This is a genomic window from Roseibium sp., assembly GCF_051016195.1.
Lineage (GTDB): Bacteria > Pseudomonadota > Alphaproteobacteria > Rhizobiales > Stappiaceae > Roseibium.
This window is the reverse complement of record NZ_CP134616.1, coordinates 803,490-861,160: the sequence shown is the minus strand read 5'-3', so window position 1 is coordinate 861,160 and position 57,671 is coordinate 803,490. Positions and strand designations below refer to the sequence as shown.

Below are 57,671 nucleotides of genomic sequence, written 5' to 3'. Positions count from 1 at the left end.
TTCAAATACGTGCTGGCCTCGCCGCGCATGCATCAGTGGCACCACGCCGACCTTCCCGAAGCCTACGGCAAGAACCTCGCCAACGTTTTCCCGGTCTTCGATCTCATGTTCGGCACCTATTATGTTCCCGGGCCGTGCAAGGAACCATTCGGCGTCCACGATGTTCCGCAGAACGATGTCGTGAAGCTTGTGTTCTATCCCTTCGCGGAATGGTCACGGCAGGCAAGACTGGCGATCCGCGGGCTCAAGCCGGCCGACAAACGCGGTGAGGAAATCTCCCCGCAGGAAAGAGAAGCCTTCAAATAGGGGGCCGGTCCGGGTCGCCCAACGGTTCCTCGTGCAGTCAGATTTTCCGGAAGCTCACCGCCACGGCGAGATCCTCTGAGTGATCATGGCCTTCTTTTGCGTACATGCGGATTTCCTGGACATCGAGCTCGGCGATCACACCCGCATTCACGAGCTGCGCAAGCGTCTGGTCAAAACCACGGTCGCTGTAGTGCAGTTTATTCACGCCGATCACGAAAAGCCCGCCGCTGCGCGCAATTGAAACCAGAGCGGCCAGTATGTCCGGACCCAGATGTCCCCTGGTGAAGGTTCCGGAGGAAAGCACCGCGCCATACGCATTGCGTATCGGGTCAAGATCGCCGGTCAGGTCGATCTCGAAGGTGCGGCCGTAGAGCGCCTTTGCCGTTGCGCGTTCCAGCATCTCAGCGGAAATGTCCATGCCGTCGACCTGGGCAGCCGGCAGGCCGAGCGCTTCGGCAATGAGACCGGTGCCGCAGCCGATATCGGCTACCGGAACATCGCCGGGGCGGGCCTTGGCAGTGTATATCCTGGCGATTGCCTCAGGCAGGATAAAGCCCAGTGCATCGGCGAAATCACCGTCGTAGGTTTCGGCGAAGTCGCGGTAATAGGCCTTGTTGTCTTCCGGCGTCGACAGCTTGTACGCGTTTTCCAGAAGAGCCTTGCCCTTGTCGTCTTCCGCCATCTACGCGTTCCTTTTCACCAGTCCATCTGTGAGATCGAGAAAGCGTATGTGCGGTGGATTGTACGATCAAGCTTCACACATGCCGCGCCAGACAAAAACGGCCCGGAAAACCGGGCCGCTTGTCAACGTTTGTTTCGATCAGGCGTCAGAGAATGCTCTGGCCCGTCTTCGCCCAGTCGGCCAGGAAGGCGTCGAGGCCCTTATCCGTCAGCGGATGCTTCACGAGGGTTTTCAGGGTTGCGGGCGGAACGGTGGCGACATCCGCGCCGATGATGGCGCATTCCTTGACGTGGTTGGGCGTGCGGATGGAGGCTGCCAGGATTTCCGTGTCGAAGCCGTAATTGTCGTAGATCACGCGGATTTCGCGGATCAGCTCCAGCCCGTCGATGTTCATGTCGTCGAGACGGCCAATGAACGGGGAGATGTAGGTCGCACCCGCCTTGGCGGCGAGCAATGCCTGGTTCGCGGAGAAGCACAGTGTGACGTTGGTCTTGGTGCCTTCTTCCGTCAGCTGTTTGCAGGCTTTCAGCCCGTCGAAGGTCAGCGGCAGCTTGATCACGACATTGTCGGCGATCGCGCGCAGGACATGCGCTTCCCTGATCATCTGGTCGAACTCGGTCGCGGCGACTTCGGCGGAAACGTCACCGCCGGTGATGCCGCAGATCTCGGCAATCACTTCCTTGAAATCGCGGCCCGACTTGGCGATGAGCGAAGGATTGGTTGTCACACCGTCGAGAAGACCGGTCGATTCCAGTTCCTTGATGACGGCAGTATCGGCCGTGTCGACGAAAAATTTCATGTCTGATAGCTCCCTGTGAAGCGCCGGCGCGGTCGCCGGACTGGCGCGCCCGCGGGTGACGCTAGGCGATTTGCGTATTCGGTCGCGCTCTCTTTACCCTAGGATGATGACAAGAAGAACCCCTGATTCTCCGGTGGAAGAAATTTTTGTGGTACGTACCTCAAAAAAGTCAGCCCTTGATCCTGTCCCCATCTGGCGCAAACGTTTGCGACTGCCTTCTGGTGGTGAAGCACCTGCAGGTGCGAGCCCGACCCGACAAGCTGCGGACCTGAATTCTCGTGCTGTTTGACGATCCAGACTTTGAGGAAACGATTGCCAGCGTGCTCGTGCCGGTCGCAGTGCCGGTGGCCTATACCTATAAGGTGCCGCCTGGAAAAACCGTCGTTCCCGGAACGATCGTGAAGGTGCCGCTCGGCCCCCGCGAAGTCATCGGAGCTGTCTGGGACGGCGAGCCGGATGCGGCGATCAATCCGAAGAAGCTGAAAAGCATCACCCGCGTCTATGACACCACGCCGCCCCTGGACGCGGATCTGCGCCGGTTTGTCGACTGGGTGGCGAACTGGACGCTCGGCGCACCCGGCATGGTTCTGCGCATGGTGCTCCGTTCCGAAGAGGCGCTGGAACCGGAAGCGCCGGTCCCCGGCGTGCGCCGGATCGAGGGTGCCGAGCCCGACCGGCAGACAGCCGCGCGCCGCCGGGTGCTCGGCACGATGGAAGACGGCTTTGCCTGGACCAGGAGCGGTCTTGCCCATGCCGCCGGTGTCTCGCCTTCGGTGATTGACGGCCTGGTCCAGCAAAACGTGCTTGAAGTCGTCTCCATGCCGGCCGCACCACCGCCGCCCCGACCACAGCTGGACTTTAACCAGAAGGAGCTGACACGGGCACAGGCTGCCGCGGCCGAGGGCCTGATCACCGGCTTCGACAAGGGGGCCGGCGTGTCACTGATCGACGGCGTCACCGGGTCCGGCAAGACGGAGGTCTATTTCGAGGCGATCGCCGAAGCGATCCGGCGCGACCGGCAGGCCCTCGTGCTGTTGCCGGAAATCGCCTTGACCGAACAGTTCCTGCGCCGGTTCGAACAGCGCTTCGGTGTCTATCCGGCCGAATGGCATTCGGAGATCACGCCGAAAAACCGCGCACGCGTGTGGCGCGGTGTCGCTTCCGGCGACATCCGGGTGGTGATCGGCGCGCGCTCGTCCCTGTTTCTCCCCTTCCGCGAACTCGGCCTGATCATTGTGGACGAGGAACACGATGCCGCCTTCAAGCAGGATGACCGGGTGCCCTACAGTGCGAGGGACATGGCCGTCGTGCGCGGCCACATTTCCGGCTTTCCCGTTGTGCTTGCCTCCGCAACGCCCTCGGTCGAAAGCCGGGTGAACGCCGATTCGGGCCGCTATACGCTTTATGAACTGCCCGAGCGCGCTTCCGGTGCTGCGCTTCCTGACCTGAAAGCCATCGACATGCGGCTCGACGGCCCCGAACGGGGCAGGTGGCTCGCCCCCCAACTGGTGCACGCAATCAAGGACACGTTTGCTGCCGGAGACCAGTCGCTGCTCTTTCTCAACAGGCGCGGTTATGCACCCCTGACGTTATGCCGCACCTGCGGGCACCGCTTTCAGTGTGCCCATTGCAGCGCCTGGCTGGTTGAGCACCGGTTTCAGAAAAAACTTGTTTGCCATCACTGTGGTCACACCGAACCGGTACCGCAAAGCTGCCCCTCCTGCGGCCAGACGGACAGTCTCGTTGCCTGCGGTCCCGGCGTCGAACGGATCGCCGAGGAGGTGTCGGACCTGTTTCCCCAGGCACGCACCCTGGTTCTGTCGTCGGACCTTGCCGGAGGGCCGGAACGGCTGAAGCGGGAGATGAAGCTGGTGGAGGAGGGCGAGGCCGACATCGTCATCGGCACGCAGCTCGTCGCCAAGGGCCACAATTTCCCGAAGATGAAACTGGTTGGCGTCATCGATGCCGATCTCGGCCTTGCGCACGGAGATCCGCGTGCGGCTGAAAAGACGTTCCAGCTGCTGGCGCAGGTCACCGGCCGCGCGGGCCGCATGACAGGCGGCGGTGTCGGGCTTCTGCAGACCTATAATGCGGAACATCCGGTCATCAAGGCGCTCTATGGCGGTGACAAGGCAGCGTTCTACACCGCGGAAATCGAATCGCGGCGTATCTCCGGCCTGCCGCCTTTCGGCCGGTTGGCGGCGATTGTCGTTTCGGGACCGGACAAGGTCTTTGCGGAAGGCTATGCACGCGCCCTTGCGCGCGCCGCGCCTGCTGACGAAGCGGTCAGCCTGCTGGGACCGGCGGAAGCCGCGCTCGCCATGGTGCGCGGCCGCCACCGCTACCGTCTGCTGACCATGGCGCCGCGCCAGTTCGACCTGCAGTCCTATCTGCGCCGCTGGCTTGCGTCGGGACCCAAGCCGACGAAGGGACTGCGCGTTCAGGTGGATATCGATCCGCAGCATTTTCTTTGAAAGGTCCATCGAAGCCTTTCTGGGCGGCTCTTTTGCGTAGCGCGGAACGGTGGCGGTCCGGACCCTTTGCAACTGGCGGAATTGCATCGCATTCAACCAAAGTTCGATGACCCCGGGGGCTGGTTCGAACCACTTTTTTCCGCCCTGCGGTAAAAAACAACGAAGATTCGGTAAAAACAGTCTTTTGGCGAAGTTGCACACTGACAAGCCCTGTGCTAATTGAGGCGCGGCTTTGGGGGAACGGTTTAACCGTCACACCTTCTGACCTCGAAATTTTTCATTATTTTCAATGCTTTGCGAGCGCTAGCCGCTTAGCGGGCTTGAAAAACGTCAGAGAGCACGGACCTGGTGACTGACAACGTATCTCTCGTATCCGGCGTGGCACAGCGTTATGCGTCCGCCCTTCTCGACCTCGCGGAGGGTGACGGCGTTACGGCTGACGTGGAACGGGATCTGGGCACTTTCGAAGGCATGCTTGCCGAAAGCGAAGATCTCGACCGTCTCGTGAAGAGCCCGGCATTCAGTGCTGAGGAGCAGCTTGCGGCGCTCACGGCACTTCTCGACAAGGCGGGCATCTCCGGCCTTGCCGCAAATTTCGTGAAGCTGGCTGCCCGCAACAGGCGCCTCTTCGTTCTTCCCGGCATGATCAAGTCTTTCCGCGCCCTGCTTGCGGAAAAGCGCGGCGAAGAGACTGCTGAAGTCACATCTGCAGCAGCCCTGTCCGACGAACATGTCGCCGCCCTGAAAGAAGCCTTGTCTGCTTCAACGGGCAAAACCGTAAATCTCGCAGCGAAGGTTGATCCTGCTCTGATCGGTGGCCTTGTGGTCAAGGTCGGATCCCGCATGATCGACACCTCCCTGCGTACCAAGCTCAATTCACTCAAGTTCGCGATGAAAGAGGTCGGCTGATGGATATTCGGGCCGCGGAAATTTCCGCAATCCTCAAGGACCAGATCAAGAGCTTTGGCCAGGAAGCCGAAGTTTCTGAAGTTGGTCAGGTGCTCTCCGTCGGTGACGGTATCGCCCGTGTTTATGGTCTGGACAAGGTTCAGGCCGGTGAAATGGTCGAGTTTCCAGGTGGCATCAAGGGCATGGCCCTGAACCTGGAATCAGACAATGTCGGTGTCGTTCTGTTTGGTTCTGACCGTGACATCAAGGAAGGCGACACCGTCAAGCGGACCGGCGCCATCGTGGAAGTCCCGGTCGGCAAGGGTCTGCTCGGCCGCGTTGTCGACCCGCTCGGCAACCCGATTGACGGCAAGGGCCCGATCGACGCAACCGAAAAGCGCCGCGTTGACGTTAAGGCGCCCGGCATCCTGCCGCGCAAGTCCGTGCACGAGCCGATGTCCACGGGCCTCAAGGCGATTGACGCCCTGATCCCGGTCGGCCGCGGCCAGCGTGAGCTTGTGATCGGCGACCGCCAGACCGGCAAGACCGCGATCATCCTCGACACCTTCCTGAACCAGAAGCCTCTGCATTCAGGCGAAGACGAAGATGCCAAGCTGTACTGCATCTACGTCGCCGTCGGTCAGAAGCGTTCCACCGTTGCCCAGTTCGTCAAGGTTCTGGAAGACAACGGCGCTCTGGAATACTCCATCGTCATTGCCGCGACCGCATCCGACGCGGCACCGCTGCAGTTCCTGGCACCGTTCGCCGGCTGCGCGATGGGCGAGTATTTCCGCGACAATTCCATGCACGCCGTGATCGGCTACGACGATCTGACCAAGCAGGCCGTGGCCTATCGTCAGATGTCCCTGCTTCTGCGCCGCCCGCCGGGACGTGAAGCGTTCCCGGGCGACGTCTTCTACCTGCACTCCCGTCTTCTGGAGCGTGCCGCCAAGCTCAACGAAGAGCATGGCAGCGGTTCTCTGACCGCGTTGCCGGTCATCGAAACCCAGGGCAACGACGTGTCTGCGTTCATTCCGACCAACGTGATCTCGATCACCGATGGTCAGATCTTCCTTGAAACGGATCTCTTCTACCAGGGTATCCGTCCGGCAGTGAACGTCGGTCTGTCGGTGTCCCGCGTGGGCTCTTCGGCTCAGATCAAGGCCATGAAGCAGGTTGCCGGCCCGATTAAGGGTGAACTTGCGCAGTACCGCGAAATGGCTGCCTTCGCGCAGTTCGGTTCCGACCTTGATGCCACGACCCAGCGTCTGCTGAACCGGGGTGCCCGCCTGACCGAACTCCTGAAGCAGCCGCAGTTCTCTCCGCTGAAAACGCAGGAGCAGGTTGCGGTCATCTATGCCGGCGTGAACGGTTATCTGGACGGCTTCGGTGTCGACCGGGTGAAGGACTTCGAAGAAGGCCTGCTGCTGTTCCTCCGTGGTGAGCATGCGGATCTTCTGGATGCCATCTGGGAAAAGAAGGCCCTTGACGACGATCTGACCGGCAAGCTGAAAGCTGCCATCGACGCGTTCGCCAAGAACTTCGCTTAAGACGACACGCCGGGATAAGGAGCAGGGGCGGCCATGCCGAGCCTGAAGGACTTACGAAACCGCATCGCTTCCGTTAAGGCGACGCAGAAAATCACCAAGGCCATGCAGATGGTGGCCGCGGCGAAACTGCGTCGTGCACAGGAAGCTGCGGAGGCTGCACGCCCCTATGCGGAGCGCATGGGTGCAGTGCTGGCCAACCTCGCGGAAGCATTCGAGGGTCGCGATGACGCTCCGAAGCTGATGTCCGGCACGGGCAACGACCAGGTTCATCTCCTGCTCGTGGCGACTGCCGAACGCGGATTGTGCGGTGGCTTCAACACCAACATTGCCAAGCTGGCCCGTGAAAAGGCACGCAGCCTGATCGCCGACGGCAAGACCGTCAAGATCATCTGCGTCGGCAAGAAGGGCTTTGATGCTCTGAAGCGCGAGCTCGGCCAGCACGTGATCGAGACCGTTGACCTGCGCAGCGTCAAGAATGTGGGCTATTCCAATGCCGATGAAATCGGCAAGAAGATCCTGGCCATGTTCGCCGATGGCGAGTTTGACGTCTGTACGCTGTTCTACTCGACATTCGTATCGGTGATCGCTCAGGAGCCCACGGCGCAGCAGCTCATCCCGGCCAGTTTCGAGGCCAAGGGAGACGGCGAGAGCGACGGTGCCCATCCGGTCTACGAGTACGAGCCGGACGAGACGGAGATCCTAGAAGATCTTCTGCCGCGCAACATTTCCGTTCAGATTTTCCGGGCGCTCCTGGAAAATGCAGCATCCGAGCAGGGCGCGCGCATGTCCGCGATGGACAACGCGACCCGGAACGCCGGTGAGATGATCGACAAGCTGACGATCAACTACAACCGCCAGCGTCAGGCTCAGATCACGACGGAACTGATTGAAATCATCTCGGGCGCCGAGGCGCTCTAGAGTGTTCTGCGCCCGTCGGGCGCAGAATGCCGGACTACTAACATTGTCGATCGACTGTTCCGCACGATGTGAGAGACACGGGAAGCAGGTCGATCAAACGGGATCAAGACGAGGATTAGGGATATGGCTGACAAACAGGTCGGACGGATCACCCAGGTCATCGGCGCCGTTGTCGACGTCAAGTTCGATGACCACCTGCCGCTGATCCTGAACGCTCTGGAAGCTGACAACCAGGGTATACGACTGGTTCTCGAGGTTGCGCAGCACCTCGGCGAGAACACGGTTCGCACCATCGCGATGGACTCCACCGAGGGTCTGGTGCGCGGACAGGAAGTTGTCGACACCGGTGCACCGATTGCCGTGCCGGTTGGCGACGGCACTCTGGGCCGCATCATGAACGTGATCGGCGAGCCGGTCGATGAAGCGGGCGACATTCCGCACACCGACAAGCGCGGCATCCACCAGGAAGCTCCGACGTTCATCGAACAGTCAACGGAAGCTGAAATCCTTGTGACCGGCATCAAGGTCGTGGATCTTCTCGCACCCTACGCAAAGGGCGGCAAGATCGGCCTGTTCGGCGGTGCGGGCGTCGGCAAGACCGTTCTCATCATGGAACTGATCAACAACGTCGCGAAGGCGCACGGCGGTTACTCCGTGTTCGCCGGTGTCGGCGAGCGGACCCGTGAAGGCAACGACCTCTACTGGGAAATGATCGAATCCGGCGTGAACAAGGAAGGCGGCGGAGAAGGCTCCAAGGCGGCCCTCGTTTACGGCCAGATGAACGAGCCTCCCGGAGCGCGTGCACGTGTTGCCCTGACCGGTCTGACGGTTGCCGAGCATTTCCGTGATGCCGGCCAGGACGTTCTGTTCTTCGTTGACAACATCTTCCGCTTTACCCAGGCTGGTTCCGAAGTGTCCGCGCTTCTCGGCCGTATCCCGTCCGCTGTGGGATATCAGCCGACGCTTGCGACCGACATGGGTTCGATGCAGGAGCGCATCACCACCACGAACAAGGGCTCGATCACGTCCGTGCAGGCCGTTTACGTTCCTGCCGATGACTTGACTGACCCGGCACCGGCATCGACCTTTGCCCACTTGGACGCAACGACCGTTCTGAACCGCGCGATCGCGGAAAAAGGCATCTACCCGGCTGTGGACCCGCTGGACTCCACGTCCCGTATGCTCGACGCCCGCATCATCGGCGAAGAGCACTACAACACTGCGCGTACCGTTCAGGGTACGCTGCAGCGCTACAAGGCCCTGCAGGACATCATCGCCATCCTCGGCATGGACGAACTGTCTGAAGAAGACAAGCTGACCGTGGCTCGTGCGCGTAAGATCGAGCGCTTCCTGTCGCAACCGTTCTTCGTGGCTGAAGTCTTCACCGGTTCTCCGGGCAAGCTGGTTGCCCTCGAAGACACGATCAAGGGCTTCAAGGGCCTTGTTGACGGTGAGTATGATCACCTGCCGGAAGCAGCGTTCTACATGGTTGGCTCCATCGAGGAAGCCGTCGAGAAAGCACAGAAACTGGCAGCGGAAGCAGCCTGATTTCAAGATTGACCGGACGTCCGCCAGGGCGTCCGGTTTTGTTCAAGCATGATGGCCTCGCCATCTGAGAAGAAGACTGACAAGGAAGACGCCACATGGCTGAACTTTTCCAGTTTGAGTTGGTCTCGCCGGAACGCCAGCTCCTGTCCGAACAGGTCTCGGAAGTCGTTGTTCCCGGTGCCGAAGGTGAATTCGGTGTTCTGAAGGACCACAGTCCTTTCATGTCCAGCATCGCACCCGGCATCCTGAAGGTTCGTGGTGATGGCGAAACCTGGGATGAGTATTTTGTACGCGGCGGGTTCGCGGACGTTTCTGCGGGCGGTTTGACCGTCCTTGCCGAACAGGCCGTGCCGGTTGCCGAAATCAGCCGCGAGCAGCTTGACCAGGCGATCAAGAACGCCGAGGAAGATGTTGCGGACGCCAAGGACGACTCGTCCCAGCAGAAAGCGGACCGCACGCTGCGACGCTTGAAAGACGTTGCCGAGGCGCTGAAACAGGTCTGATTGGTTTCGGCCGGCATCCGGAAAATTCGAACGGCTCCAACTGGAGCCGTTTTTTTGTGATCTGATGTTCGCTTTGAAACGTAGTATGTTGATATTTGCGATTTTAACGTAAAACACTGAGCAAGCTCAACAATAAGATGTAATTAACATTCTATATGTGTTTTAAATTGTACAAACTGTCAGAAATAACTAAGTGGCCTTTTCAATATTATTGAAACTCTCTTTCTTGTTTGAAATTTTTACCTGTAATTAATCTGAAAAATCAAATATTCCGCTACGGTATTTAGCTGGAGCGGTTCATGAGCGTCAAGATGAGAGTATTACTGGGGTTCGGCATCGTCGCCTGTTTCCTGGCTTTTTTCGGGAGCTTTTCCCTGTATCAGTTTAATGCGTCTTCCCGTGCGGTCGCGAACCTTGCGGACATGAGTGAGGATGCACTGTTGGCGTCCGAAATGAACGCGGACATGGCCAAGGCAGTTCGCGCGACGTTGCGCTACATTGCCTCGCGGTCGCCTGAAGACAAGGCTGAAGCGCAGGAATTCATCAATCAGGTGAAGGCCGGCGGTGAAATTGCCAAGCAGGAAATCGCCAAGCCTGAGCGCGTTCGCAACAGGGACATCATCATCGCAGAGATAGGGTCGTTTGAAACGGCGTTGAGCGCGGTGTCGACGCTTTATGACGAACGCGATGATCTCGTTTCAAACAAGCTCGATGTCATCGGTCCGGAAGTGCGCAAGCTGATCACGGAGATCAATCGCACGGCGACCGAGGACAATGATCCGGTGACCGCAAATTTCGCGGCGCAGGCACAGGAAAATCTCCTGCTCGGCCGTCTCTACATGATGAAGTTCCTGGCTTCGAATGAAAGAGCGGATTTCGATCGGTTGGAGCAGAGCTTCGCGGACTTTGCCGACCGCTTCAAGGCACTCGACGAAAGCGTCGAGAACCCCGGGCGCAGAGAAATTCTGGCTGAGATCGGACCGATGATTGACGCTTATTTGGTGGCGGCACGCCGCGTCAGGGACGTCATCTGGGAACGCAACGCCATCAGGGATGACACGCTTCTTGCCAAGGGTGCGGAAATCAGCCGGCAGGCAACGCTCATGAAGGAAAGCGCGGGTGTGGACGCTGAACTTATCGCGTCCGAAACGCAGTCCTATCTGAGCGGGGCCATGTGGCAGGTCGGTGTCGCTTGTGCGATCACGTTTCTCCTTGCGATCGGTCTTGCGTTCGTGATCGCGAGGGCAATCACGAAACCGCTGACCATGCTCGTCGAGGATGCACAGCAGCTTGCCGCCGGCAACACGGAAGTCGCCTTTGCCGAGGCGCAGCGCAAAGACGAGATTGGCGTGGTCGCCAAGTCCATTGCAGGTTTCCGCGACGGCGTGGTCGAGCGGTTGCGGCTCGAAGAGGAACAGCAGCAGGAGATGGCGCAACGTGAGGCGCGTAACTCCAGAGTCTCAGAGGCGGTTGTCGAATTCGAACAGTCGGTCAAGCAGATGCTGGACACGATCACCACGGCCACCGGAAACCTGCAGAACACGGCCTCGGCCATGACGGAGACCGCGCGCGGAACAAACGGTCAGGCGACCATGGTCGCCAGCGCGGCGGAGGAAGCAACGACAAATGTGCAGACGGTCGCCGCAGCCGCCGAAGAGCTGTCAGTGTCGCTGCGGGGCGTAACCAGCCAGGTCGGACATTCCGCCGATATCGCACAGAAGGCAACCGACGATGCCGAGCGCACCAACCGTCAGATTGCCGGTCTCGCCAATGTTGCCGAAGATATCGGCGAGGTCATCTCGCTGATTTCCACGATCGCGGAGCAGACCAATCTTCTCGCGCTCAATGCGACCATCGAGGCGGCGCGCGCCGGCGAGGCGGGCAAGGGCTTTGCCGTGGTTGCGGCAGAGGTCAAGGAACTCGCCAGCCAGACAGGCAAGGCAACGGAGGAGATCTCCTCCAAGATCTCGGCCATTCAGTCCGAGACCCGGGAGGCTGTTGACGGCATCCAGAACATTGCCACGACCATCCAGGAAATCAACACGGTCGCGAACTCGATCGCGACGGCGGTTGAACAACAGACGGATGCGACCTCCGAGATTTCCCAAAGCGTTGATCAGGCCTCCCAGGGCACTGCCGAGGTGAGCAACAGCATCATCCAGGTCTCCGAGGCGGCTGCCGAAACGGACAGGGCCGCCGGAACGGTGGTCGAGGCGGCAGAAACGCTGTCAAAGCAATCCGAAGAGATGCATGTCGTCATCGAGAAGTTCCTCTCCACGGTGAAAGCGGCTTAGTCTCCCCACTGCGCCACCGTTACGGATCCGGGAACGGCAAGTCTGTTCCCGGGTCCGCAAGACTCTTTTCGATGATGACGCCTGAGCTGGAAAGACAGGATCAATTCGCTGCGGCAGTGACCGCTGCGCCCGGCTCCAGATACTTGAAGGCATTTCGGCCGCTGTTCTTCACATCATAGAGCGCGATATCCGCGTTCTTGATGATGGCGCTGACGTCATCGCAGCCGGCATAGATCGGCGAAAGCCCGACGCTCACGCCAATTCTGATTGAAAGATCGTTGATATTGAACGGCACCTGCAGCTTGTGCACGATACGGCTTGCAATGATTTCCGCGACCTTCCGGTCCGAGCGGTTGAGAATGATGCCGAATTCGTCACCGCCGAGACGGGCGACGAGATCGGTGGACCGGACACAGGATTTCAGTCTTTCGCCAACCTGCTTCAAAAGCGAGTCACCGGCGTCGTGACCGTAAGTGTCGTTCACCGGCTTGAACTTGTCGAGGTCGAGAAGCATCAAGATGCTTTGCGTGTCGTCTTGAAGAGACCGAAGGGACTCGTCCAGCGTGGCATTGAACAGCGTCCTGTTGGCCAGGCCCGTCAGCGTGTCGTGATGCGCGGCATACTCGATCTTCTGGACCGCCAGTTCGTTTACGGTGATGTCTTCATGGGTGCCGATCCATCCGCCGCCGGGCAGCGGTGCATGAACCGCGCTGATGAACTTGCCGCCGGGATGCTTGAACTTGGATCGCACGACTTCGCCTGAGGAAAGGCGGATCAGCAGGTCTCTCACATGTTCCAGCACATCGCCGTCGAACTCGCCACGCCGCTTTTCTGCCTCGATGAGTTCGACCAGGGTGACGCCTTCCCGGACATCGCCCTCCGGCTTGTCGAAGATATCGATATATTGCTTGTTCCAAAGCTTGAGCCGGCCATTGGCATCGAAGACGCTCACGCCCTGGCGCATGTTGGCAAGGATGGCTTCGAGTTCCTGAGATCTCAGGCGCGCGCCCCGTTCGTTTTCAGCCAGCTGCTCTTCCAGCTTCTTCCGGTCCGTAACGTCGAAGAAGTTGTAGACGAAGCCTCCCGAAGGAAGTGGTGTCCCCCGGATCTCCAGGAAGGTCCCGTTGGCCGCGCCGCGTACATAGCTGTGCGGCTTGTTGCGATCGTAGGATTGGAAAGTATCCAGTGCGAGCTGTTCGGGATCACCTTCGCCATAATCACCACGTTCCGCGTTGTGCTTCAGGTAGTCGAGCAGGTGCAGTTTCTGGTCGACGAAATCCTGCGGATAACCGAGCAGCCGCGCGAACTCCGTGTTTGCAGAACCGAGCTGGAAATTCTCGTCGTAGTGGGCGAAGCCGCCGGGAAAATTGTCGAAAATGGCCTGGAGCGTGTCGGCCTGTTCCTTGGTTTCCGTGATATCCGCCAGCGAAACGACGATACCGTTCAGACCATGCTCACCCTGGCTGTCAATCGGCCTCGCATTCACGCGAAGCCATGTTGCCCGGCCCGAAGATGATGTCTTCAGACTGGCAACGAGATCGGTGACCGCATCGGGATCCGTGATGGCAAGAGCCAGCGGATTGTCATCACTGATGGTGCCGAGTTCCGCGCAGTTGAGTGCGTGGTCGAGTTCTTCGATCTGAAGACCGACGAGGCGTCTGCCCTGATATCCCAGAAGCCTCTCGGCCATCGGGTTCGCTGTCTCTATCGTCCCGTCATGCGACAGCAGCAAAATGCCTTCGCTGACTGCGTCGAGTGTCGTCCGCTGAACAGCTTCTGCCTGGCGAATGATGAGTTCGCGCTGCTTGCGCTCCGAGATATCCATGAGGCTGAACACGATCCCGCCATTCGGCAACGGCATCGACCGGACGTCGAGAACGGTTCCGTCCGCCGTTACCCGTTCAATCTGTTCGGGCTTGCCGCTCATGAAGGGATTGAATCTGCCCTCGACAATTTCATCGTGGTTGTCGTCGCCCTGATGCTCCTGGCGCACGGCATACATCATCGTCTCTTTCAGATGCGGGCGTTGCGCGAGAAAGTCTCCGGGCAGCTTGAACGCGTTCTGGAAGGCCTCGTTGTAATTTGCAAGGCACATCGCCTCGTCAAAGTGAACCATGCCGCCCGGAAAGTTATCGAAGACCGCCTTGAGCGTGTCCTCCTGGCGTTTCTTTTCCGTGATGTCCGTCAGCGAGACAACGACGCCGTCGAGACCGAATTCATTGGCATCGTCGATGGGAGAGACGTTGATGCTGAGCCAGAGACCTGCCGTTTCGTTCCGCCGTTTGACATGGACGACCATCGCGTCAATCTTGGCCGTGGTATCGAGAACGTCGCGCACCAGAACTTCCGGTTTGAGGCACTGGTTGTCTTCACCGACGAAGTCAAGGCCCAGATCCTGAAACCGCGCACCCTTGATCTGATCGACTTCAAATCCGAGAAGGTCGGCCCCGGCTGCGTTGATCGTCTGAATGCGGCCGGACCTGCTGACCACGACGACACCTTCGGAAAGGGTCTGCAAAGTCGCTCGTTTCAGGGCTTCGGAATAAAGGACCGTCTGCTCGTTTTCCTTCCGGGCCGTGATATCCTGAAACGCTCCGACCAGCCGAACAACCTCGCCGCCCTCCAGGATCGGCCGGCCGACGGCGCGCACCCAGATGTCCCGGCCCTTGGCGGTGACAAACGGCACCTCCACGTCCCAGGAGACACCGTTCTCGATCGCGTCCTCTACCGCGGAGGATACCTTTGCGCGGCTGTCGGGAGGATAGAAGGAGAGGGCGAAATCCACGGTCGGTGTGAAGTCGGCCGGTACTTCGTGGATGTCCTTGGTCTTTTCAGTCCAGGTCAGGATGTTCGTCCTCAGGCAGAGTTCCCAACCCCCGACGCCCGAGACAGCGGTCACTTCTTCCAGCAGGTCACTTTCGAGGATCGCCCGCTCATGTTCGCGGAACGCCTCGCTCAGGGCCGCCTCTTTCTCGTGGCGCATCCGATGCGCCGAGATCAGCCCTTCGACCACCTTGCCGAGCCGGCGCAGCTGGTCCAGCTGCTGCCCGCTCGGATTTTTGGGCTCTCGATCGATGACGCAGAGAGTGCCGAGCCGGTTCCTTCCGTCGATCGACAACGGATATCCGGCGTAAAAGCGGATATGGGGAGCTCCGGTAACCAGAGGGTTCTCGCTGAACCTTGGGTCCTCAAGCGCGTCCGGGACGATGAACAGGTCGGCGGACTGGATCGCGTGCTGGCAGAAGGACACGTCGCGGGCCGTGCCATCGACGTCAAGTCCACAGCGGGCCTTGAACCATTGATCGTCTTTACCGACAAGCGAGACAAGGGCGATCGGGCAATCGAAAATGGCGGCAAGCGCATCCACGACGGCGTCAAACTCCGGCAGCCGCTCAGATCCGACGATCTGCAGCTCCTCCAGGGCTTTCAAACGCTCCGCTTCCGCTATTTCCTGTGCCGTGCTCATGCTGCGCTTCGCTTTTGGGGCAGGACCCAGACCGGTCGCCTGGACTGCCTCCAAGAGTGGGGCAACAAATGCAACAAATGATTAAGTCGACGGCATCGCGGGGTAAATTTAACGTTAGGGCAACCGGGTTGACAATGCCGTAGTCGTACGCGAGCGGCTGACGGTCACGCCCAATCCGGTCGCTTGTCCAGGGTCGGTCAAGTGCCGGGAGGCAGGTCGTCGAAATGCCTGAAACCGTTTCGGCCTTCATTTTTCACCGCATAAAGGGCGATGTCTGCCTTCTTGAGGATCTCGTTGGCGCTCTTTTCGGTGGCCGAAATTGCCGTGATGCCGACGCTTGCGCTGACCTCGATCATGTTGCCGTTGATCTCGTAGGGCATCATGAGCGCCTCGACGATCCGTTTCGCAATCGCGCAGACCAGTTCCTGCTCTTCCGACAGGTTCCGTGCGATGATTGCAAATTCGTCACCGCCGAGCCGGGCGACCGTATCCTTCGAGCGGACGCATTCCTTGAGGCGGGCCCCAGCCAGGCGCAGCAGTGTGTCGCCTGCATCATGGCCATAGGTGTCGTTGACCGGCTTGAAGTGATCCAGGTCGATCATCAGCAGATCGCTCGTTTCTCCGAAATGAACGGCTCTTGTAATCGCGTCTTCAAGTTTGAGATTGAAAAGTGTCCGGTTGGCCAGTCCGGTCAGCGTGTCGTGATGAGCGGCATAGGTTATTCTCTCCGTCGCCATTTCCCGTGACGTGATGTCTTCATAAGTTCCGACCCAGCCGCCATCGGGCAGGGGCGTGCGGACGATGCCGATGATCCTGCCATTGATGTGTTTGAACTTGGCCTTGACCACCTCGCCAGCGTCCAGTTGGCGGCGCAGCGTGGCATCGAATGCGACCGGGTCTTCGTTGAATTCGCCGCGTTGTTTTTCAAGTTCGAGAACCTCGACCAGGCTCATGCCCCTCTTGATCTCTCCATCCGCCCTTCCGAACAGTTCCAGAAAATGGCGGTTCCAGAGCTTGATCCGTCCCTGGTCATCGAACACGCTGACACCCTGGCGCATGTTGGCGATGATGGCTTCAAGTTCATCAAGCCGGCTTCTGACAAACTTCTCCTTGTCAACGAGCATCCCCTCCATTTCCTTGCGGGCGGTGATGTCGAGAAAACTGGAGACGTTGCCGCCTCCGGGAAGCGGCGTGCCGCGGATTTCCAGAACCTTGCCTTCGCGTGTCCGGCGCTCATAAGCGTGCTGGCTGCCCGCACCGTATCGGTCCAGCCGGTCGGCTGCGATCTCACCGGGATCTCCCGGTCCGTAGTCGCCGCGGTCAGCAAGAAAACGGATGACCTCTTTGAGGTTCGGGCGCTGCTCGAGAAAACTGCGTGGCATGTTCAAAAGCCGTTCGAATTCCTCGTTCCAGTAGGTCAGTTGAAGCTGGCTGTTGTAGTGAACCAGACCTCCCGGGAAGTTGTCGAAAAACGCCTGCAACGTTTCGGTCTGCTGCTTGTCGCTTGTGATGTCCGTAAGCGACAGAACCACGCCGTCGTGTGCGCTTCGATTGGCTTCCCTAACGGCTTTGACACCGAGCCGGAGCCACTTGTCCTGTCCGTTTGCTGAACCTGTCGCCCGCACTTCCCGGTCCCGGATGCTGTCCGGATCACTCACGGCCAGGGCGAGCGGGTTTGCCATCGATCCATCGGCCGAAATGATATCCTCAAGACCGTGCTGAAGGTCTTGGACACGCGCCTCTACAAGGCTTGCCTCCGGACATTCGAGCAACGACGCGGCGGCGGGATTGAAGGATCGTATGTGACCTGACGGGTCCAGGAACAGGATTCCGTCCCGGGACGTTTCGAGCGTTGTCCGGGCCAGGAATTCCGGCCTGTCCGTGTCTGACGGTGTGTCCTCGCGGCGATCGTTTTGTGAACGCGACAGCGCTTCGCGCAGGTCGATTTCCGTCTTCCGTGCCTTCACCAGCCCTTCCACCACCCGGGCAGCGTTCTTGATGTGCTCCACATCGGATTCGCTGACCGGATGCGGTTTCGTGTCCATGACGCAGATTGTTGCGATGCGGTGCTTGCCGTCGACCTTGACGGGGCACCCGAGGTAGAAGCGGGCCCCGAAGTCGCCCGTCACGAGCGGAATGTCCTTGAACCGCTCGTCCTTGGTTGCATCGGGCACGATCACGACGTCATCAGACAGTATGGTCTGGCCGCAGAACGAGTTTTCGCGGGGCACCTCGGTAGCGCCGAGGCCAAAGGTTGCCTTGAACCAGATGTCCTCTTCGTGGACGATCGAAACAACGGACATGGGACAGTTCAGAAGGTGGGCGACATTCGATACCACGGCATCGAATTCCGGCTGTCGTTCAGAACGGAAGATCGCAAGCCTTCTGAGGGCGTCAAGTCTTTCTGTCTCAATTTGAGCCTGTGCAAGCGCCATATTCGGCAAGCACTCCAAATCTGAAGTTGTACTGGCCACTGCCCGGGAAATAGTATCGATTTAATTTCAACATATACGCAATAAACCCAAAATTGAAATGTCACTGGTCGAAAAAGCCAAATAGTTGCATCGGTGGCTCAAGAAACTGTTGAGGCATACTTATTTATGACAAGGGTCTTTGCTTATGGCTTGCTGTCCTGCCCTGTTCCTCAAGGCAACGAACTGTGCGGCGGAAGGCCCGGTTATCGAAGGGTCAATAGAGGCGCTGCCTGAATTTCGGCAACAAAAAACCCGGCGTAAAGCCGGGTTTCAACGTCTGTTTGTTATTTGATGAGCCGCGCCTGAGGCGCGTTTCATGTCACGCCGCGCGGCGGAAGGACAGGCTCATGCCTCCACCGGAAGATCGGTTGCGGCGGCGCTCTTCCGGCGGAATGTAGACGATTGCGCTATGCTCGGTGCAATAGGAAACGCCCGCTTCGACGCGGTTGTTGCACGGGAAGGTGTAGTTGCCTGCATCACCTTCTGCCCATTTGCAGCAGCCCGGACGCGGAAGAGACAAGTCAGCCATTTTTATTTTCCTTTTCGTTCAAGCGACAAAAGCGCTCGAGCATCCCCGGGAGAAGAGGATCCGAACAGCTTTCGATAGATCTCGGATATTGCCAGCGCCCGGAACGTTCAAAGCCGTCCAGCCCATCACAGGTGCCCTTCAGCAAGCGCAGGCATTACATAAGCGGCATGTCACAAAAATGCAATAGTGCAACCGGCAATTCCGGCCTGCATTCAGCGCATAGCAGGTTAACGCTCAGTTACCGGTATTCGGCGGCTGCTAGCGTCTCATGTGTCCGGCAGGAAGCCGCCAGCTTCTTTAAGGGCTTCGGGCGTGTCCAGATCCAGCCGTGCCGACGGTCCGACCTCCACTTCGGCAACGAAACCCGGGTTCTCCGCAATGATGTGCCTTGCACCGATATCACCGCGCAGGGAGGACAGATCATGGAAAAACCGTTTGTCCCAGAGAACCGGATTCCCGCGCTTGCCATCTGCGGTGGCCGCAACAATGAGACCATTCGGATTGTCGCGGTAGGTGTCGATCATGCGTCTTATGTCGGCAGTGGTGATCATCGGCATGTCGCCGAGCAGAATGATCACTGCATCCGTGTCGGGAGCGAGCGCTTTCATGCCTGCCCTGATCGAACTTGCCATGCCGTCCTCGAAGTCGGGATTGAATACCGGCATGATGTCCAGATCCGCGACTTCCCCACTCACTTGTTCGGCAAGGTGGCCGGTGACCAGCAAGGTCTGCGAAGGGTGTATCCCGGTTGCAGCCTCACCGGCATGTCTGACGAGCGACTTTCCGTTGAGCCTGGCCAGCAGCTTGTTCGGGCCGCCCATGCGCGTGGACTTTCCGGCACCGAGAATGATCACCGCGATCCTGGAAGCCGGTGTCTGCCGTTTCACTTCCCGCGGCTGCGGTCTGGTTCCGATTTCCATCAGAAGGCCTCCGACGCCCATGGCGGTTATGTCGTCCGGACCGGTTTCAACGCCCGCGAGCAAACGGTCCAGCACCCAGTCGAAGCCGTTCTCCTTCGGGCTGCGCGCGCATCCGGGCGCACCCAGCACCGGGGTTCCTTCGACGTCGGCAAGCATGAGCAGATTGCCCGGATCGACTGGCATGCCGAGATGCGAAACGGTGCCGCCCGCAAGATCGACGGCCGCCGGAAGAACATCGTGCCTGTCGACCACCGCGGACGCACCGAACAGGATCAGGAAGTCGGCGCCGGCCGCAGCTTGCGCAGCCATTGCTGCAGCAACAGACGGGGCGTCATGAGGGACGCGCGTCTCCTCGACAACGGTACTTCCACTTGCACTCAGGCGGTCTTCAAGGACGCGCCGGGTCTTGTCCATCGTCGTGATCTTGAGGTGCGGCAGGCAGGTTGCGACGAGTCCGATCTTGCGTGGCTTGAACGGGGCAATCCGTACAGCACCTTGAACGGCCTTTTCCGCGCGCTCCAGGTCTGAATTGGCGACGGCAAAGGAGATGATCTTTGCCGTTGCGATCATGCGGTTCGCCAGCACCTTGGAATGGTTCGGCAGGGTTGCGAACGTGATGGCCGGGTCGATCCGGTTTGCGGCGATCACCGCATCCGTGTCGACAACCAGTATGCCCGGCACGTCGGCGTAAAGATTCATTCGGCCGGTAAAGGCCGTGTCCTCGCTGACCGCTTCTCCCTTGGCCGCAAGTCCAAGGCGTTTCGCAGCCTCGTCTTCTTCGACATCTCCTGCCTCAAGTCGCGCCGCGACAAGTGTCTCCATGCCGCTGTTCACAAGGTCGCGGCAGTCCTCGGCGGTCAGGACATGACCCTTCTTCAGGACGCGTCCGGGGAGGTTTGTCTTGTGCGCGAGAATACAGCCGGCAGCGCTTTCCAGCGGCACGGGACCGAACTTCATGCGCCGGTCTCCGGGGGTTTGCGCAGGGCCTTGATGATCGAACCGAGAACCGCGACCGCGATTTCTTCCGGAGACGCGGCCCCGATATCCAATCCGATCGGTGCGTCGATCCGGCTGTAAAGGTCAGGATCGATACCGGCATCGGTAAACCGTTCCAGCCGCTTGCCGTGGGTTTTCCGGCTGCCGAGCGCGCCGACATAGAAACAATCCGACCGAAGCGCTTGCATCAGCGGGAAATCGTCGATCTTCGGATCGTGTGTGACCGCTGCAACGGCCGTGAAGGCGTCCAGAGGCGATTGCTCAAGAACGTCTTGCGGCCATTCGGCCTTGAGCGTGCTCCCGGGGAAACGGTCTTCCGTTGCAAAGGCCGTGCGCGGGTCGATGACCGTAACGTCCAGTCCCGCGATTTCAGCCATTGGCACCAGTGCCTGGCTGATGTGAACAGCGCCAATCAGCACCAGTCTGGGCGCGGGGACCGAGACTGTCAGAAAGACATCACCGGTCCCGGTCTCCACCGTTCCCGACTTGCCCGAACGGAACCGCTTGTCGAACTCGGTCGCCAGCGGTTCGGACGTGTAGTCATCGCCTTGCCGGATCAGCGTCTGCGATCCGTCCTTGAGATGCGTGACCAGAATGGCGGCGCGGCGCGCGCCTCGTTCCGTGTTCAGCTCTTCGAGCAGCTTTCGGTCCATGGTGTTATGCCCGGTCCGTTGCCAGCCTGACGCCGAGGCCGACCAGGAGCGATCCGCCGATCCAGCGCGTGACATCCTGGAACCTGGATGTCCGGCCCAGCCGTTTTTTGACTTCCGAGGCGAAGAAGACCGTTGCGATATCTGCGGATGCAAAAGCGAAGTTGACGATCGTGCCGAGAACAAGGAATTGAACCCAGATCGGCAGGCTGGCTTCGGGACTGACGAATTGCGGCAGAAACGCAATGAAAAAGATCGCGGCCTTCGGATTGAGCACTTCAACGAGAATGCTGTCCAGAAACGCTCTGCGGGCGGTCTTTTGCGGCAGTTCGGGAACCGGCCCGCTGTTCATGCGAGTGCGGATCATCTGAACACCCAGAAAGATCAGATAGACGCCCCCCGCCACCTTGAGCGCGAAATAGAGCGTCGGCACCACGGTAAAGATGGCCGACAGACCGAAGGCCGCCGCGAACACGTGCGCATAGCACCCGATATGAATACCGGCTGCTGCCATGAAGCCGGCGCGCCGGCCGCGCGAAAGGGTCTGTGCCGCAGTATAAAGTACGGCGGGGCCGGGCATGTAGGCGAAGAGAGCCGTGGCGGCAAGAAAGGCAAGAAACGTTTCGGTTGTCGGCAATTTATCGTCTCGATCAGTTGACGGGTTCTACATAGACACGGATGCGGCCACCGCAGGACAAACCCACACGCCATGCGGTTTCGTCCGCAACACCGAATTCAAGGGTTGTCGGCCGGCCTGTTTCGATGACGTCGACTGCCTCCGCGACAACAGCGCCTTCAACGCATCCGCCGGAAACCGAGCCTTCGAAATTGCCGTCTGAATCAATCACCAGATGCGAGCCGGTTGGCCGTGGTGCCGATCCCCAGGTCTCGATGACGGTCGCAAGCGCAACCTGGCGGCCCGCCTGGCTCCAGTCTTCAGCCGTTTGAAGCACATCCGCGATTTGCAGGTTGTCGCTGGTCATGAGTGTTCCGCCTTTGGAGAATTCCCGGGTCAGTCTCCTGAATATAAACCTTTCCAGTGCGGATGAAAGCCGTCCCAGGTGATGGACTCACAAATGAGACCGAAGTGATTTGAGGCGGCTTGCTTCTCGTCAAGGCGCGGAAGCGCAGGAAATGTACCTCATTTGTGAGTCCATCACCTAAAGTACAAGCGGCACCCGGAGGCCGGGTGCCGCTTCAACGGCTTATGGAACCGGAGGTCTAGGTTTATTCAGCAGCCGATCTGAGCGCTGGTGCGGCGCTTAGCACGGTTCCGTCAACATGACTTTCGAAGGTTCCGAAATTGTCGACGAACATCTGGACAAGCTTGGATGCCTGAACATCATAGGCTGCCTTGTCGTCCCACGTTTCACGCGGCGTGAGGATCTCGGTGTCGACGCCGGTTACAGTGACCGGGACATCAAAGCCGAAATTCGGATCCGTACGGAACTCCGCGTTTTTGAGTTCGCCCGACAGCGCAGCCTGCAGCAGCGTGCGCGTTGCCTTGATCGGCATGCGGTGGCCGGCGCCGTAAGCTCCACCGGTCCATCCGGTATTGACCAGCCAGCAGTCGACATTGTGATCCGCAATCAGCTTCTTCAGAAGGTTGCCGTATTCCGACGGGTGGCGTGGCAGGAACGGGGCACCGAAGCAAGTCGAGAAGGTGGCCTGCGGTTCGGTGACGCCCTTCTCGGTTCCGGCAACCTTGGCGGTGTAACCGGACAGGAAGTGGTACATGGCCTGCGCGGGCGTCAGGCGCGCCAGCGGCGGCATGACACCGAACGCATCTGCTGTCAGCATGATGATGGTGCGCGGCACGGGCGCGCAGCCGGTCTTGCTTGCATTCGAAATGAAATGGATCGGATAGGCGGCTCGGGTGTTTTCCGTCTTCGAGCCATCATCGAAATCCGGAACGCGGTTGTCATCCAGAACGACGTTTTCCAGAACGGTCCCGAACCGCTGCGTGGTGGAGTAGATTTCCGGCTCCGCTTCGGCAGACAGTTTGATGGTCTTGGCGTAACAGCCGCCTTCGAAATTGAAGACGCCGTTTTCGCTCCAGCCATGCTCGTCGTCGCCGATCAGCGTACGTGCAGGGTCCGCGGAAAGAGTGGTTTTGCCTGTACCCGACAGTCCGAAAAACACCGCGGTATCGCCGGAGTCTCCCACATTGGCGGAGCAATGCATGGACATGAGGCCCTTGGCGGGCAGGAGATGGTTGAGCATCGTGAAGACGGATTTCTTCATCTCGCCCGCATAGGAGGTGCCGCCGATCAGAACGATCTTGCGTGTGAGGTCACAGGCAATGACCGTTTCCGTCCTGCAGCCATGGCGATCCGGATCCGCCTTGAAGCTCGGCAGGTCGACAATCGTCATCTCGGGAACGAAGCCTGCCAGTTCCGCTGTCTCGGGCCGGAGCAGCAGATTGCGGATAAACAGCGAATGCCACGCATATTCGGTGTAAACGCGAACGGGGAGGCGATGCGCCTTGTCCGCGCCGCCGAACAGGTCCTGCGCATAAAGATCCAGACCTTCCGCATGTGTCAGAAGATCCGACATCAGCGTGTCGAATTGCGCTTTCGACATTTGTTCATTGTTGTCCCACCAGACCGTGTCCCGGGTTTCGTCGTCCAGAACAACGAACTTGTCCTTTGGAGAGCGGCCTGTATGGACCCCGGTCTCGGCGACAAGAGCGCCTCCGGCTGCAAGCTGTGTTTCGTTGCGCCTGAGAGAATGCTCGTAAAGGGCAGGCTCGCTCTGGTTCCAATAGACTGCGTTCAGATTGCTGAACCCGAACGTTTCGCTGCCATTGGAAGGATTCCTGACGCCTGTTTCCTGCATTTTACCGCCGTCCTCGTGAGGTCATTCAGTCTGCCGGGACAATTGAAAACGCTGACACCGGCTATGAAGGCTGCGAAACTAGTGGAAGGATATTTGGGCAGCAAGACTACTAAAGGTGCTATGTCTTTGTTTAATCGATTAAAATACTGCAGAAAAATTACGATGATTAATTTGATAAGCAAAGTAAAAAACGAAACCTTCGGAATATTCGTTTTATCTGTAAAAACGAAAAAAAACGCGCCAGAATCGCGCGTGTCCGTTAACCTTGTGCACTTATCAGCGCGATAGTTTTGGTTTATGACCGTCGAGCGCACACGGAGCGTGTCATTGTGCGAGATCGCAGGAATGCGCGAGGTTGATCGGCAAGTCTTCGCTCACCCGGAAAAACCTGTTTGCCTTAATTTATGCGCATTTAGCAGGCCAAAGGCTGTATGTTACAGTAAAGGCGAAGCGCCTCTTGTGCTGACCGAATTGGAAAATTGAAGCATGCCGACGATTGCTCTGGTCGATGACGACCGCAACATATTGACTTCGGTGTCGATTGCTCTGGAAACGGAAGGATATCGGGTCCAGACCTACACGGATGGAACGTCCGCCCTGGACGGGTTGCAGAGCGACCCGCCGCAGTTGGCAATTTTCGATATCAAGATGCCGCGCATGGACGGAATGGAGTTGCTGCGCCGGCTGCGTCAGAACTCGGATCTTCCAGTCATTTTTCTCACGTCCAAGGATGACGAGATCGACGAGTTGTTCGGGCTGAAGATGGGTGCGGACGATTTCATTCGCAAGCCGTTTTCACAGCGCCTTCTCGTGGAGCGCGTCCGCGCGGTTCTGCGCCGGGCGCAGCCCAAGGACGCGAGCGCACCAAGGGAAGATGCGGACAAGCTGCTTGAACGCGGCCAACTGGTCATGGACCAGGAACGCCACACCTGCACCTGGAACAACAAGCCGGTCACGCTCACGGTCACCGAGTTTCTGATCCTGTCCGCGCTTGCGCAGCGCCCCGGTGTCGTCAAGAGCCGGAATGCGCTGATGGACGCAGCCTATGACGACCAGGTTTACGTGGACGACAGAACGATCGACAGTCACATCAAGCGCCTGCGGAAAAAGTTCAAGGTGGTTGACGACGACTTCGACATGATCGAAACACTCTATGGCGTAGGGTATCGTTTCCGGGAAGTCTGAAACAGCCATTGAGACAAAGCGTGGATGGCGGTTGAAAGCGAGAGTGCTGAGAACATTGTCCAGCCTGATCCGTCGAGCGGATCGGAACGCTCCCGCTTGCGCCGCCTCGGCAACAAGCGCATCCGCCGCAGGCTGTTCAGCCAGATAGGCCGCATCTTCGGCACTTATGTCCTGTCCTCCCTGACGCGCAGGATCATCGCGATCAATCTGGTCGGCCTGCTCGCGCTTGTGATCGGAATTCTCTATCTCAATCAGTTCCGCGCGGGCCTGATCGATGCACGGGTGCAGAGCCTGCTGACCCAGGGCGAGATCATCGCGGGTGCGATCGCCGCCTCGGCCACCGTTGACACCGGCACCATCACCGTCGATCCGGAACGGCTGCTGCAATTGCAGGCCGGCGAGAGCATCACGCCAACGGTCGATGACCTGGACAGTCTCGATTTTCCGATCAACCCGGAGCGCGTCGGCCCTGTTCTGCGGCGCCTGATTTCACCGACCAAGACGCGGGCGCGCATCTACGATCCCGAAGGCATTCTCATCCTCGACTCGCGGCACCTTTATTCAAGTGCGCAGATCCTTCGCTTTGACCTGCCGCCGCCGACCGCAGAGGAAACAGGGTTCTGGGACGCTGCCTGGCAGTGGACCAAGCGCTGGCTCAGCCAGGGTGATCTGCCGCTCTACCAGGAAGTGGGCGGCGGTGACGGCCGCGCCTATCCGGAAGTGGAGGCGGCGCTTGCCGGATCGCCGGCCAGCGTGACCCGGATCTCTCAGCGCGGCGAACTGATCGTGTCCGTTGCCGTGCCGATCCAGCGGTTCAGAGCCGTCCTTGGAGCGCTGCTTCTGTCAACACAGGGCGGCGATATCGACGCCATCGTGCGCGCCGAAAGAATAGCCATCATTCGCGTCTTCCTGTTTGCCGCGACCGTGACGATCCTCTTGTCCATCCTTCTGGCCGGTGCCATCGCCGGGCCGGTACGACGCCTTGCAGCTGCCGCGGACCGTGTGCGCCGGGGGTCGAACTCGCGTGAGGAAATTCCCGACTTCTCGGACCGGCAGGATGAAATCGGGCACCTAGCGCGTGCGTTCAGGGAAATGACCAACGCGCTCTACAACAAGATCGACGCGATCGAGAAGTTCGCCGCCGATGTGGCGCATGAGCTCAAGAACCCGCTGACATCGCTCCGAAGCGCAGTGGAGACATTGCCGCTCGCCAAGACAAAGGCTTCGCAGGACCGGCTCATGGAAGTCATCCAGCACGACGTCAGGCGCCTCGATCGTCTGATAAGCGATATTTCGGACGCCTCGCGCCTCGATGCCGAGCTCGCGCGCATTCAGTCTGAAAAGATCGACATTGCCGAATTGCTGCGCAACATGGCCGATGCCGTCAACCAGAGAACCGGTCCCGAGGAAACCAAGGTGAAGCTGACGGTGGCCGACGCGCCGGGACAGAAGCCCTACCAGCTCCAGGGCCATGATATCCGATTGGGCCAGGTGATCAGCAATCTTCTCGACAATGCACGCTCCTTCTCGCCGGACGAAGGAACCGTCCGGGTGGATCTTGCGCGTGAAGGGCGCAGCATCCGGATAACGGTCGACGACGACGGACCGGGTATCAGGGCGGAAAACACCGAGCGTATTTTCGAACGGTTCTATACGGACCGCCCCGACGGCGAAGGTTTCGGCAACAACTCCGGTCTTGGACTGTCGATTTCGAGGCAGATCATCGAGGCGCATGGCGGATCGATCTCCGCGACCAACCGGAAAGAAATGGACCGTGAGGGAGAACCGGCGATTGTCGGTGCCCGCTTCACGATCTACCTGCCTGCCGGTACGGGTAAGTGAGTGCGCAGACCGTTCACGCCAATTGCCTTGTCGTCGGCACGCGGGGGATCGTGATCCAGGGCCCGTCCGGCAGCGGTAAATCGGAGTTGACGGACCTCCTCATCGAAGCGGCCGGAAACAAGGGCAATCTGGGGGTTCTTGTCGCGGATGACCGCGTATATCTGTCGTCCTGTCGTGGAACGCTTGTTGCCCGTGTTCCGGAAACGATTTCGGGTCTGATGGAAGTGCGCGGCAGGGGGGTCGTGGAAACGGTCTCCATGTCGGCTGCGAAAGTCGATCTGCTGGTTGACCTGAAACCCCTCGGGGAGATCGAGCGGCTTCCGGAGAGCGCATTCGGTTCCCGGAAACTGGGCGGCGTCCTGGTCCCCGTTTGCACCTGCCCGCAGAACCGGCCGTGGGAAAGCGCGAGGCTGATCCGCTGGCGCTTGAGGCAGCTGTTTCCGGAAGCGCCGGATTACATTTAGCATGGGGCGCGCGTTTTTTGCTTGCAACTGGTTAACCGGTTGAAGAGAGTGCATCAGACTGATAGAGCCGTGGTCCGCCCAGGGCACAGGAAAACGATAGTCAGGCTGAAGACCGAATGATCGGACTAGTACTTGTTACGCACGGGCGTCTCGCTGAAGAATTCAAGGCGGCGCTGGAGCATGTTGTCGGTCCCCAGGAACAGGTCGAGACCATTTCCATTGGCCCGGATGATGACATGGAGCAGAGGCGGCAGGATATCCTGTCGGCTGTCGAGGCTGCCAATTCCGGTGACGGGGTAGTACTCCTGACCGACATGTTCGGAGGCACTCCGTCAAACCTCGCGATCTCGGTCATGGACAGCAAGTCCGTCGAAGTTGTCGCAGGCGTAAATCTGCCGATGCTGATCAAGCTCGCCAGCGTGCGCGCTGACCGGGAACTTGCAGATGCCGTCGACGAGGCCCGTCAGGCGGGTCAGAAATATATTTCAGTCGCAAGCCAGGTGCTGTCGGGACAGAATTGAAACGAATAGGACAGCATTGGATTTGATTGAAAAAGATCTGACAATCGTCAACCGCCGAGGACTTCACGCCCGCGCATCAGCCAAACTGGTCAAACTTGTCGAAACCTTCGAAGCTGATGTTCATGTATCGAAGGACGGTCAGACCGTCGGCGGAACGTCGATCATGGGACTGATGATGCTTGCCGCGAGCCCCGGATGTTGCATTAAGGTGCGCGTCAGCGGCGGTGACGCGGAGGCGGCGATAGCAGCGATTTCCGAACTGGTTGAAAGCGGATTTGGCGAAACAGACTGATTTTGGATCCCTCCCGGTTCACAAGCGTTCGGGGGCGCGTGCAAACGGGTCGTAATATCGATCCCAAGCAATGCATTGCATCTTTTAAGGACTATCATGGCAAGCCAATCAGGTGACCGCACTATTGCCGCAGCCCGCGCTGCACTCGGCCATCTACACGAAGCGCTGGATCTGGAATTCGGGTTTGAATTGTGGGACGGCAGCCTGATACCGGAAGGCATGGACCCTGACGGCCTCCGGATTGCCGTTGCACCGGCAGCGCTCACCAAACTGCTGCGCAGCCCGCGGATCAAGACGGTTGTCGATCTGTATTCCACGGGTGAAATCGACCCGCGCGGCGGCACGATTTTCGAGTTTGCGGAAAAACGGCCGAAACTGAAGAGCAGGGAACTGCGCAAGCGGCTGAACAAGTTCCTGTTGATGAAAAATGCTGCATCGCTGTTCCTGGGAGCAGGCAAGTCTGCGGCGCAGCAACAGGAAGACGGCCTGGACGCCGGCGCGGCGGCGGACAGAGGCTCAGGCAGCCGCAAGGACGACATTGCGTTTCACTACGATGTGTCCAACGACTTCTACAAGCTCTTCCTCGATCCCGAGATGGTCTACACATGTGCCTATTTCAGGGACTGGTCGAATGATCTGGCGACGGCCCAGAAAGACAAGCTGGACATGATCTGCCGGAAACTGCGCCTGAAACCCGGTGACCGGATGCTCGACATCGGTTGCGGTTGGGGCGCCCTCATCTGTCACGCCGCCGAGCATTATGGCGTCACTGCCGTCGGTGTGACCCTGGCCGAAGAGCAGCTCAAACTCGCGCGTGAAAGGATCGAGGCACGGGGCCTGCAGGACAAGGTGTCCGTCGAACTGATCGACTATCGCGACATGAAGGGCCAGAGGTTCGACAAGATCTCCTCGATCGGCATGTTCGAGGCCGTCGGTCTGGACAATTACGACAACTACTTTCAAAGCGTGCATCGCCTGCTGAAGCCGCGCGGGATCTATCTGCATCACGCTATTACCAGGCGCGGCAAGAAGGACCTCAAGAAGTTCCGCCGCAAGAAGCCGGAGTACCAGGCGCTTGTCCGCTACATCTTTCCGGGAGGCGAGGTCGATCATATCGGCTGGACCCTCACCAATCTCGAAGCGCACGGGTTCGAGGTTCATGACGTGGAAGCCTGGCGCGAACACTACGCAAGAACGACCAGGCTCTGGGCGGAGAACCTGATGGCCGTCAGAGAGGCTGCGATCGCTGATATCGGCGAGCAGAAATACCGGCTGTGGCTTGCTTACCTGTGCGGCGTCTCGCTCGGCTTCGAGCGTGGCTCGATCGGAATTTTCCAGACAGTGGCGTCACGCAGAACCAAGGGGCCGTCGGGATTGCCGCCCTCCCGCGAAGACCTTTACCGCTAGCCATTCACCATTAAGCGAAAAGATATAAAGAATTCTTTATATCTTTATTGCATGAAGTGGATCCGGGCGCTATAACCGCGCCAACGGCTTCCGGCATGTTCCGGAAACCGGCTTGCGGCTGCCGTTTCGATCGATCCCTCGAGATTGGCGGGAAAAGCGGCTGCTTTCACCAGGCCGGCGCAATCAGCTGGGTTCAATTGCAGGACATTTTCATGACCGACTACATCGTCAAAGACTTAGGGCTCGCTGACTGGGGCCGCACCGAAATCGAGATCGCCGAACACGAAATGCCGGGCCTCATGGCCTGCCGCGAAGAATTCGGCGACGCCAAGCCGCTGAAGGGGGCCCGCATTGCAGGGTCCCTGCACATGACCATCCAGACGGCCGTTCTGATTGAAACGCTCGTTGCGCTGGGCGCGGAAGTCCGCTGGGCGTCCTGCAACATCTTTTCCACGCAGGACCAGGCCGCTGCTGCTATTGCCGCAGCCGGCATTCCGGTTTTCGCCGTCAAGGGCGAGACACTGGAAGAATACTGGGACTATGCCGACAAGATCTTCGACTTCGCCGATGGTGCGAACATGATCCTCGACGATGGCGGCGACGCCACCCTGTACATTCTCATGGGTGCGCGGGTCGAGGCAGGCGAGACCGGTCTGATCGAAGATCCGCAGTCCGAAGAAGAAGAGTGCCTCTTCGCTCAGATCAAGAAACGCATGGCATCGCATCCGGGCTGGTTCACCAAGCAGCGTGACCTGATCCAGGGCGTTTCTGAGGAAACGACGACCGGCGTCCTGCGTCTTTACGAGATGCAGAAGAACGGCCAGCTGCCGTTCCCGGCGATCAACGTGAATGACAGTGTCACCAAGTCCAAGTTTGACAACCGGTACGGCTGCCGCGAATCCCTTGTTGACGGTATCCGCCGCGGCACGGATGTCATGATGTCCGGCAAGGTCGCTGTCGTCTGCGGATACGGCGACGTCGGCAAGGGCTCCGCACAGTCGCTCGCAGGATCCGGTGCGCGCGTGATTGTTACGGAAATCGATCCGATCTGTGCGCTGCAGGCGTCCATGGACGGTTACGAGGTGAAGACCATCGAACAGGCGTTGCCGGAAGGCGACATCTATGTCACCGCGACAGGGAACAAGGACATCATCACCCTGGACCACATGCGCGGCATGAAGGACATGGCGATCGTCTGCAACATCGGCCACTTCGACAACGAGATCCAGGTTGCCGCGCTGAAGAACTTCAAGTGGCGCCCGGTGAAAGACCAGGTCGACATGGTCGAGTTCCCCGACGGCAAGCGGATGATCCTGCTGTCGCAGGGCCGCCTGGTTAACCTCGGCAACGCGACCGGCCACCCGAGCTTCGTTATGTCTGCAAGCTTCACGAACCAGGTTCTGGCCCAGATCGAGCTCTACACCAAGGGCGATCAGTACGATAACGAGGTCTACGTTCTTCCGAAGCATCTCGACGAAAAAGTCGCGCGTCTGCACCTGGAAAAACTCGGTGTCACGTTAACCGAATTGACCGACAACCAATCCGATTATCTGGGGATTAATAAGACTGGTCCGTTCAAGTCGGAGCACTACAAATACTGATTTTCGCAATGGTGGCTACTACATGTTGTAATGGCCACGATTCGACCATGTGAACAAAAAAATGCAGAACCCTTCAATTTGAAGGGTTCTGTTAACTTTTCGGTTACGGACTCTTCTGCGTGATTCTCAAAAAGGTTATGGTTGAAACGAATCAGAGGCCAGGAGGCGAACGTCTCTGATTTGCTCCCATAAACCGGGAGCTGCACCCGCACAGCGGGAATGGCGGCGTAAGGGGATCAGGAAATGCCGAAAGGCGGCAGGGGCGACGTGCGTTTTGGCACGTCGTGGCGAGATCGGAGTCTGAAATCTGTTAAGCTCGGCAGCACTGCGCTTGCCGGCTACGGCCTCATGACGGCCCCGGTTTCCGCAGACATGCTCGCCGACACCTCGGCTGCCATAAATCCAGGTGCCATGATCCTTGTCGGAGCGGTCGGCGGCATGTGCGCCTTTGCTGTTACGGCCGCGATCTCACTCGTCCGGCATCGCAAGCAATCTGCCCAGGTCACCGCAACGCTCGAGAAGGAAAAGGCCGATCTCAAATTTCGCGTTGACCGTCTCGAGGCAATGCTCAACACGGACGAGCAGCGTGTGATCGTCTGGACAGGCAACGGGGCCGTACCCCAGATCTGGGGCGTTCTGCCCGAAAAGTCCGGTGTACCGCGTCCGCCCGCACAGTTGCTGGCCTTCGGCAGCTGGCTCACCGCGAAATGCGCGGGAGATCTTGAGCGCCATCTTGATATGCTGTTTCGCGCGGGCGAGGCCTTCACCGCGACATTGAAGACGCGGACGGGCACCTATGTGGAAGCGCTGGGGCGCACGACCGGAGGAGCTGTGGTTCTCAGGTTGCGTGACTTGACCGGCGAGCGGCAGATGCAGGCGGAACTTGCCGCGCGAAATGCCAAGATCTCCGGCGAACTTCACATGATGCACGCCTTGCTTGACGCGATGCCGGCACCAGCCTGGCAACGGGACTCGGAAGGCAGTCTAACCTGGGCAAATGCAGCTTACGCGGAAGCGGTTGAAGTGCCGGATGCGGAAAGCGCGGTAAAGGATGGCGTGACCTTCCTGGATGCCGCGGCCCGCACCGCGATGGCGGTTCAGCGAACGGAAGACGGCTGCTTCAGCGCGCGCATTCCGATTGTCGCGTCCGGTGCGCGGCGGGTGTTCGAGGTGACCGATGTCAACGCGAGTGTCGGCGGCGCCGGCATTGCCGTGGATGTCAGTGAACTTGAACAGGCGCGCAAGGAACTCGGCCGCGCCGAAGACTATCACGGCCGCACCCTTGATCAGCTCGCCGCCGCCGTCGCCATTTTCGGCAGCGACCGCAAACTGCAATTCTACAACGCCGCCTTCCGGCAACTGTGGGACCTGGACGAGGCCTTTCTGGAAAGCAAGCCCGAGGACGGTACCGTGCTCGACTCGCTGCGTGCATCGCGCAAGCTGCCCGAACAGGCCGACTACCGCGTCTGGCGCAACAAGATGCTGGAAAGCTACCAGTCGCTCGAGGCGCGCGAGAACTGGTGGCACCTGCCTGACGGGCGCACGCTGCGCGTCATCGCGAATCCGCATCCGCAGGGCGGCGTGACCTATATCTACGAGAACTTTACCGAGCGGCTGGATCTGGAAAGCAAATACAACGCGCTGACGCGGGTCCAGGGTGAAACGCTGGACAACCTGTCCGAAGCTGTCGCGGTGTTCGGATCTGACGGCAAGCTGCGGCTGTGGAATCCAGCCTTCGGCCGCATCTGGCAGATCGAAGAAAACCAGCTTGCGAAGTTGCCGCATGTCAACGAGGTCGTCTCCGCCTGCACTCTCAATGAAACGGAAGAGGCAGCCTGGCAGCAGCTCGCAGGAAACGTCACCGGTCTTCTGGACAACCGCACACACAAGGTGAGCCGCCTGGAGCGCCACAATGGCGATGTTCTCGACTACGCCACGGTCCCCTTGCCGGATGGCGGCACGCTCGTCACTTTCGTTGATGTCACTGACAGTGTGAATGTGGAACGCGCGCTTCTGGAAAAGAACGAAGCGCTGCAGCAGGCCGACCAGATCAAGAACGCCTTCATCCAGCATGTCTCCTACGAACTCCGTTCGCCGCTGACCAACATCATCGGGTTTGCCCAGCTCCTGTCTGATCCGAAATTCGGCGAACTGAGCGAGAAGCAGGGCGAATACGCCGAATACATCCAGTCATCCTCGTCTGCGCTGCTTGCGATCATCAACGACATACTGGATCTGGCGACGCTCGACGCCGGCATCATGGAGCTCGATCTTGGCGAGGTCGACGTTGCTTCGACGGTTTCGGCCGCTGTCGAAGGGCTCAAGGACAGGATCGCGGAAGCCCAGATCACGCTGCGGATGGATGTCCCGGAGAACATCGGTGTGATTGTCGCCGATGAAAAGCGCCTGCGGCAGGTTCTGTTCAACCTGATCGCGAACGCGGTGCGCTATTCGGAAGAAAACGGCGTGGTGGATGTCAGTTGCAATCGCGACGAGGAGTCGGTCACGTTCGTCGTGCAGGACCATGGCTACGGTATTCCGGCCGAGGTGCTGACCCAGGTGTTCAACCGGTTCGTCGGCCACGACACCGGCAGCCGCAGACAAGGCGCGGGCCTTGGCCTCGCGATCGTCAAGAGCTTCGTCGAACTGCACGGCGGTAGCGTTGACATTCAGTCGGCGGAAGGCAAGGGCACCACGGTCACCTGCGTGTTTCCGTCCCAGCCCGAATTGGCAGATCAGGTCGCCGCCGAATAGCAACAGGACGGCCCATGGCAGAGCATCGGCTGCGGGAGCTTCCTGCGACATTCCTCACAGTGGAGATGAAGGACGAGGCGCAAACGCGGCTGCTGGCCGAGGATGTCGCCATGATCCTGAAGGCAGGTGACACTGTTTGCCTTTCCGGAGATCTCGGAGCCGGCAAATCCACATTCGCCAGAGCCTTGATCAGGGCACTCGCCGACGACGAGCTTCTGGAGGTGCCAAGTCCGACATTCACGCTCGTTCAGTCCTATGAGCTGCCGCGATTTGATCTTGCGCATCTCGATCTCTACCGCCTCGAGGAACCGGACGAGATTGAGGAACTCGCTCTCCAGGATCTGCTCCAGACCGGAGCCGTGCTGATTGAATGGCCTGAAATGGCCGAGGATTTTCTGCCGCAAGACGCATTGTGGATCCGGATCAGCCAACCGGATGAAGACACCGGTCGGCGGCAGTTTGACTTTTATTCGGGACTGGCGGCCTGGAAGGATCGGATCGGTCAGACGCGGGACACGCGCGCATTTCTCAAGGACGCAGGGTTCACGAGCGCTGCGCGCCGTTTTCTGGCGGGCGATGCTTCCTTGCGGACGTTTGAATGCGTCACCGGAGCGGACCGAAATCTTGTCCTGATGCGCTGGCCGTTTCGCGATGGCGGGGTGCCGGAGAAGGTGCGCGCCTACATGAAAAGCGTTCATCTGGCGGAAGATTGCCGCTCCGTCCTTGCGATCGGCATGGAGTTGCGCAAGCAGGGCATCAGAGCACCCGCGACGATCGCTGCCGATCCGGAAAAAGGGCTCGTTCTCCTGGAAGACCTCGGACGGGAGACGATAGTCGTCAACGAGCTGCCGGATCCGTCGCGCTATGAGGTCGCCGTCGATGTGCTCGCCAGGATGCACAGCCTGAAATGGCCCAACGCAGTGGAGCTGCCGGACGGTGGCCGGTATGAGCTGCAGCCCTATTCGGACAGCGCCCTGATTGCCGAAGCATCTCTGTTTCTTGACTGGTACGTGCCGGAAACTGGCAGAACCTCGGTCGACGCGGCCCTGCGGGAGGATTTCGAGGCGCTCTGGCAAGACACCCTGAACGGCATAGCCGACGCGCAAAGGGGCTGGGTCCTGCGTGATTTCCACTCGCCGAACCTGCTCTGGCAAGAAGGCGCAAGCGGAACGGATCGTATCGGACTGATCGACCTGCAGGATACGGTGATCGGACCGGTTGCGTACGACGTGGCTTCGCTCCTGCTCGATGCGCGCACGGATATCGGCACTCAACTGGAAACGCGCCTTTACGATGCCTATGTCACGGAAATGGAAAAGCTGTCGCCGGACTTCGACGGGCAAAGCTTTTCAAGGGCATATTCAGTCATGGCGGCACAGCGGATTACCAAGATCCTGGGGATCTTCGTGAGACTGGCGCGGCGGGATGCCAAGCCGTCATATTTGAGCCATCTGCCGCGTATGCTAGGTTACCTGGACCGGGTGTTCGAACGTCCGGGCATGTCCGGTTTGAAAGAGTGGTATGGGCAATTCCGGTCCTGAGAGAACGCAGACCGGCCGGAGCAATCGTTTGAGAGACAAGATGAATCAACAGCGGTTTCGACCAACAAGGGCAATGATCCTTGCTGCTGGTCTCGGCAAGAGGATGCGGCCTCTGACTGCAACCACGCCGAAGCCGCTGATCGAGGTCAACGGTCAGGCACTGATCGACCATGGCATGGACCGTCTCGCCGCTGCGGGTGTGAAGACGTGTGTCGTCAACGTCCACTATCTGGCTGACCTCGTCGAAGTGCATGTGCGCCGCCGCAATGACATGGAAATCCTGATTTCAGACGAGCGCGAAGAACTGCTTGAAACCGGAGGCGGCATCAAGAATGCGCTGCCGCTTCTGGGCGAAGACCCGTTTTTGCAGTTGAATGCCGACACCTGTTACTGGATCGAAGGTGTCAAACCGAACCTGGAACACATGATCGATGCCTGGGACGGGGATCGGATGGACGCCTTGCTGCTGGTCGCCGAAACCGTGAAGTCGGTTGGCTACTCGGGGCGCGGCGACTTCGAGCTTGCCAGGGACGGCAGCTTGACGAGGCGGCTGGAAAAGGGCGTCACGCCCTTTGCCTATGCGGGTGCGGCCATCCTTCATCCAAGGTTGTTCGAAGGGGCACCGGACGGGCCATTCTCGATGAATGTCCTGTTCGACCGCGCGATCGAGGCCGGGCGTCTGTTCGGCGTGCAGATGGAAGGTCTTTGGCTCCATATCGGCACACCCGATGCGATCCGCGCGGCGGAATATGCGGTGCGCGAGAGCGCGGCGTAGGTGACGGACCCATAAATGAGACTGAAATGGCATGCGAAATGGCGAAATCCAGAAGTAATGATGCGAACTTCAAATTCACCGTACTAGGAGACCGATGTCCGAGCGACCGCGCCTTTATTCCGTTCCGCCATCCGTTCCGTTTCTAGAGACGCTTGTCGATACCCTTGTCGACGGAACTCTGGTTCCGGGATTTCGCCCGCTCGATGACCCGCATCTGTTGCCGTCCGCGACCATCTATCTGCCGACGCGGCGGTCGGCGCGCTTGCTCCCGGCGATTTTTCAGAAAAAATTCGGCACCAGACCGGTGCTGCTCCCGAGGATCAGGCCTGTCGGCGATGCAGATGAGGATTTGCATGGCTTCGGCGTAACCGCAGATCTCGCTTCGTTGCCTCCTGCAATCCCACTGACGGAACGGCATCTGACGATGACACGGCTTGTCATGGCGTGGAAGGGAGCTCTGCGGCGTGAAGTGCTGAACCTGCGCCTCGATGAACCTCTTGGCGTGCCAGCCTCGACGGCCGACGCTGCCTGGCTCGCGGCCGACCTGCTGGCCCTGATGGACGAGATCGAGACGGAGGAGGCGGACTGGTCGGAAATCGGTTCCCTCGTCCCGGAGGACTTTGCGCGCTACTGGCAGATCACGCTCGATTTTCTGAAGATCGTGCAGCAGGCATGGCCGGCACATCTGGCCGAGACCGGACAGATGGATCCCAAGGCGCGGAGATCCGCCTTGATCCGGCGCGAAGCAGCGCGGCTTGCCGGAGAAGCGTCTGTCGATCCCGTGATCGTGGCCGGAGTGACCGGATCCGTTCCGGCGACCGCCGAGCTGTTGAAGGTTGTCTCGGGACTGGCGCGCGGTGCCATCGTTTTGCCCGGGCTGGATCCGCATCTTGATGACCGGTCCTGGTCACTGTTGAGGCAGGATGCGGGTCCTTTGAGGTCCTGCGGCATCGCTGCGCCGTCCAAGCCGTCAACACTGCCTTCGCATCCGCAATTCTCTCTCAAGCAGCTTCTGGACCGGCTCGGCGCCACGCGCTCGGATGTTGTCCCGCTGAAAGATCGGATCAGTCCCGAACAAGCACGTCGCGAAATTCTCGTTTCCGAAGCGCTGCGGCCTGCCGACACTTCCGATCAGTGGACTGCCTACCTTAAAGAAACAAATGCGGCCGATCGTGCGGCCGCTCTCAACGGTGTTTCCATCCTGGTTGCGCGCAATGAGGCGGACGAGGCCCTGAGCCTTGCCATTGCCCTGCGTGAAGCCATTGAACGGGGTGAGGCCGCCGCGCTGATCTCACCTGACAGGATGCTGACCCGACGGGTCGCGGCGGAGTTGACCCGCTGGAATATCCAGGTCGACGACAGCGCGGGCCGCCCGCTTGACCAGACAGCCCCTGCCGTTTTGTTGCTTTTGTCCGCGAAACTGGCGCTGAATGGCTGCGAGCCCATCGATCTGCTTTCCCTTTTGAAACATCCGCTCGCACGCCTCGGCCTGCCCTTCAAGGACATCCGCTCCGCGGCGCGGGCGCTTGAACGCGGTGTGCTTCGCGGTCCAAGAGCAAGAGCCGGAACAAGCGGTTTGCGCGCAGCCGTGGAGGCGAGCCGCCAGGCTGCGGATACCGCGCACATTCCGCGCTGGAAGAAGGTGCATGACGGCGATTGGGATGTGATTGCTGACCTTGTAGAAAAACTGGAAACCGCGCTCGCGCCGCTGGAAGCACAGGCCGAGAGCGCTGAGCCCGTGCCGGTCACGCAGCTGGCACGCCTGCAGGTGGACGTCGTCCAGTCACTGGCGAGCGACGAGACCGGATCCTTCGATGAACTCTATGCCGGCGAGGCCGGCGAGGCGCTTGCTCAGTTCCTGAACGGTTTTCTGGAGGCGGGAGCGAGCGGCCTGGCGATACCGCCGTCGGAATGGCCGTCCGTCCTGCCCGCCTTCATGGCGGGACAGGCCGTTCGCCGGCGTCTGCCCGGAGATCAGAGAGTTCAGATCCTCGGTCCGATGGAAGCGCGGCTGCAAAGCTTCGACTTTGTTGTCCTCGGCGGACTGAACGAGGGCGTCTGGCCGCAGCGTACACGCAACGACCCCTGGCTTAACCGCCCCATGAAACGGGATATCGGACTTGAACCGCCTGAGCGGCGCCTGGGTGCGTCTGCGCATGATTTTGCGCAAGGCATGGGCGCTGCCCGCGTTCTGCTGTCGCGCAGCGCGCGAACGGATGGAGCGCCAACCGTAGCCTCCAGATGGCTGCAACGGCTGACCACCCTGGCCGGACCGGATGTTACACGCGCAATGGAGCAGCGCGGTGGCATCTATTCGCACCTGGCCGATCTGGTCGACAAGCCGGTCGGGCCGGTCAGACCGGCGTCCCGTCCATGCCCCGCACCGCCGCTGAGCGCCCGCCCACATTCGCTGTCGATTACGGAAATCGAACGCCTGATCCGGGACCCTTACGCGATCTTCGCGCGTCATGTTCTGGAGCTTCAGCCGGTTGACCCGATCGGCGGCGAGCCGGGGGCTGCCGACAAGGGAAACCTGATCCATGATGCGCTCGCACGGTTCCTTTCGACCTGGTCCGGGCCGCTGGATGAGAGCGCATTGGCGGAACTGACGCAGATCGGCGAAGAGCTGTTCGAACCGCTCGACGCCTTCCCGGCCATACGCGCCATGTGGTGGCCGAGGTTTCAGAAAATCGCTGCGGGGTTCATCGCCTTTGAAAACCGGCGTGAACCGGAAATCGAAAACCGGTTCCTGGAAATCGGGGGAGGGGTTGAGCTCAGGCTGCCCGGCCTTGATTTCCGTCTGCGCGGGCGCGCGGACCGGATCGACATTCTGAAATCGGGCGGCCTGTCGGTCATCGACTACAAGACCGGACAGGTGCCCTCGCAGAAACAGGTCGATGCTTTGCTGTCGCCGCAGTTGTCGCTTGAAGCAGCCATGGTGCGCCGGGCGGGCTTCAAGGGGGTTCCCTCCGACCGGGCCGTGTCTGAATTGCTGTATCTTCAACTGAAAGGCGGGGATGACCCTGTTCTTGAAATTCTGCGGAACCCGAAGGACAGGGAACTGGAGGATCTGATTGAAGATGCCTGGACGCGTCTGGAGCAGTTGATCGCCCACTATTGCAAACAGGACACCGGCTATCTGTCCCGAGCGCGCGTGATGCGGGGACGAGCGATGGATGGCGACTACGACCATCTTGCCCGTGCGCAGGAATGGGCGCTCGGTGGGGAGGAAGCCACATGAGCGGTTTCCAGATACCGGAGCTGACGCGCCAGCGCCAGGACCTGGCGTCCCGGCCACGCGCATCGGCCTGGGTGAGCGCGAATGCAGGATCGGGAAAGACATTTGTTCTGTCGCGCCGCGTGGTCCGGCTGCTGCTGGATGGAACGGATCCGGGCCGGATACTGGCATTGACATTCACCAAGGCCGCAGCTGCAGAAATGGCGACCCGTGGCTTCAAGATCCTGGGCGACTGGGTGACAATGTCCGATGAAGCACTGACGGCCGAACTCCAGGCGATTGAAGGCCGCAAGCCGGATACATCCAGGCTTGCCATGGCCAGGCGGCAATTCGCGCGCGCGCTTGAAACGCCAGGCGGCCTCAAGATTCAGACCATTCATGGCTTTTGCGAAGCGCTGCTGCACCAGTTTCCGCTCGAGGCCAACGTCGCGGGACACTTCTCCGTTCTGGATGACCGTGTCGCCGCAGAACTGATGGCCGAAGCACTCGGCGGTGTGCTGCATGCAGCGGAGGTGGAACCGGACAGCGCCCTGGGGCGGTCACTCGCGTCGGTGATCGACCTCATGAGCGACGGTGGGGTCCAGAAGGCGCTGGAGGACGTGATCCGGGACCGGGATTCCTTCCGCCGCTGGACAGTCGATGCCGGCGGCTTCGAAGAAGCGCTTGCCGAACTGGCCAGCTTGCTGGACGCGCCGCCCTCGTATCGGCTGACTGATTTCGATGCGCAGTTCATGGATATATGCCCGTTGGATCTGAACATGTGCCTGAGCTTCTGTGAAGCGTTGATGACCGGCGGAAAGACGGACCAGAAACGCGGCGAAGACATTGTCAGCACCCGGCGTCTGAAAGACCCGGCACTGTTCCGGGAAGCGTGGCAATCGATCTTCCTGACGTCGAAACTGGAACCGCGAAAGTCGCTTGCAACCAAGAAGGTTGCGTCGGACTTTCCGGACATGGTCGACGCGCTGCTGGCCGAGCAGGCCAGGGTGCTGGCGCAGCTGGATGAGCGCCGGAAGATCGTGACCTATCAGGGCACCGCTTCGCTTCTGCGTCTCGCAGAAGCGGTCATTTCGCGATACGAACGCGCCAAGACCGGGCGCGGGTTTCTGGATTTCGAAGATCTTGTCGTGAAGTCAGCAACGTTGCTGCAAAAGTCGGATGCGGCGCTCTGGGTGCAATACAAGCTGGATCAGGGACTGGACCACATTCTCGTCGATGAGGCCCAGGACACGAGCCCGCGGCAATGGGACGTCGTAACGTCGCTTGCCTCGGAATTCTTTGCCGGAACCGGGGCCCACGAGCGCACCCGGACGCTCTTTGCCGTTGGGGACGAAAAGCAGTCGATCTACTCTTTTCAGGGCGCGGTCCCTGCCTATTTCGATGCGATGCGCCGAGCGTTTTCAAGCAAGGCGGAGGCGGCGGAGCAGGAGTTTCACTCGGTCAACCTGCAGCTTTCCTTTCGCTCCACACCGGATGTTCTGGGAGCGGTCGACAAGGTTTTTCAGGAAGAAAGCGCGCATCGCGGGCTGTCTCAGGACGTTGGCGCTCCGGTCCATGAGGCAATCCGGCGCGATCCCGGCATTGTCGACCTGTGGCCCCTTGAAGCCGACGCCGATACGGAGGAACCCGAAGACTGGCGTCTGCCGGTCGATCACATCGGCTCGGGCAGCGCGATGCTCAAGGTTGCCCGAAGGATCGCCTCGGAGATTGCCGCCTGGGTCCGCGCGGGGGAGGCTGATCCGGGGGACGTCATGATCCTGGTGCGCAAGCGTGGCCCCTTTGTCGATGCACTCAACCGGGAACTCAAGGAGCTTGATGTTCCGACAGCCGGCAGCGACAGGCTTGTCCTGACCGAGCATATCGCGGTCCAGGATCTGACCGCGCTTGGCCGGTTCATGCTGCTGCCCGAAGATGATCTGTCGCTCGCGGCCGTCCTCAAGAGCCCGATTTTCGGGCTTTCGGATAATGACTTGGTCGAGATCGCACGCGAAACCGACGACAAGCTGCGACCAGGGACGCTTTGGCAGATGCTGGTGAAGCGCTCTGAAACCGAAGAGAAGTGGCAGTCGGTCCGTGCCCGTCTGGAAGACTGGCGGGCACGCGCCGACTTCGTTCCACCTTACGAATTCTTTGCACGTCTTCTCGGTCCGGACGGTGGCCGCAAGGCCTTCCGGGCGCGCCTGGGGGTCGAGGTTGACGATGTTCTGGACGAGTTCCTGGCACTGACGACGGCTTATGAGCAGGCCGGAACGCCGGGTCTGGAAGGTTTCCTGGCCTGGCTTGCCGCCGCGCCGACGGAAATCAAGCGGGAACTGACCAACACCAAGGGCATGGTCAGGGTCATGACCGTACATGGGTCAAAGGGGCTTGAGGCGCGGATAGTGGTGCTAGTCGATCCGGGCGCTGCCCCCGTCAGCGCCATTCATGATCCGGCGTTCCTGCCGTACAAGCGATTGAACAACGACCTGCTTCCGCCCGCCCTGGTGTGGTTGCCTCCCAAGGTGGACCGGACGCCCTGGCACGATGCCGCCGTTGAAGAGCTTAGGGCCGCTCAGGCTGAAGAGTACAGACGGCTTCTCTACGTGGCGCTGACACGCGCGGAAGACCGCCTGATCGTGTGCGGCTGGGAGCCAAGGCGCGGACAGCACGAGGAATGCTGGTATGCGCTCGTGGAGCGGGCGCTGAAGCCCGGGGCAAGGGAATTGAAGAACGGCACCGGCGAAGTTGTCGGCTGGCGCTGGCAGATGAGGACGGACAACACAAGAACGCCATCGCAATCGCAAGAGCCGTCGCAGCCACAGGAGAACGGGAGACCCGTGGAACTGCCGGACTGGCTTTTGACGCCGGTTGTGCCTCTTCCCAGGAAGAAACGGTTGCAGCCTTCAAAGGCGTTCGAGGAACTTGAGGTCAAGGACGGGATCGAACCGGTTCCAGCGCCAGCCAGGCTTTTGGGGAACACCCGGCCCGCGTCATGGCCGCTTGAGCGTGGACGGCTTGTGCACCGGCTTCTGGAACTGTTGCCGGCGATATCCGAAGAGGAGCGTCTCCCATCGGCGGAAAGGGTTTTGCTGCGGGAACTGAAGCCTGAATTTGCCGGATATGCAGGCCGGCTTCTGAGCGAAGTCAAGGCAATCCTGCAGTCGGATGATTTCGCACCCCTGTTCCGTGGCGCCACGCAGGCGGAAGTTCCGATCGTCGGCACGATTCGGGCAAGTGACGGGACAGAGGTGGAGGTTTCAGGACAAATCGACCGGTTGCTCGTAGACGATGACCGGGTTGTGATTGTGGATTACAAGACCAACTTCAATCCGCCTGAAACGGTCGACGCCGTTCCTCTTGAATACCGGGCACAGCTCAGTGTTTACAGGGCGTTGCTGCGCCAGATCTATCCTGAGCGGGAAGTTTCGGCCTGCCTCTTGTGGACGTCCACACCGTCCTTGATGGAAATTCCGGCCGAGATTCTTGATCGCACACTCGACTCGCTCAAGCCGGATGGCACTTCGGCTTGACGACCGGCCTGACGGTACCTACGTTCGGGCCAACAGACATGCTTACATCGGGTAGGCGTGAGACATCGAACCACGAGATCTTGAAATGGCAACCACCCAAGTTACCGATGCTTCCTTCGAAGCCGAAGTTCTGAAATCCGATGGCCCCGTGGTCGTCGACTTCTGGGCCGAATGGTGCGGTCCATGTAAAATGATTGCACCTGCTCTTGAGGAAATCTCCGACGAGATGGACGGTGCAGTGAAAATCACCAAGCTCAACATCGACGAGAACCAGGACATGGCCATGAAATACGGCGTCCGTTCCATTCCGATGCTGATCCTGTTCAAGGACGGTGAGCCGATGGCAACCCAGGTGGGTGCAGCTCCGAAGGGCAAGCTCGCCGACTGGATCAAAAGCGCTATCTGACACCATCTTCTGGCGGCTGCCCGGCTGCGGATCATAAGAACGCATCCGGCGGATAAGCGACGGCTTGTCCGCCGATTTGCTTTGAAATCTCCGCCGCCGGTCTTATAAGCATCCGCAAACAGATTGAGCCGAACGGAACATCAATGAGTGACGAGAACAAATCCCCGGAAGAACAGCCGGCCGACCCTTCACAGGAAGCTGATGCCGCCGCAGGACAGGCGGAGACTGCAGATGCCGCAGCGGATCCGGTCGAGGTGCTGAAAACCGAAAACGCGGAGCTCAAGGACCGGGCTCTGCGCGCCATGGCGGAAATGGAAAACCTGCGCCGCCGCACCGAAAAGGAAGTCAAGGACGCAAGACAATACGCCGTGTCCGGTTTTGCGCGCGACATGCTGACGGTTTCCGACAATCTGCGCCGCGCGTTGGAAGCGCTGCCCGAAGACGACCGCAAGAACGCCGACGCAGGCGTTGCGGCGCTTGTAGACGGTGTTGAAATGATCGAGCGTGATCTGCTCAACCAGCTCGAGAAAAACGGCGTTCGCAAGCTGGAGCCGGAAGGCCAGAAGTTCGACCCGAATTTCCATCAGGCCATGTTCGAGGTTCCCAACACCGAAGTCCCGAACAACACGGTCGTTCAAGTCGTGCAGGCGGGCTACGTCATTGGCGAACGGGTGCTGCGTCCGGCGATGGTCGGCGTTTCCAAGGGCGGTCCGAAGGATGCGCCCCAGCCCGATACCAACGGCGAGGCTGGACAGAGCGTCGACAAGAACGCTTGACGCGGACCGTTTGAACTTTTTTCTTGAAAGCCGCTCCTGATCGGTTCCGGAGCGGCTTTTTGTTGGAGACTGCAATGCTGCTTCAGTTGCTCGACTATCTGGGCGTCGCCGTGTTCGCGGTCACGGGCGGTATTGTTGCCTCCCGAAAGCAGCTTGATTTCATCGCGTTGCTTTTTTTTGCGACCGTGACGGGCATCGGCGGCGGCACTTTGCGCGATCTGTTGCTCGGTGTGCCGGTGTTCTGGGTCGAAAACGAGGCCTATCTGCTCGTGTGTCTTTTCGTCAGCGTTCTCGTCTGGTTCTTTGCGCACCTGATTGAACGTCTCAACAAACCGCTCAGATGGGCGGATGCGGTCGGCATATCGGCCTATTCCGTCATGGGTGCGGCAAAGGCCATGTCCGTGGGTGACACGGTGCTGGTCGCGGTCCTGATGGGCGTTGCCACAGCGACCTTCGGAGGTGTCATCCGCGACACGATCGCGGGCGAAGCCTCCTCGATCGTCAAGCCGGAGATTTATGTCAGTGCGGCCTTCGCGGGTGCCGGAAGCTTTGTGCTGCTCACCATGCTTGCGGTTCCGCAATTGGCTGCGGCAGGGGTTGCGGCACTCGTGGCGCTGGTGCTGCGCGGTGGTGCCATCCACAAAGGCTGGACCCTTCCGGGTTATGGGCGGATGCGTTCATGAACCCGCTTGAGTTTCGGTCAAGCGCTTCCATCGAAACCCGAACCGCTCTAGGTTGCGTCCGTGGCGCGAAAGAGCAGGTTGAGGTTCAATGGTTACGCACGGCACATTCTACTGGAACGAACTGATGACCCGCGACACGGGCAGGGCCAGGGCCTTTTACGGCAAGTCTCTCGGCTGGACATTTGCCGAAATGCCGATGGAAGAAGGCAGCGTCTACGTTGTCGCGAACCTGGGCGATAGGCCGGTCGGCGGCATGTTCCAGATGGACGGCCCCCAATTCGAGGGCGTCCCGGAACACTGGATGTCCTACATTGCCGTCGACAATGTCGACGAGCGCCTCGAACTCGCGGTTGCGCACGGAGGAGAGGTGCTCCGTCCGCCCTACGATGTTGCGGGTATCGGCAGGATCGCAATCCTGAAGGATGTAGGCGGCGCCGTCCAGGGGTGGATGACGCCGTCCGAGGTAACGGATCAGACGTAGGTTCCTGTTTGAAATTTTTGCAAAAACAAAGCCGGTCCCAAAGGAACCGGCTTTTTGTTTTTCCTAAAAGACAAGCCCCGACGTGGCTGAGACATAAAAAATCAGGCCAATCGATATTGCTGGTAGGCTTGCCGAATAGGCAAGTGTCGTCAGCATTGTTCTGCTCCTTTGCAAAACGCTATGGGGAAGCGTTGGACGCTCTGCCTTATCCGGCACATCAGCTGTGCAACGCTTCGAAAGTCTCCCCTCTGCTGCACTTTAATGTGGTGTCTCGTGTGCCGAGTTCCAGATCTCAGGATCTCAAAAAAACGTGTGCGGCAAGCGCGTAATCCTCAAGACCGGTTTTGGCGCTCGGCAGAAAGAGGGTTCTCTGGCCGTAATAGCGCCGTCCTGCCTTGCTGCCCTTTGCCAGTTCAAAAAGGTCGGCAGCCCACTCGAGATCCGGATTCGGGGGGGCTGCCATGTTGGAAGAAAACAGACGTGCTTCCTCCAGGAATGCGGATGGAATCGTGGCCGCATTGTCCAGAACATCAACATGGCAACCGACGGGCGGGTCGAGATAGGTGAGTGCATGGAACGACCCGCGCTCACTGTCCGGACCGGCGACGCAGATCATGTCCGCACCTTCCTGAGCAGCATGAATCTCCGTGGTTTCCCCCAGACTGACCTTGGCAAGCGACGGCTGGTTCGCCGCCTTTCTGCGTGTCTCCGCCGAGGTTCCAGCAAACAGGATCGATGTCAGGTTCCGTGTCGTGGCATAGGCTGAAAGGACGCGCGGCAGGAGCGGGTTGTCACCGATGACGAGAAGCCGCGCCGTATCTTCGCGCGACAGATAGGACGCAGCCAGCGCATGCAGGGCGGCGCTGCGCCATGCACCGAGGCGCATCCCGTCGATGAGGGCGATTGGTTGTGCACCCGTGCCTGAAAACAGAATGTAGAGGCTCGAGGAACTCGTCTTTTGCTCCGGCAGCTCGAGGGAAAGACTGCAGCCGACATAGCCGCGCGTGACGTCTCCCTGTGCCGTGAAATTCGTCCAGGCCGGTTGCACGTTGAGACGACCGGCCGCTTGGTCGAGGCGTTCTATGACTTGCTCGGGTATGCCGGGCGCGATTGTGTTCGACCGGAACGCGCGGCGCAGTGTTTCGATTACGTCTCTGTCTTCCAGGCAGGCGTCAATCTCGTCGCTTGAGATAATCCGCATTCATCCGTCCGGTGCTAGGCTGCCGAGCGCTTGTCCGGCGCAAGCAGGCCCTTTGCATTTGACGAAGGCTGTGCGGCGCCGGTCATGTCGCGGAGCTGGTCCGCTTCCTTGTGCCACTTGTCGGCTTCGCGGCGCTTGAGCCGCGCTTCCTTCCGCCAGCGTCCCTGCTTCGCCCAGGCGCCCAGTCCCCCGACGACAATGCCAACGCCGAGACTTGCAAAAATCACCCAGAAAAGCGGTATGTCCGGAATTGTCAGCCGCGGGTCCTGCGGGTCAAACGGATTGAGTGACAAATTAACGGTGTGTCTGTTGGCAACAGACAGGGGAACGAGAACCACAGCGATCGCCAAAAGGATCAGGTTCTTGATGAAACGGGTCAAGTCGGTCTCCCCGAACGTGTCAGATCAATGCTCAATTTCGGACGGTGGACTGCAAGACGCACTCAATCGTCGCCGTGATCGACACCGTCATTCAAACGTATACGCATTTCCTTGCCGGTTTTGAAGAAGGGGACGTGTTTCTCATCCACTTCCACCTTCTGTCCGGTCCGCGGATTGCGTCCGACCCGGGCGGGACGGTTTTTAACGGAGAAAGCGCCAAATCCGCGCAACTCAACCCTGTCTCCACGCATGAGGGCCTCGGTGATCTCATCGAGAATTGCGTTCACAATATTCTCGACGTCCCGCTGGTAGAGATGCGGATTCTGTTCGGCGATATGCTGAACCAGCTCAGATTTGATCATAGAGAGCCCCCTCGCTTACGGTTTTTGTTCTGCCGCGTCTGAAGCCTGCCAAACGGATACGAGCCCGTCAAGCGTAAGGCCTCGAGGAATCAGCCCCTTAGCGTCATTTAACGGGTTTAAGATGGCTGATCCGATGCCTTTTCCGAATTCTCGGGAGATTCGGGAGGAAAATGGGAGCTCTTCGAGGTTTTCGTTTGTTGTCCAGGTCAGCACCGGCAGATCCTTGGAAACTCCTTTTTCCGTTTCCAGCCATTCGACCGCCTTGTCCTCGCCTCCGATGGCATCCACCAGCTTGTTTTCCAGCGCGCTGTGTCCGGTGAGAATACGTCCGTTGGCAAGATCCTTTGCTGTCGCTTCTTCAAGCTGCCGGCGTTCGGCGACGAGCCCGACAAACCAGGTGTAGGAATCGTTGACCAGCGATCGCAGCATCGCGCGCGCCTGCGGCGTCGTTGCCGAATAGAAGTCCGGCTCCGCCTTCAAAGGTGCACTTTTTACGGCTTCCATCTCGACGCCGACCGTATCAAGCAGCTTTTCGAAATTGCCGAACTGGAACAGGACGCCGATTGATCCGGTGATCGTGTTGTAGCGTGCGACGATATGATCGGAGGCGAGTGCCACCATGTACCCGGCGGATGTGCCGATTGTCCGGATCTCCGCGACCACCGGCTTCTTCTCCGCCAATTCGCGCAGGGCCTGGTAAAGCGCCTCGCCGCCTGTCGTGCTGCCGCCCGGTGAATTGATGGAGATGACCACCCCCTTGACGGCATCCGCCTTTCCGATCTTTTCGATCATCTTCAGCGTCTTCCGGTTCTCCACGATCACGCCCTCGATCGGAATCCGGGCAATGTGCGCGGACCGCTTGGAAAGGCCCGAAACGCCCGAAACATAGGCCAGTCCGGCAATGAGCGCTCCTGCGATTACGATGAATGTCGCCGCGCGCCAGAACGTCACCTTGCGCCGCAACCGTCTTCTGTCCACGAGCGCATCAACATCAACAGCCATGTACCGGGCCTCTCCGAACAAGATCTTTTGAAAACCAAGCACCTAAATAGGGTGAGTGTCCTCGAAATTGCAATCGCTTATCGAACTCTGGCACCAGAATGCGGCAGATTGGGGCAGGAAGCCGGACAAAATTTGGGCGGCGGGGCGTCCGGCTTTACTGGGAAAGCGAAACCAGGAACGCGATCCAGAAATAGCAGACCAGCAATGACACGACGGTCACCGGCAGGACGAAGCGCGTGAACTGCCAGAACTGGAACGGTGTCACGCCGTGTTTCTCGGCCTGTTGCACGATGATCACGTTGCTGGCTGCACTCAGGATGAAGAGATTTCCCGCCAGTGTCGATATCCCCGACAACAGCATGAGCGTCGGCGTATCGTGCCCCGACAGGAGATTGAGGTAGATCTCGACAAGCGGCACGTTTGAAAACACCTGGCTGCCGAAAAACGCGATCGAGGTTACCATCAGCGGCTCTCCCAGCTGATCGTGCCAGGGGCTCAGCCAATGCTGCAGGGCACCGGATTTCAGGACGGCTCCGGTGACGATGAACATGGAAACGAAAAAGATCAGCGTGTGCCAATCGACTTCCTTTACCAGCTTGAGGCGCTGGTCGGTGAACAGGAACAGCGGGATCGCCGCGACCAGGCTGAGAACGCCGAGTGGCAGATCGGGCAGGAGATCGCTTTCATGGGCAACACTGTCCACGATGACGAGCACGCATAGCAGCCCGGTCGAGACAAGCGCAGGCCAGCTGCGCGCAGACTGTTCGTCCGGTGCGACATTTTCAGGCGCCTCTCCCTTCGGCGCTTTCGCGAAGCATATCCAGAACCAGACCAGTGTGAAAATGAGGGAAATCAGGGCGGGGACGAAGAGCCATTCCAGAAAGACGCCGACCGGGTTCTGGAAATGACCGTCGGCAACGATGAGAAGGTTCTGCGGGTTTCCGACGGGCGAAAACATGCTGCCGACCGTGACGGAGACGCAAAGGGCGATCAGGGGCAGGGCAGCCGCAATGCGCAGGCTGGCCGCTATCGCGATTGCGATCGGCGTACCGATTGCAGCAGCGGCATCATTGGTCAATACAGCTGAAACGAGCGTCACGAACACGATGAAGTAAAGCAGGATTTGCGGGATGGACCGCTGGTCGGCGCAAATCCAGTTGCTGACCCTTTCAGATATTCCTGAAGCAAACAGCGCATGTGAAATAGCGAAGACGCCGAACAAATAGGCAATAACGTTCCAGTCGATTGCGCTGAGAGCCTCAGATGGAGAAATATTACCGGTAACGAGTAAAAAAGCCGCGCCAGTTGTCATGATCATCCAGATTTTTAGCCAATTTGGAAGCCATTGACGGATTGCAATGAAGAAAAAGACCAGAATTGAGACAATTAAACTTAGAGGCATCTAACCGGTTCTCAAAATCTTGACGCAGCGGATTGATATTCGATTTTTGAGTGTAGTCCCATGAATGTTTAAATTTTTGTTTGTGGTCCTCGTATAGGACGTAAAGAGATCCGGAAATCGAGGCGCAGATCATGCAGTTGAACAAACCATTGCTGGGCGTGAACTTTTTCGCCGGAGACGTTGTCGGGGGGATCGGGCCCTATCTGGCGATCTACCTCCTGTCCTTGCAGCACTGGTCCCCCGGTTCGATCGGCATCGCGCTCGCCGCCGGGAGCATTGCAACGGTGGTCATGCAGTCGCCTGCGGGTGCCATCGTCGATGCGGTCAAGTGGAAACGGGCGCTCCTGATCGTGTGCGCCGTCGCGATCGCCACGAGCACCATCGGAATTCTGGCTTTCAACGACGCAATTGCGGTCTACACGGCGCAGATCCTCATCGGGTCGTCATCCGCCTTCATGGGACCGCTCATTGCCGCGGTGACACTCGGACTTGTCGGCCACACCTATTTCACCAAGCAGACCAGCGCCAATCAGGCCTGGAACCACGCCGGCAACATGATCGCGGCCATGCTTGCCGCCATTCTCGCGCTGACCTGGTCGGCACTCGGGGTTTTCTGGCTCGTGGCGGCCATGGCCTGCGGCATGATTGTCTGCGCTCTTTGGATCAACAAGGACGAAATCGATCATGAAATGGCTCGTGGCGGGGTCGCTCAGGAAAACACGGGCACGAAGGCACCGGAAGGCATAATGAGCCTGTTCGAGGATAGGCGCCTGCTGGTATTTGCCATCTGCATCTTCCTGTTTCACTCCGCCAATGCGTCCATGTTGCCGCTCGTCAGTCAGAAACTGTCATCAAACAGCGACGCGGAGCACGGCGTCGCGTTCACGGCCGCCTGCGTCATCGCCGCCCAACTGGTCATGATCGTCATGGCGATCTTTTGCGGCAAGAAGGCGGATGTCTGGGGCCGCAAACCCTTGCTTTTGATCGCGTTTCTCGTGCTTCCTGTAAGGGGGATCCTGTTCAGCCAGTTCGACAACACCTATGCGCTGGTCGCCATTCAGGCGCTGGACGGCGTTGCGAACGGCATCTTCGCGATGGTGTTTCTTCTTGTTCTCGCAGACATCACCGCCGGCACGGGCCGGTTCAATTTCGCGCAAGGGGTTCTGGCGATGCTGATCGGCATCGGCGCTTCCCTGAGCAACATTGTCGCTGAATACATTGTCCAGTTCACGAGCTACACCACGGGGTTCCTGAGCCTGGCGGCGACGGCAACCGTCGGCCTGGTCATCTATGTGCTCTTCATGGAGGAAACCCTGGAGAAAAAGTCGGAGCCGATGCCCGAGCAGGGCTCCGACTGAGGACTGCGAACCTGATGGCATGCACGAAAAAGCCCGCCTTGCGGCGGGCGTCTCGACGTTCGCGGTCGGCAGGTGCCGCTATTTGATACCGGTCAGCGTGATGGCAAATGTGAGTGCCTTGCCCGCAAGCGGATGGTTGGCGTCCAGGACAACCTCCTCCTCGGAAAACTCGACGACGATGACTGTCATCATCTGCCCGTCCTCCGTCTGGGCCTGGAGCTGCAGGCCTTTTTCGAGCGGCACATCGGGCGGTATATGGGCACGTGGCACGGTCTGCCGGGCTCCCGGGTTGACCGCTCCGTAAGCCTCCTCGGCCTCAACGCGAACGGTCTTTTCGTCGCCGATCTTCATGCCTGGGATCGCCTTGTCGAGACCGGGAATGATCTGGCCCGAGCCGACCGTGAATTCAAGCGGTTCGCGGCCTTCGGAGCTGTCGAAGACGGACCCGTCATCCAGTGTGCCCTTGTAGTGAAGTTGAACCGTGTCGCCGGCCTTGGCTTCGCTCATGTTGCCTGTTCGCAATTCTGTCTGGGGGTGAGTTAGGAGGCCGCGCGGGCGCTCGTTGAAGTTGGGAGCGTAAACCAAGCGGGCGAAATGTAAACCTGCGTACAAATGACCTCGCAATGACAAAACCCGGCCGGCAGGCCGGGTTTCGAAATTGCTGCTGCGTGAATGCTCAGCGCTTGGGCAGCGGGATCCATTCCGCGACGGAGACATCCGCATGCTGGAATTGCGGCATTTTCTCGCCGAGATCTTCCATGTTGCGCACGTCCTGCTCATTGAGGAAGGACTGGGTGATCAGCGTCGGCGGGACGATGACCTGTTTGCCCGGGTCTTCGCCCGCAAGCATCAGGGCAAGGGTGCGGACGCTGACTTCCCCGACAACCGCCGGGTTTGTTGCGACCGTAGCGGCCCACGCGGAATCCGGTTCGCGCATGGCCGAAATGTCGGCCGTTGAAACGTCCGCCGAATAGATCTTGATATCCTGGTTCAGGCCGGCCTCGTCGACGGCGATCTTGACCCCCTTGGCAAACTCGTCATAGGGCGCGAACACCACGTTGATGGTCGGGTTGGCCTGAAGCACGGAGCGTGCCTGGTTGGCCACCGAATTGGCGATCGGGTTGTCCAGCGTCCCGAACATCGCCGCTTCCTTGATGCCCGGATTGGCTTCCTTCACTTCCTTCCAGGCCTTGTCCCGGCGGTCCAGCGGTGCGATGCCGGGCACGTAGACATACCCGGCGGTGAAGGAATTGCCATTGTCCTTGATTGCCTGGTCGAGCGCCATTTTTCCAAGCAGATAGTCCGATTGTTCGACTTGCGGGATCGCGTCGTTTTCAACGTTCACGTCAAAGGCGACGACCTTGATGCCCGCATCGACCGCGCGCTGCGCCGCCGGCTTCATGGACTCTGTCAGGCCGTGCTGGATAACGATGCCGTCAACACCGAGCGCGATTGCCTGGTCGACCATGTCGGCCTGGAGAGCCGCGTCCTGGCGGCTGTCGAAGACACGAAGATCGACACCGAGCGCCTCCGCCTGGCTTTCGACGCCGGCCAGGTAGGACTGGAAGAAGTCACCGGTCGACAGGTAGCGGACCAGCGCGATCTTGACCTCTTCCGGTTTGTCGAAGGGGGCGGGCATGTCCGCGGCAATGGCGGTTCCCCCGGTGAGGCCGATGCCGGCCGCGAGGGTCAGTTTCATGAATTCACGTCTGAGCATATTGTTTCCTCCCAATATGAACGGCGCCTTGCTGGCGTCACGCTGTCCTCCTGCCGCCACGCCGTGACGACAGGTAGAATGTGAAAACGAGGGCTGCGACCAGAACGGCTCCCTTGACGAAATCCTGCATGTAATAGGGAGCATTCATCATCGTCAGGCCCTGAAGCAGGATCCCGACAAAGAGAGCACCGGCCGCGGTGCCGAATGCATTCGGGCGTGCTGCGCCCAATACGGCAAAACCGATCAGCGCTGCCGCCACGCTGTCGAGCAGGAGATTGTTTCCCGAGGCGATATCGCCGCGTCCGAGACGGGCGGCCAGCAGGATACCGCCGACAGAGGCGAGCATTCCGGAGATCATGTAGGCAACCACCTTGTAGCGGTGTACGTTCGTTCCGACCAGCCCGGCGGCGCGTTCATTGGAACCGATCGCGTACATCAGACGCCCGTGTCTCGTGTATCCCAGAAACAGCCAGATCAAGACGGCGATCAGAAGGAACACGACGACGGGGACGGGCACAAGCCTGTCCAGGAAAAAGTCGAAACGGTGACGGCCGAGCCACAGGAACGCGGCTGAGAACGTGCCTTCGGCGACAGACCCGTCCGTGAGGCTCATGCCGGTGGCGATGGAATTGCCCTGTGTCGGGATGCGCTGCAAGCCGATCAGGAGAAACATCATGCCGAGTGTTGCCAGGAGGTCCGGGACGCGCATCTTCACGATCAGCAACCCGTTGACCAGGCCGACAAGGGCGCCCATGAGCAGGCAAAGCGCAACGGCGACAAAGGCGGACTGTTCCAGAATGACCATCGTGTAGGCGGACAGCATCAGCGCCGAGGTCGCGACCGATCCGATGGAAAGATCAAATCCGCCGACAACAAGCGTACAGGTGACGCCGAGGGCGAGAATCCCGGTGATGGCGACGGACTGGAGAATGAAAACGGCCGAACGGGGGCTGGCGAAACCGCTGGCATAAAGGGAAAAGAACACGGCGAGCCCGCCTAGCAGGATCAGGAAGCCGTATCGGATTGCGAAATCGAGTGCGTCGTTGTTTTTCATCTGTCGAGTATCATCCTGCGAGGGCCAGTCGCTCACCGGGGCCGGACACATCCGCAACCAGGCTGTTCAGATCGATGTCCCTGTTCAAATATTCACCGGCGATCGCCGCTTCGTTCAGCACGATGATGCGGTCCGCGATTTCAAGCGCCTCGTCGATCTCCGCCACGAAGACCAGTGTGGTCCGGCCCGCCGCCGTCTGGCGGATGTAGTGGCCGATGTCGCGCCGCGCACCGATATCGACACCTTGGAAAGGCTCATCGAGCAAGAGGATCCGCGATGCCTTGAGCAGCCAGCGGCCGATCATGACCTTCTGCTGGTTGCCGCCGGACAGCGTGTTGATGTCGTCGGCATTGGACTGGCAGACAACACCGATCTTGTCGATCATCCCGTCGCACGCCTTGCGCTGCATCCTGTCGTTCAGGAAGGAGAGACCGCTGAATGCGCCGAGAAAGGGCAGTGTCATGTTATTGGCGATGTCGAAGTCCGGCACGACCGCGTTCACGCTCCGGTCCTTGGGCGACATGAACACGCCTTTGGAGACCGCGTCGCCGGCGCCGTTCGGGCGGTAATCCTTCCCGTCGAGAAGCAGCCGGCCACCGTGCGCGTCGGCAAGTCCGTAGATGATCTCCGCCAGCCGCGTCTTTCCGGATCCCAGAAGGCCGGTAAAGGCGACCACTTCTCCCTCCCGGGCATCAAGGTCGATGGGCTTGCTATCCTCGAACAGCTTCAGGCCTTCGACGCGTAGCACCGGTTCGCCGCCTGCCACCGGATCGATGTCGACCTCTGTCATCTGGTGGCCGAGCATGGCGTTGACCGCACCGACATAGTCGAGCGGTTCGGTTTCAAAGAGGCCCGAGATTGCACCGTCGCGCATGGAAACGATCCTGTCGGCAACGCGCCGGATGTCCGACATGCGGTGCGAAATGTAGAGGATCGCGACGCCTTCATCGCGCAGCCGATCGATCAGCGCGAACAGCCGTTCGGCTTCCGACGACGACAGGGAAGACGTCGGCTCGTCGAGGATAAGCAGTTTGGGCGACCGTGCCATGGCACGTGCAATCGCGATCATCTGCCTGTCGGCGACGTCCAGATCGGCAACCCGCATGCGCACGTCCATGGTCAGGCCCATGCTCTCGGCGACCTCGCGCGCCTGTTTGCGCAGCTTACCGTCATTGACAAAGAAACCGACACCGGGCTCCGTAAGCCGGTCGAGTGTGAGGTTCGTCGCAACATCAAGATCGGGGATCACGCCATCGTCGATGGACTGGTGCACCGTCACGACACCCTTGGCGATTGCGTCGGCTGCGTCGGTCGGGGAAAAGGGAGCTCCTGCCAGCTCAATCTCACCGGCGTCGGCAAAGTGGTAGCCGCACAACACTTTCACGAGCGTCGACTTGCCGGCACCATTGGCGCCCATCAGTGCCGTGACTTCTCCGGATCGCAGTTCCAGATCAATGCCCTTGAGAACGTGGTTCTGCCCGAAGGACTTTTCCAGACCGCGGAGTTTCAGGGTGACGTTGCTCACCGTTCCTCCCAATTTTTCACGAGCTCCTCTCCCGCTGCGCAAAGTTACAGCACGCAATATAGTCATTTGTCAACCAAGTTGACTTTTGAACAATCTTGATCATTATCAGGGCAAAACAGGGAGGAAGAAGCGCAGTCATGGATACGCCTGAGCAGTATCGGCCGTTGACACCGGAGGACCTCGCAACGCGTCTTGCCTCGATCGAGGCGGTGGCAAACAGGGTCGGAACCGACCTGGCGGCCTGGGATGTGCAAGAAGTCGGCGATGGCAATCTGAACCTTGTCTTTATCGTAGAAGGACCGGCCGGCTCTGTCGTGGTCAAGCAGGCGTTGCCTTATGTCAGGCTCGTCGGGGACAGCTGGCCATTACCGCTCTATCGCGCCTTTTTCGAGAATCACGCGCTGGTCAGGCAGGCGGAAAGAGATCCGGGATCGGTGCCGGAGGTTTTCCATTTCGATGAGACGCAGGCGCTCATCGTCATGGAGTTCCTGGCGCCCCACAAGATCCTGCGCCGGAAGCTGATCGATGGAGAAACGGTCGAGGGGCTCGGCGACTTTCTTGGCCGGTTCTGTGCACGCACCGCGTTTCGCGGCTCTGAGCTTTCGATGAAGAGCGCCGACAAGAAAAACGACGTCGGTCTGTTCGCAGGCAACATCGAGATCCCGGCGATCACCGAGGCGCTTGTCTTCACCGATCCCTACTACGAAGCGGAAATGAACCACCACACGGATGGCCTGGATCCGGTCGTCAGGGACCTGCGCTCGGACGCGCGTCTGAAGGCGAGGGTTCAGCGGCTCATGATGAAGTTCGCATCCAACACCGAAACGATGGTGCATGGCGATCTGCACAGCGGATCGATCATGTCGACGGAAAACGAAAGCCGTGTGATCGATCCCGAATTCGTTCAATACGGCCCGATGGGCTTCGACCTCGGAATGCTGTTGGCGAATTTTCTCATGGCCTATTTCAGCCAGCCGGCCCACAGGCAGGATGCGGACCTGGAAACCTTTCAGGAATGGCTCCTTTCGGTGATCACGGAGACGGTCGCCGCGTTCGAGGACGAGTTCGGGCACCTCTGGGCGACGGAGCGCACCGGCATGCTTTACCCGCAGGCGCTGTTCGAGGGGCAGGGCCATGCTTCGGCTGAGGTCTGTGCCGAGTTGCTCGCGGAGATCCGCGTCGATGCCCTTGGCTTTTGCGGCATTGAAATGCATCGCCGGACGCTCTCGCTGGCGCACAACGCCGATTTCGAGGAGATCGAGGACAAGGCGCTGAAGGCCGCGCTGGAAGCGCGGAACCTGCGCATGGGCGCCGACCTGATCCTCAACGCCGGGACCATTCGCACGACGGAAGATCTCCTGTCGCTGGCGCGCAACTACAACAGAAGGGACATCCTATGAAAGTCGACGGAACCCATTACCGGTCGCTTTGGTGGGACGAGGGCAAGGACGCGCTCCAGATCATCGATCAGCGCTGGCTGCCGCACGAATTTCGGATTCAGCAGGTCGATACGCTCCAGGATTTCGCTGACGCGATCGTAGAAATGCGGGTGCGCGGCGCGCCCCTGATCGGAGCCACTGCCGCCTATGGCATGGCGCTTGCCGCCAGACTGGACCCTTCCGATGCAAATCTAGACACGGCCTGGGCATTTCTGGACAAGACACGTCCGACCGCAATCAATCTCCGTTGGGCGCTCAACCGGTGCCGGGCGCATTTGAAGCCCCTGCCGGAGGCGGATCGGGCGGCTGCCGCGCTGAAGCTCGCGCACGAGATTTCCGACGAGGATGTCGACATCAACCACCGCATCGGACAGAACGGGCTTGAGATCATCCGCAAGATCGCCGCCGGCAAGGAAGACGGCGAGCCGGTTCACATCCTCACGCACTGCAATGCCGGCTGGATTGCCACGGTGGACTGGGGCACGGCAACCAGCCCGATGTATCAGGCCTTCAACGAGAACATCCCTATCCATGTCTGGGTGGACGAAACCCGCCCGCGCAACCAGGGTGCGCTGACGTCCTGGGAGCTTGGCAGTCACGGCATTCCGCACACCTACATCACCGACAATGCCGGCGGCCACCTGATGCAGCACGGCATGGTCGATCTCGTCATTACCGGCACCGACCGCACAACCCGTCGGGGCGATGTCTGCAACAAGATCGGCACTTATCTGAAGGCGCTTGCCGCCAAGGCGAACAATGTTCCCTTCTACGTCGCGCTGCCCTCACCAACCATCGACTGGAGCGTGGATGACGGCGTTGCCGAAATCCCGATCGAGGAGCGCCTCGAACGCGAGGTGACCCATGTTCAGGGTTTGAACGAGGCCGACACGATTGCGCAGGTTCAGGTCACGCCGCACG

At 59.7% G+C, this 57,671-nt stretch carries 46 protein-coding genes (2 of these 46 cut by a window edge); 27 read left to right on the top strand and 19 right to left on the bottom strand.

Going from position 1 to position 57,671, the window contains the following annotated elements:
• Window positions 1–306: the 3' portion of a sterol desaturase family protein gene (locus tag RDA78_RS03940; protein ID WP_434054057.1), read on the top strand. It extends 600 nt beyond the left edge of the window; the window shows 306 of its 906 coding nt (coding positions 601–906); its start codon lies beyond the left edge, outside the window; its stop codon occupies window positions 304–306.
• 37 nt (window positions 307–343) lie between these two features.
• On the opposite strand, the gene RDA78_RS03935 is transcribed toward RDA78_RS03940, so the two are convergent.
• Together RDA78_RS03935 and fsa are read right to left on the bottom strand one after the other, a co-directional pair.
• Complete coding sequence (locus RDA78_RS03935; protein ID WP_434054056.1) at window positions 344–988, bottom strand: class I SAM-dependent DNA methyltransferase; 645 nt, start codon at window positions 986–988, stop codon at window positions 344–346.
• Between the two features lie 145 nt (window positions 989–1,133).
• Window positions 1,134–1,787 (bottom strand): fructose-6-phosphate aldolase, encoded by a 654-nt coding sequence (gene fsa, locus RDA78_RS03930; protein ID WP_434054055.1) that lies wholly within the window; start codon window positions 1,785–1,787, stop codon window positions 1,134–1,136.
• Between the two features lie 278 nt (window positions 1,788–2,065).
• Between fsa and RDA78_RS03925 the strand changes: the two genes are divergently transcribed.
• From RDA78_RS03925 to RDA78_RS03895, 7 genes are all read left to right on the top strand, one after another.
• The gene (locus tag RDA78_RS03925) at window positions 2,066–4,261 is read left to right on the top strand and encodes a primosomal protein N' (protein WP_434054054.1); all 2,196 of its coding nucleotides are present in this window, start codon (window positions 2,066–2,068) and stop codon (window positions 4,259–4,261) included.
• A gap of 348 nt (window positions 4,262–4,609) precedes the next feature.
• Window positions 4,610–5,170: a F0F1 ATP synthase subunit delta gene (locus RDA78_RS03920; protein ID WP_434054053.1), complete on the top strand. Its 561-nt coding sequence runs from the start codon at window positions 4,610–4,612 to the stop codon at window positions 5,168–5,170.
• Complete coding sequence (atpA, locus tag RDA78_RS03915; protein ID WP_434054052.1) at window positions 5,170–6,699, top strand: F0F1 ATP synthase subunit alpha; 1,530 nt, start codon at window positions 5,170–5,172, stop codon at window positions 6,697–6,699. Before RDA78_RS03920 ends, atpA begins: the two co-directional genes overlap by 1 nt.
• Window positions 6,700–6,732: 33 nt before the next feature.
• The gene (locus RDA78_RS03910) at window positions 6,733–7,617 is read left to right on the top strand and encodes a F0F1 ATP synthase subunit gamma (RefSeq protein ID WP_434054051.1); all 885 of its coding nucleotides are present in this window, start codon (window positions 6,733–6,735) and stop codon (window positions 7,615–7,617) included.
• Between the two features lie 123 nt (window positions 7,618–7,740).
• Entirely contained in the window at window positions 7,741–9,165 is a 1,425-nt protein-coding gene (atpD, locus tag RDA78_RS03905; protein ID WP_434054050.1) for a F0F1 ATP synthase subunit beta, read from the top strand.
• A 95-nt stretch (window positions 9,166–9,260) separates the two neighbouring features.
• Window positions 9,261–9,668, top strand: a complete 408-nt coding sequence (locus tag RDA78_RS03900; protein ID WP_434054049.1) for a F0F1 ATP synthase subunit epsilon — start codon at window positions 9,261–9,263, stop codon at window positions 9,666–9,668.
• A 299-nt stretch (window positions 9,669–9,967) separates the two neighbouring features.
• Window positions 9,968–11,962: a methyl-accepting chemotaxis protein gene (locus tag RDA78_RS03895; protein WP_434054048.1), complete on the top strand. Its 1,995-nt coding sequence runs from the start codon at window positions 9,968–9,970 to the stop codon at window positions 11,960–11,962.
• 100 nt (window positions 11,963–12,062) lie between these two features.
• Here RDA78_RS03895 and RDA78_RS03890 read toward each other — a convergent pair whose 3' ends face one another.
• The 8 genes from RDA78_RS03890 to RDA78_RS03855 form a co-directional block, all read right to left on the bottom strand.
• A complete protein-coding gene (locus RDA78_RS03890; protein WP_434054047.1) occupies window positions 12,063–15,428 on the bottom strand; it encodes a PAS-domain containing protein in 3,366 nt (1,121 codons plus the stop codon).
• A gap of 197 nt (window positions 15,429–15,625) precedes the next feature.
• Window positions 15,626–17,863: a PAS-domain containing protein gene (locus tag RDA78_RS03885; RefSeq protein WP_434054046.1), complete on the bottom strand. Its 2,238-nt coding sequence runs from the start codon at window positions 17,861–17,863 to the stop codon at window positions 15,626–15,628.
• 358 nt (window positions 17,864–18,221) lie between these two features.
• Window positions 18,222–18,431 carry a hypothetical protein gene (locus RDA78_RS03880; protein WP_306142487.1) on the bottom strand — a complete coding sequence of 70 codons (210 nt, stop codon included), beginning with the start codon at window positions 18,429–18,431 and terminating at the stop codon, window positions 18,222–18,224.
• Window positions 18,432–18,697: 266 nt separating this feature from the next.
• The gene (locus RDA78_RS03875) at window positions 18,698–20,308 is read right to left on the bottom strand and encodes an NTP transferase domain-containing protein (RefSeq protein WP_434054045.1); all 1,611 of its coding nucleotides are present in this window, start codon (window positions 20,306–20,308) and stop codon (window positions 18,698–18,700) included.
• Window positions 20,305–21,000: an XdhC family protein gene (locus RDA78_RS03870; protein ID WP_434054044.1), complete on the bottom strand. Its 696-nt coding sequence runs from the start codon at window positions 20,998–21,000 to the stop codon at window positions 20,305–20,307. Before RDA78_RS03870 ends, RDA78_RS03875 begins: the two co-directional genes overlap by 4 nt.
• A 4-nt stretch (window positions 21,001–21,004) precedes the next feature.
• The gene (locus RDA78_RS03865) at window positions 21,005–21,634 is read right to left on the bottom strand and encodes a LysE family translocator (RefSeq protein ID WP_434054043.1); all 630 of its coding nucleotides are present in this window, start codon (window positions 21,632–21,634) and stop codon (window positions 21,005–21,007) included.
• Window positions 21,635–21,647: 13 nt separating this feature from the next.
• The gene (locus RDA78_RS03860; RefSeq protein WP_434054042.1) at window positions 21,648–21,980 is read right to left on the bottom strand and encodes an XdhC family protein; all 333 of its coding nucleotides are present in this window, start codon (window positions 21,978–21,980) and stop codon (window positions 21,648–21,650) included.
• A gap of 244 nt (window positions 21,981–22,224) precedes the next feature.
• Window positions 22,225–23,835, bottom strand: a complete 1,611-nt coding sequence (locus RDA78_RS03855; RefSeq protein ID WP_434054041.1) for a phosphoenolpyruvate carboxykinase — start codon at window positions 23,833–23,835, stop codon at window positions 22,225–22,227.
• Between the two features lie 486 nt (window positions 23,836–24,321).
• Here RDA78_RS03855 and RDA78_RS03850 point away from each other — a divergent pair, with 486 nt between their 5' ends.
• The 16 genes from RDA78_RS03850 to RDA78_RS03775 all read left to right on the top strand — a co-directional run bounded on the left by RDA78_RS03850 (window position 24,322) and on the right by RDA78_RS03775 (window position 45,310).
• Window positions 24,322–25,020, top strand: a complete 699-nt coding sequence (locus tag RDA78_RS03850) for a response regulator transcription factor (RefSeq protein WP_029064229.1) — start codon at window positions 24,322–24,324, stop codon at window positions 25,018–25,020.
• Between the two features lie 24 nt (window positions 25,021–25,044).
• Entirely contained in the window at window positions 25,045–26,862 is a 1,818-nt protein-coding gene (locus RDA78_RS03845; protein WP_434054040.1) for a stimulus-sensing domain-containing protein, read from the top strand.
• Window positions 26,859–27,326, top strand: coding sequence for an HPr kinase/phosphorylase (locus RDA78_RS03840; RefSeq protein WP_434054039.1), 468 nt, complete (start codon window positions 26,859–26,861; stop codon window positions 27,324–27,326). The genes RDA78_RS03845 and RDA78_RS03840 overlap by 4 nt, the downstream gene beginning before the upstream one ends.
• 116 nt (window positions 27,327–27,442) lie before the next feature.
• Window positions 27,443–27,847: a PTS sugar transporter subunit IIA gene (locus tag RDA78_RS03835; protein WP_319385417.1), complete on the top strand. Its 405-nt coding sequence runs from the start codon at window positions 27,443–27,445 to the stop codon at window positions 27,845–27,847.
• 22 nt (window positions 27,848–27,869) lie between these two features.
• Complete coding sequence (locus RDA78_RS03830; RefSeq protein ID WP_434054038.1) at window positions 27,870–28,139, top strand: HPr family phosphocarrier protein; 270 nt, start codon at window positions 27,870–27,872, stop codon at window positions 28,137–28,139.
• Between the two features lie 96 nt (window positions 28,140–28,235).
• Window positions 28,236–29,546, top strand: coding sequence for a class I SAM-dependent methyltransferase (locus RDA78_RS03825; RefSeq protein ID WP_434054037.1), 1,311 nt, complete (start codon window positions 28,236–28,238; stop codon window positions 29,544–29,546).
• A 212-nt stretch (window positions 29,547–29,758) separates the two neighbouring features.
• A complete protein-coding gene (gene ahcY / locus RDA78_RS03820; protein ID WP_434054036.1) occupies window positions 29,759–31,147 on the top strand; it encodes an adenosylhomocysteinase in 1,389 nt (462 codons plus the stop codon).
• 243 nt (window positions 31,148–31,390) lie between these two features.
• The gene (locus tag RDA78_RS03815; RefSeq protein ID WP_434054035.1) at window positions 31,391–33,901 is read left to right on the top strand and encodes an ATP-binding protein; all 2,511 of its coding nucleotides are present in this window, start codon (window positions 31,391–31,393) and stop codon (window positions 33,899–33,901) included.
• 14 nt (window positions 33,902–33,915) lie between these two features.
• Entirely contained in the window at window positions 33,916–35,442 is a 1,527-nt protein-coding gene (tsaE, locus tag RDA78_RS03810; RefSeq protein ID WP_434054034.1) for a tRNA (adenosine(37)-N6)-threonylcarbamoyltransferase complex ATPase subunit type 1 TsaE, read from the top strand.
• A 73-nt stretch (window positions 35,443–35,515) separates the two neighbouring features.
• Window positions 35,516–36,217, top strand: coding sequence for a nucleotidyltransferase family protein (locus RDA78_RS03805; RefSeq protein WP_434054033.1), 702 nt, complete (start codon window positions 35,516–35,518; stop codon window positions 36,215–36,217).
• 94 nt (window positions 36,218–36,311) lie between these two features.
• Window positions 36,312–39,458: a double-strand break repair protein AddB gene (gene addB / locus RDA78_RS03800; RefSeq protein ID WP_434054032.1), complete on the top strand. Its 3,147-nt coding sequence runs from the start codon at window positions 36,312–36,314 to the stop codon at window positions 39,456–39,458.
• A complete protein-coding gene (gene addA, locus RDA78_RS03795; protein WP_434054031.1) occupies window positions 39,455–42,964 on the top strand; it encodes a double-strand break repair helicase AddA in 3,510 nt (1,169 codons plus the stop codon). Before addB ends, addA begins: the two co-directional genes overlap by 4 nt.
• A gap of 85 nt (window positions 42,965–43,049) precedes the next feature.
• Window positions 43,050–43,370 (top strand): thioredoxin, encoded by a 321-nt coding sequence (gene trxA, locus RDA78_RS03790; protein ID WP_306142470.1) that lies wholly within the window; start codon window positions 43,050–43,052, stop codon window positions 43,368–43,370.
• Between the two features lie 143 nt (window positions 43,371–43,513).
• Window positions 43,514–44,146 (top strand): nucleotide exchange factor GrpE, encoded by a 633-nt coding sequence (gene grpE, locus RDA78_RS03785; protein WP_434054030.1) that lies wholly within the window; start codon window positions 43,514–43,516, stop codon window positions 44,144–44,146.
• Between the two features lie 74 nt (window positions 44,147–44,220).
• Complete coding sequence (locus tag RDA78_RS03780) at window positions 44,221–44,829, top strand: trimeric intracellular cation channel family protein (RefSeq protein WP_434054029.1); 609 nt, start codon at window positions 44,221–44,223, stop codon at window positions 44,827–44,829.
• A gap of 88 nt (window positions 44,830–44,917) precedes the next feature.
• Window positions 44,918–45,310 (top strand): VOC family protein, encoded by a 393-nt coding sequence (locus RDA78_RS03775; protein ID WP_434054028.1) that lies wholly within the window; start codon window positions 44,918–44,920, stop codon window positions 45,308–45,310.
• 292 nt (window positions 45,311–45,602) lie between these two features.
• Here RDA78_RS03775 and RDA78_RS03770 read toward each other — a convergent pair whose 3' ends face one another.
• The 5 genes from RDA78_RS03770 to RDA78_RS03750 form a co-directional block, all read right to left on the bottom strand.
• Entirely contained in the window at window positions 45,603–46,511 is a 909-nt protein-coding gene (locus RDA78_RS03770; protein ID WP_434054027.1) for an ornithine cyclodeaminase, read from the bottom strand.
• A gap of 14 nt (window positions 46,512–46,525) precedes the next feature.
• Complete coding sequence (locus tag RDA78_RS03765; protein WP_434054026.1) at window positions 46,526–46,891, bottom strand: lipopolysaccharide assembly protein LapA domain-containing protein; 366 nt, start codon at window positions 46,889–46,891, stop codon at window positions 46,526–46,528.
• Window positions 46,892–46,953: 62 nt separating this feature from the next.
• The gene (gene ihfB, locus RDA78_RS03760) at window positions 46,954–47,253 is read right to left on the bottom strand and encodes an integration host factor subunit beta (RefSeq protein WP_299476276.1); all 300 of its coding nucleotides are present in this window, start codon (window positions 47,251–47,253) and stop codon (window positions 46,954–46,956) included.
• 15 nt (window positions 47,254–47,268) lie between these two features.
• Window positions 47,269–48,255 (bottom strand): signal peptide peptidase SppA, encoded by a 987-nt coding sequence (gene sppA, locus RDA78_RS03755; protein ID WP_434054025.1) that lies wholly within the window; start codon window positions 48,253–48,255, stop codon window positions 47,269–47,271.
• A 154-nt stretch (window positions 48,256–48,409) separates the two neighbouring features.
• Entirely contained in the window at window positions 48,410–49,573 is a 1,164-nt protein-coding gene (locus RDA78_RS03750; RefSeq protein WP_434054024.1) for an SLC13 family permease, read from the bottom strand.
• Window positions 49,574–49,788: 215 nt separating this feature from the next.
• Here RDA78_RS03750 and RDA78_RS03745 point away from each other — a divergent pair, with 215 nt between their 5' ends.
• Window positions 49,789–51,015: an MFS transporter gene (locus RDA78_RS03745; RefSeq protein ID WP_434054023.1), complete on the top strand. Its 1,227-nt coding sequence runs from the start codon at window positions 49,789–49,791 to the stop codon at window positions 51,013–51,015.
• A gap of 78 nt (window positions 51,016–51,093) precedes the next feature.
• Here RDA78_RS03745 and RDA78_RS03740 read toward each other — a convergent pair whose 3' ends face one another.
• The 4 genes from RDA78_RS03740 to RDA78_RS03725 all read right to left on the bottom strand — a co-directional run bounded on the left by RDA78_RS03740 (window position 51,094) and on the right by RDA78_RS03725 (window position 55,311).
• Window positions 51,094–51,522 (bottom strand): FKBP-type peptidyl-prolyl cis-trans isomerase, encoded by a 429-nt coding sequence (locus tag RDA78_RS03740; RefSeq protein ID WP_434054022.1) that lies wholly within the window; start codon window positions 51,520–51,522, stop codon window positions 51,094–51,096.
• A 169-nt stretch (window positions 51,523–51,691) separates the two neighbouring features.
• Window positions 51,692–52,714 (bottom strand): substrate-binding domain-containing protein, encoded by a 1,023-nt coding sequence (locus RDA78_RS03735; protein ID WP_434056095.1) that lies wholly within the window; start codon window positions 52,712–52,714, stop codon window positions 51,692–51,694.
• A gap of 55 nt (window positions 52,715–52,769) precedes the next feature.
• Window positions 52,770–53,786: an ABC transporter permease gene (locus tag RDA78_RS03730; protein WP_434054021.1), complete on the bottom strand. Its 1,017-nt coding sequence runs from the start codon at window positions 53,784–53,786 to the stop codon at window positions 52,770–52,772.
• A gap of 10 nt (window positions 53,787–53,796) precedes the next feature.
• Window positions 53,797–55,311, bottom strand: coding sequence for a sugar ABC transporter ATP-binding protein (locus RDA78_RS03725; protein ID WP_434054020.1), 1,515 nt, complete (start codon window positions 55,309–55,311; stop codon window positions 53,797–53,799).
• A 137-nt stretch (window positions 55,312–55,448) separates the two neighbouring features.
• Here RDA78_RS03725 and mtnK point away from each other — a divergent pair, with 137 nt between their 5' ends.
• Together mtnK and mtnA are read left to right on the top strand one after the other, a co-directional pair.
• Window positions 55,449–56,711 carry an S-methyl-5-thioribose kinase gene (mtnK, locus tag RDA78_RS03720; protein ID WP_434054019.1) on the top strand — a complete coding sequence of 421 codons (1,263 nt, stop codon included), beginning with the start codon at window positions 55,449–55,451 and terminating at the stop codon, window positions 56,709–56,711.
• Window positions 56,708–57,671, top strand: partial view of an S-methyl-5-thioribose-1-phosphate isomerase gene (mtnA, locus tag RDA78_RS03715; protein ID WP_434054018.1) — the 5' portion only. 146 nt of this gene lie beyond the right edge of the window; the window shows 964 of its 1,110 coding nt (coding positions 1–964); its start codon is at window positions 56,708–56,710; its stop codon lies off the right edge, out of view. The genes mtnK and mtnA overlap by 4 nt, the downstream gene beginning before the upstream one ends.

Coding starts and splice junctions, on each gene's coding strand:
- RDA78_RS03935 (WP_434054056.1), bottom strand. CDS start 988: ATGGCGGAAGACGACAAGGGCAAGGCTCTTCTGGAAAACGCGTACAAG.
- fsa (WP_434054055.1), bottom strand. CDS start 1,787: ATGAAATTTTTCGTCGACACGGCCGATACTGCCGTCATCAAGGAACTG.
- atpA (WP_434054052.1), top strand. CDS start 5,170: ATGGATATTCGGGCCGCGGAAATTTCCGCAATCCTCAAGGACCAGATC.
- RDA78_RS03910 (WP_434054051.1), top strand. CDS start 6,733: ATGCCGAGCCTGAAGGACTTACGAAACCGCATCGCTTCCGTTAAGGCG.
- atpD (WP_434054050.1), top strand. CDS start 7,741: ATGGCTGACAAACAGGTCGGACGGATCACCCAGGTCATCGGCGCCGTT.
- RDA78_RS03900 (WP_434054049.1), top strand. CDS start 9,261: ATGGCTGAACTTTTCCAGTTTGAGTTGGTCTCGCCGGAACGCCAGCTC.
- RDA78_RS03895 (WP_434054048.1), top strand. CDS start 9,968: ATGAGCGTCAAGATGAGAGTATTACTGGGGTTCGGCATCGTCGCCTGT.
- RDA78_RS03890 (WP_434054047.1), bottom strand. CDS start 15,428: ATGAGCACGGCACAGGAAATAGCGGAAGCGGAGCGTTTGAAAGCCCTG.
- RDA78_RS03885 (WP_434054046.1), bottom strand. CDS start 17,863: ATGGCGCTTGCACAGGCTCAAATTGAGACAGAAAGACTTGACGCCCTC.
- RDA78_RS03880 (WP_306142487.1), bottom strand. CDS start 18,431: ATGGCTGACTTGTCTCTTCCGCGTCCGGGCTGCTGCAAATGGGCAGAA.
- RDA78_RS03875 (WP_434054045.1), bottom strand. CDS start 20,308: ATGAAGTTCGGTCCCGTGCCGCTGGAAAGCGCTGCCGGCTGTATTCTC.
- RDA78_RS03870 (WP_434054044.1), bottom strand. CDS start 21,000: ATGGACCGAAAGCTGCTCGAAGAGCTGAACACGGAACGAGGCGCGCGC.
- RDA78_RS03860 (WP_434054042.1), bottom strand. CDS start 21,980: ATGACCAGCGACAACCTGCAAATCGCGGATGTGCTTCAAACGGCTGAA.
- RDA78_RS03855 (WP_434054041.1), bottom strand. CDS start 23,835: ATGCAGGAAACAGGCGTCAGGAATCCTTCCAATGGCAGCGAAACGTTC.
- RDA78_RS03850 (WP_029064229.1), top strand. CDS start 24,322: ATGCCGACGATTGCTCTGGTCGATGACGACCGCAACATATTGACTTCG.
- RDA78_RS03845 (WP_434054040.1), top strand. CDS start 25,045: ATGGCGGTTGAAAGCGAGAGTGCTGAGAACATTGTCCAGCCTGATCCG.
- RDA78_RS03835 (WP_319385417.1), top strand. CDS start 27,443: ATGATCGGACTAGTACTTGTTACGCACGGGCGTCTCGCTGAAGAATTC.
- RDA78_RS03825 (WP_434054037.1), top strand. CDS start 28,236: ATGGCAAGCCAATCAGGTGACCGCACTATTGCCGCAGCCCGCGCTGCA.
- ahcY (WP_434054036.1), top strand. CDS start 29,759: ATGACCGACTACATCGTCAAAGACTTAGGGCTCGCTGACTGGGGCCGC.
- RDA78_RS03815 (WP_434054035.1), top strand. CDS start 31,391: ATGCCGAAAGGCGGCAGGGGCGACGTGCGTTTTGGCACGTCGTGGCGA.
- tsaE (WP_434054034.1), top strand. CDS start 33,916: ATGGCAGAGCATCGGCTGCGGGAGCTTCCTGCGACATTCCTCACAGTG.
- RDA78_RS03805 (WP_434054033.1), top strand. CDS start 35,516: ATGATCCTTGCTGCTGGTCTCGGCAAGAGGATGCGGCCTCTGACTGCA.
- addB (WP_434054032.1), top strand. CDS start 36,312: ATGTCCGAGCGACCGCGCCTTTATTCCGTTCCGCCATCCGTTCCGTTT.
- addA (WP_434054031.1), top strand. CDS start 39,455: ATGAGCGGTTTCCAGATACCGGAGCTGACGCGCCAGCGCCAGGACCTG.
- trxA (WP_306142470.1), top strand. CDS start 43,050: ATGGCAACCACCCAAGTTACCGATGCTTCCTTCGAAGCCGAAGTTCTG.
- grpE (WP_434054030.1), top strand. CDS start 43,514: ATGAGTGACGAGAACAAATCCCCGGAAGAACAGCCGGCCGACCCTTCA.
- RDA78_RS03780 (WP_434054029.1), top strand. CDS start 44,221: ATGCTGCTTCAGTTGCTCGACTATCTGGGCGTCGCCGTGTTCGCGGTC.
- RDA78_RS03775 (WP_434054028.1), top strand. CDS start 44,918: ATGGTTACGCACGGCACATTCTACTGGAACGAACTGATGACCCGCGAC.
- RDA78_RS03770 (WP_434054027.1), bottom strand. CDS start 46,511: ATGCGGATTATCTCAAGCGACGAGATTGACGCCTGCCTGGAAGACAGA.
- ihfB (WP_299476276.1), bottom strand. CDS start 47,253: ATGATCAAATCTGAGCTGGTTCAGCATATCGCCGAACAGAATCCGCAT.
- sppA (WP_434054025.1), bottom strand. CDS start 48,255: ATGGCTGTTGATGTTGATGCGCTCGTGGACAGAAGACGGTTGCGGCGC.
- RDA78_RS03750 (WP_434054024.1), bottom strand. CDS start 49,573: ATGATCATGACAACTGGCGCGGCTTTTTTACTCGTTACCGGTAATATT.
- RDA78_RS03745 (WP_434054023.1), top strand. CDS start 49,789: ATGCAGTTGAACAAACCATTGCTGGGCGTGAACTTTTTCGCCGGAGAC.
- RDA78_RS03740 (WP_434054022.1), bottom strand. CDS start 51,522: ATGAGCGAAGCCAAGGCCGGCGACACGGTTCAACTTCACTACAAGGGC.
- RDA78_RS03735 (WP_434056095.1), bottom strand. CDS start 52,714: ATGAAACTGACCCTCGCGGCCGGCATCGGCCTCACCGGGGGAACCGCC.
- RDA78_RS03730 (WP_434054021.1), bottom strand. CDS start 53,786: ATGAAAAACAACGACGCACTCGATTTCGCAATCCGATACGGCTTCCTG.
- mtnK (WP_434054019.1), top strand. CDS start 55,449: ATGGATACGCCTGAGCAGTATCGGCCGTTGACACCGGAGGACCTCGCA.